Origin of the sequence: Bacillus sp. UMB0893, assembly GCF_002858905.1 — a bacterium.
Lineage (GTDB): Bacteria > Bacillota > Bacilli > Bacillales > Bacillaceae > Bacillus_P.
In genome coordinates this window covers 1-57,275 of the sequence record NZ_PKLB01000006.1, presented here as the reverse complement: position 1 = coordinate 57,275, position 57,275 = coordinate 1, and the positions used below count along the sequence as shown (strand labels likewise).

General features: G+C 38.4%; 59 protein-coding genes and 2 pseudogenes (1 of these 61 running past the window's edge). 42 read left to right on the top strand and 19 right to left on the bottom strand.

What is annotated here, in order from left to right; genetic code table 11:
- The 5 genes from CYJ36_RS13875 to CYJ36_RS13860 form a co-directional block, all read left to right on the top strand.
- Window positions 1-1,094: the 3' portion of an NAD(P)/FAD-dependent oxidoreductase gene (locus CYJ36_RS13875; protein ID WP_180850328.1), read on the top strand. 130 nt of this gene lie to the left of the window's left edge; the window shows 1,094 of its 1,224 coding nt (coding positions 131-1,224); its start codon lies off the left edge, out of view; its stop codon occupies window positions 1,092-1,094.
- Window positions 1,095-1,263: 169 nt separating this feature from the next.
- Entirely contained in the window at window positions 1,264-1,746 is a 483-nt protein-coding gene (locus CYJ36_RS13870; RefSeq protein ID WP_101567866.1) for an NUDIX domain-containing protein, read from the top strand.
- Between the two features lie 161 nt (window positions 1,747-1,907).
- Window positions 1,908-2,036, top strand: coding sequence for a YuiA family protein (locus CYJ36_RS23690; protein WP_180850326.1), 129 nt, complete (start codon window positions 1,908-1,910; stop codon window positions 2,034-2,036).
- A 76-nt stretch (window positions 2,037-2,112) separates the two neighbouring features.
- A complete protein-coding gene (locus CYJ36_RS13865; RefSeq protein ID WP_101567865.1) occupies window positions 2,113-2,430 on the top strand; it encodes a YuiB family protein in 318 nt (105 codons plus the stop codon).
- Window positions 2,431-2,584: 154 nt separating this feature from the next.
- A complete protein-coding gene (locus tag CYJ36_RS13860) occupies window positions 2,585-3,286 on the top strand; it encodes a 3D domain-containing protein (RefSeq protein ID WP_101567864.1) in 702 nt (233 codons plus the stop codon).
- Between the two features lie 202 nt (window positions 3,287-3,488).
- On the opposite strand, the gene CYJ36_RS13855 is transcribed toward CYJ36_RS13860, so the two are convergent.
- Window positions 3,489-4,307 carry a cobalamin-binding protein gene (locus CYJ36_RS13855; RefSeq protein WP_101567863.1) on the bottom strand — a complete coding sequence of 273 codons (819 nt, stop codon included), beginning with the start codon at window positions 4,305-4,307 and terminating at the stop codon, window positions 3,489-3,491.
- A 13-nt stretch (window positions 4,308-4,320) separates the two neighbouring features.
- Window positions 4,321-4,800, bottom strand: coding sequence for a divergent PAP2 family protein (locus CYJ36_RS13850; protein ID WP_101567862.1), 480 nt, complete (start codon window positions 4,798-4,800; stop codon window positions 4,321-4,323).
- Between the two features lie 178 nt (window positions 4,801-4,978).
- Here CYJ36_RS13850 and CYJ36_RS13845 point away from each other — a divergent pair, with 178 nt between their 5' ends.
- The 3 genes from CYJ36_RS13845 to CYJ36_RS13830 all read left to right on the top strand — a co-directional run bounded on the left by CYJ36_RS13845 (window position 4,979) and on the right by CYJ36_RS13830 (window position 8,678).
- Entirely contained in the window at window positions 4,979-5,365 is a 387-nt protein-coding gene (locus CYJ36_RS13845; protein WP_101567861.1) for a DUF309 domain-containing protein, read from the top strand.
- 37 nt (window positions 5,366-5,402) lie between these two features.
- Window positions 5,403-6,893, top strand: a complete 1,491-nt coding sequence (locus tag CYJ36_RS13840) for a leucyl aminopeptidase (protein WP_101567860.1) — start codon at window positions 5,403-5,405, stop codon at window positions 6,891-6,893.
- A 456-nt stretch (window positions 6,894-7,349) separates the two neighbouring features.
- The gene (locus CYJ36_RS13830) at window positions 7,350-8,678 is read left to right on the top strand and encodes a Na+/H+ antiporter family protein (RefSeq protein WP_101567858.1); all 1,329 of its coding nucleotides are present in this window, start codon (window positions 7,350-7,352) and stop codon (window positions 8,676-8,678) included.
- 203 nt (window positions 8,679-8,881) lie between these two features.
- Here CYJ36_RS13830 and CYJ36_RS23685 read toward each other — a convergent pair whose 3' ends face one another.
- Window positions 8,882-9,025: a hypothetical protein gene (locus CYJ36_RS23685; protein WP_180850324.1), complete on the bottom strand. Its 144-nt coding sequence runs from the start codon at window positions 9,023-9,025 to the stop codon at window positions 8,882-8,884.
- A gap of 186 nt (window positions 9,026-9,211) precedes the next feature.
- Here CYJ36_RS23685 and CYJ36_RS13825 point away from each other — a divergent pair, with 186 nt between their 5' ends.
- A complete protein-coding gene (locus tag CYJ36_RS13825; RefSeq protein WP_101567857.1) occupies window positions 9,212-9,745 on the top strand; it encodes a DUF6241 domain-containing protein in 534 nt (177 codons plus the stop codon).
- 226 nt (window positions 9,746-9,971) lie between these two features.
- Here CYJ36_RS13825 and CYJ36_RS13820 read toward each other — a convergent pair whose 3' ends face one another.
- Window positions 9,972-10,556 carry a biotin transporter BioY gene (locus CYJ36_RS13820; RefSeq protein ID WP_101567856.1) on the bottom strand — a complete coding sequence of 195 codons (585 nt, stop codon included), beginning with the start codon at window positions 10,554-10,556 and terminating at the stop codon, window positions 9,972-9,974.
- A 107-nt stretch (window positions 10,557-10,663) separates the two neighbouring features.
- Between CYJ36_RS13820 and CYJ36_RS13815 the strand changes: the two genes are divergently transcribed.
- On the top strand, window positions 10,664-11,257 hold the full coding sequence (locus tag CYJ36_RS13815) for a sulfite oxidase-like oxidoreductase (protein ID WP_101567855.1): 594 nt from the start codon (window positions 10,664-10,666) through the stop codon (window positions 11,255-11,257).
- Window positions 11,258-11,427: 170 nt separating this feature from the next.
- A complete protein-coding gene (locus tag CYJ36_RS13810) occupies window positions 11,428-13,188 on the top strand; it encodes an ATP-binding protein (RefSeq protein WP_101567854.1) in 1,761 nt (586 codons plus the stop codon).
- 360 nt (window positions 13,189-13,548) lie between these two features.
- Here the strand turns inward: CYJ36_RS13810 and CYJ36_RS13805 are convergent, their stop codons facing one another.
- Window positions 13,549-14,478, bottom strand: a complete 930-nt coding sequence (locus CYJ36_RS13805) for a DMT family transporter (RefSeq protein ID WP_101567853.1) — start codon at window positions 14,476-14,478, stop codon at window positions 13,549-13,551.
- A gap of 173 nt (window positions 14,479-14,651) precedes the next feature.
- Here CYJ36_RS13805 and CYJ36_RS13800 point away from each other — a divergent pair, with 173 nt between their 5' ends.
- Complete coding sequence (locus CYJ36_RS13800) at window positions 14,652-15,383, top strand: DsbA family oxidoreductase (protein ID WP_101567852.1); 732 nt, start codon at window positions 14,652-14,654, stop codon at window positions 15,381-15,383.
- Between the two features lie 178 nt (window positions 15,384-15,561).
- Here the strand turns inward: CYJ36_RS13800 and ald are convergent, their stop codons facing one another.
- The 3 genes from ald to CYJ36_RS13785 all read right to left on the bottom strand — a co-directional run bounded on the left by ald (window position 15,562) and on the right by CYJ36_RS13785 (window position 19,441).
- Complete coding sequence (gene ald, locus CYJ36_RS13795; RefSeq protein ID WP_101567851.1) at window positions 15,562-16,692, bottom strand: alanine dehydrogenase; 1,131 nt, start codon at window positions 16,690-16,692, stop codon at window positions 15,562-15,564.
- Between the two features lie 152 nt (window positions 16,693-16,844).
- Complete coding sequence (locus CYJ36_RS13790) at window positions 16,845-18,077, bottom strand: PucR family transcriptional regulator (RefSeq protein ID WP_101567850.1); 1,233 nt, start codon at window positions 18,075-18,077, stop codon at window positions 16,845-16,847.
- A gap of 332 nt (window positions 18,078-18,409) precedes the next feature.
- Entirely contained in the window at window positions 18,410-19,441 is a 1,032-nt protein-coding gene (locus CYJ36_RS13785) for an SDR family oxidoreductase (RefSeq protein ID WP_101567849.1), read from the bottom strand.
- Between the two features lie 80 nt (window positions 19,442-19,521).
- Here CYJ36_RS13785 and CYJ36_RS13780 point away from each other — a divergent pair, with 80 nt between their 5' ends.
- Window positions 19,522-20,274, top strand: a complete 753-nt coding sequence (locus CYJ36_RS13780) for a (S)-benzoin forming benzil reductase (RefSeq protein WP_101567848.1) — start codon at window positions 19,522-19,524, stop codon at window positions 20,272-20,274.
- A 173-nt stretch (window positions 20,275-20,447) separates the two neighbouring features.
- On the opposite strand, the gene CYJ36_RS13775 is transcribed toward CYJ36_RS13780, so the two are convergent.
- A complete protein-coding gene (locus CYJ36_RS13775; protein WP_101567847.1) occupies window positions 20,448-20,939 on the bottom strand; it encodes a DinB family protein in 492 nt (163 codons plus the stop codon).
- A gap of 160 nt (window positions 20,940-21,099) precedes the next feature.
- Between CYJ36_RS13775 and CYJ36_RS13770 the strand changes: the two genes are divergently transcribed.
- Window positions 21,100-21,666, top strand: a complete 567-nt coding sequence (locus CYJ36_RS13770; RefSeq protein WP_101567846.1) for a hypothetical protein — start codon at window positions 21,100-21,102, stop codon at window positions 21,664-21,666.
- A 127-nt stretch (window positions 21,667-21,793) separates the two neighbouring features.
- Here CYJ36_RS13770 and CYJ36_RS13765 read toward each other — a convergent pair whose 3' ends face one another.
- Window positions 21,794-22,255 (bottom strand): helix-turn-helix transcriptional regulator, encoded by a 462-nt coding sequence (locus CYJ36_RS13765; protein WP_101567845.1) that lies wholly within the window; start codon window positions 22,253-22,255, stop codon window positions 21,794-21,796.
- A 187-nt stretch (window positions 22,256-22,442) separates the two neighbouring features.
- Between CYJ36_RS13765 and CYJ36_RS13760 the strand changes: the two genes are divergently transcribed.
- From CYJ36_RS13760 to CYJ36_RS24445, 3 genes are all read left to right on the top strand, one after another.
- Window positions 22,443-22,973 (top strand): HD domain-containing protein, encoded by a 531-nt coding sequence (locus CYJ36_RS13760; protein WP_101567844.1) that lies wholly within the window; start codon window positions 22,443-22,445, stop codon window positions 22,971-22,973.
- 332 nt (window positions 22,974-23,305) lie between these two features.
- On the top strand, window positions 23,306-23,968 hold the full coding sequence (locus CYJ36_RS13755) for an HAD family hydrolase (RefSeq protein ID WP_101567843.1): 663 nt from the start codon (window positions 23,306-23,308) through the stop codon (window positions 23,966-23,968).
- A gap of 252 nt (window positions 23,969-24,220) precedes the next feature.
- Window positions 24,221-24,355, top strand: coding sequence for a hypothetical protein (locus CYJ36_RS24445; RefSeq protein WP_257962482.1), 135 nt, complete (start codon window positions 24,221-24,223; stop codon window positions 24,353-24,355).
- 33 nt (window positions 24,356-24,388) lie between these two features.
- On the opposite strand, the gene CYJ36_RS13750 is transcribed toward CYJ36_RS24445, so the two are convergent.
- Window positions 24,389-24,982: a TVP38/TMEM64 family protein gene (locus tag CYJ36_RS13750; RefSeq protein ID WP_219621105.1), complete on the bottom strand. Its 594-nt coding sequence runs from the start codon at window positions 24,980-24,982 to the stop codon at window positions 24,389-24,391.
- A gap of 188 nt (window positions 24,983-25,170) precedes the next feature.
- Here CYJ36_RS13750 and CYJ36_RS13745 point away from each other — a divergent pair, with 188 nt between their 5' ends.
- The 6 genes from CYJ36_RS13745 to CYJ36_RS13720 all read left to right on the top strand — a co-directional run bounded on the left by CYJ36_RS13745 (window position 25,171) and on the right by CYJ36_RS13720 (window position 31,990).
- Complete coding sequence (locus tag CYJ36_RS13745; protein ID WP_101567841.1) at window positions 25,171-25,584, top strand: MerR family transcriptional regulator; 414 nt, start codon at window positions 25,171-25,173, stop codon at window positions 25,582-25,584.
- 81 nt (window positions 25,585-25,665) lie between these two features.
- Window positions 25,666-27,003: a hemolysin family protein gene (locus CYJ36_RS13740; RefSeq protein ID WP_101567840.1), complete on the top strand. Its 1,338-nt coding sequence runs from the start codon at window positions 25,666-25,668 to the stop codon at window positions 27,001-27,003.
- 177 nt (window positions 27,004-27,180) lie between these two features.
- Entirely contained in the window at window positions 27,181-28,314 is a 1,134-nt protein-coding gene (locus tag CYJ36_RS13735; protein ID WP_101567839.1) for an AI-2E family transporter, read from the top strand.
- 206 nt (window positions 28,315-28,520) lie between these two features.
- A complete protein-coding gene (locus tag CYJ36_RS13730; RefSeq protein WP_101567838.1) occupies window positions 28,521-28,736 on the top strand; it encodes a spore germination protein in 216 nt (71 codons plus the stop codon).
- Window positions 28,737-28,825: 89 nt separating this feature from the next.
- The gene (locus CYJ36_RS13725) at window positions 28,826-29,812 is read left to right on the top strand and encodes a LacI family DNA-binding transcriptional regulator (RefSeq protein ID WP_101567837.1); all 987 of its coding nucleotides are present in this window, start codon (window positions 28,826-28,828) and stop codon (window positions 29,810-29,812) included.
- 123 nt (window positions 29,813-29,935) lie between these two features.
- A complete protein-coding gene (locus CYJ36_RS13720) occupies window positions 29,936-31,990 on the top strand; it encodes a molybdopterin oxidoreductase family protein (protein ID WP_101567836.1) in 2,055 nt (684 codons plus the stop codon).
- Here CYJ36_RS13720 and hpaB read toward each other — a convergent pair.
- Window positions 31,981-33,441, bottom strand: coding sequence for a 4-hydroxyphenylacetate 3-monooxygenase, oxygenase component (hpaB, locus tag CYJ36_RS13715; RefSeq protein WP_101567835.1), 1,461 nt, complete (start codon window positions 33,439-33,441; stop codon window positions 31,981-31,983). The genes CYJ36_RS13720 and hpaB overlap by 10 nt on opposite strands.
- Before the next feature lie 69 nt (window positions 33,442-33,510).
- On the opposite strand from hpaB, the gene CYJ36_RS13710 reads away from it, so the two are divergent.
- From CYJ36_RS13710 to CYJ36_RS13695, 4 genes are all read left to right on the top strand, one after another.
- Entirely contained in the window at window positions 33,511-33,711 is a 201-nt protein-coding gene (locus CYJ36_RS13710) for a hypothetical protein (RefSeq protein WP_101567834.1), read from the top strand.
- Between the two features lie 175 nt (window positions 33,712-33,886).
- Window positions 33,887-34,285: a YueI family protein gene (locus CYJ36_RS13705; protein WP_101567833.1), complete on the top strand. Its 399-nt coding sequence runs from the start codon at window positions 33,887-33,889 to the stop codon at window positions 34,283-34,285.
- A 729-nt stretch (window positions 34,286-35,014) separates the two neighbouring features.
- Window positions 35,015-35,767 (top strand): class I SAM-dependent methyltransferase, encoded by a 753-nt coding sequence (locus CYJ36_RS13700; RefSeq protein ID WP_101567832.1) that lies wholly within the window; start codon window positions 35,015-35,017, stop codon window positions 35,765-35,767.
- 426 nt (window positions 35,768-36,193) lie between these two features.
- A complete protein-coding gene (locus CYJ36_RS13695) occupies window positions 36,194-37,447 on the top strand; it encodes a S8 family peptidase (RefSeq protein ID WP_101567831.1) in 1,254 nt (417 codons plus the stop codon).
- A 155-nt stretch (window positions 37,448-37,602) separates the two neighbouring features.
- Here the strand turns inward: CYJ36_RS13695 and CYJ36_RS23680 are convergent, their stop codons facing one another.
- Window positions 37,603-37,743 (bottom strand): lipoprotein, encoded by a 141-nt coding sequence (locus CYJ36_RS23680; RefSeq protein ID WP_180850322.1) that lies wholly within the window; start codon window positions 37,741-37,743, stop codon window positions 37,603-37,605.
- A gap of 141 nt (window positions 37,744-37,884) precedes the next feature.
- Between CYJ36_RS23680 and CYJ36_RS13690 the strand changes: the two genes are divergently transcribed.
- The 3 genes from CYJ36_RS13690 (at window position 37,885) to CYJ36_RS13680 (ending at window position 41,528) form a co-directional block, all read left to right on the top strand.
- The gene (locus tag CYJ36_RS13690) at window positions 37,885-39,156 is read left to right on the top strand and encodes a helix-turn-helix domain-containing protein (RefSeq protein WP_101567830.1); all 1,272 of its coding nucleotides are present in this window, start codon (window positions 37,885-37,887) and stop codon (window positions 39,154-39,156) included.
- 109 nt (window positions 39,157-39,265) lie between these two features.
- On the top strand, window positions 39,266-40,504 hold the full coding sequence (locus CYJ36_RS13685) for an EAL and HDOD domain-containing protein (RefSeq protein ID WP_101567829.1): 1,239 nt from the start codon (window positions 39,266-39,268) through the stop codon (window positions 40,502-40,504).
- Between the two features lie 121 nt (window positions 40,505-40,625).
- Window positions 40,626-41,528 (top strand): aldo/keto reductase, encoded by a 903-nt coding sequence (locus CYJ36_RS13680; protein ID WP_101567828.1) that lies wholly within the window; start codon window positions 40,626-40,628, stop codon window positions 41,526-41,528.
- A 401-nt stretch (window positions 41,529-41,929) separates the two neighbouring features.
- Here the strand turns inward: CYJ36_RS13680 and CYJ36_RS13675 are convergent, their stop codons facing one another.
- Window positions 41,930-42,100, bottom strand: a complete 171-nt coding sequence (locus CYJ36_RS13675) for a hypothetical protein (protein ID WP_257962481.1) — start codon at window positions 42,098-42,100, stop codon at window positions 41,930-41,932.
- A 124-nt stretch (window positions 42,101-42,224) separates the two neighbouring features.
- Complete coding sequence (locus tag CYJ36_RS13670) at window positions 42,225-43,343, bottom strand: MGDG synthase family glycosyltransferase (RefSeq protein ID WP_101567826.1); 1,119 nt, start codon at window positions 43,341-43,343, stop codon at window positions 42,225-42,227.
- 148 nt (window positions 43,344-43,491) lie between these two features.
- Here CYJ36_RS13670 and CYJ36_RS13665 point away from each other — a divergent pair, with 148 nt between their 5' ends.
- Window positions 43,492-44,049 (top strand): YkoP family protein, encoded by a 558-nt coding sequence (locus CYJ36_RS13665; protein ID WP_101568135.1) that lies wholly within the window; start codon window positions 43,492-43,494, stop codon window positions 44,047-44,049.
- 168 nt (window positions 44,050-44,217) lie between these two features.
- Window positions 44,218-45,087, top strand: coding sequence for a metallophosphoesterase (locus CYJ36_RS13660; protein WP_101567825.1), 870 nt, complete (start codon window positions 44,218-44,220; stop codon window positions 45,085-45,087).
- A gap of 138 nt (window positions 45,088-45,225) precedes the next feature.
- On the opposite strand, the gene CYJ36_RS13655 is transcribed toward CYJ36_RS13660, so the two are convergent.
- On the bottom strand, window positions 45,226-46,077 hold the full coding sequence (locus CYJ36_RS13655; RefSeq protein WP_101567824.1) for an aldo/keto reductase: 852 nt from the start codon (window positions 46,075-46,077) through the stop codon (window positions 45,226-45,228).
- Window positions 46,078-46,457: 380 nt separating this feature from the next.
- On the opposite strand from CYJ36_RS13655, the gene CYJ36_RS13650 reads away from it, so the two are divergent.
- Entirely contained in the window at window positions 46,458-47,375 is a 918-nt protein-coding gene (locus CYJ36_RS13650) for an AraC family transcriptional regulator (RefSeq protein WP_101567823.1), read from the top strand.
- A 115-nt stretch (window positions 47,376-47,490) separates the two neighbouring features.
- On the opposite strand, the gene CYJ36_RS13645 is transcribed toward CYJ36_RS13650, so the two are convergent.
- Window positions 47,491-48,180 (bottom strand): DUF4405 domain-containing protein, encoded by a 690-nt coding sequence (locus CYJ36_RS13645; RefSeq protein WP_101567822.1) that lies wholly within the window; start codon window positions 48,178-48,180, stop codon window positions 47,491-47,493.
- A 102-nt stretch (window positions 48,181-48,282) separates the two neighbouring features.
- Window positions 48,283-49,014 (bottom strand): cytochrome P460 family protein, encoded by a 732-nt coding sequence (locus tag CYJ36_RS13640; RefSeq protein ID WP_101567821.1) that lies wholly within the window; start codon window positions 49,012-49,014, stop codon window positions 48,283-48,285.
- 488 nt (window positions 49,015-49,502) lie between these two features.
- Here CYJ36_RS13640 and CYJ36_RS13635 point away from each other — a divergent pair, with 488 nt between their 5' ends.
- The 3 genes and pseudogenes from CYJ36_RS13635 (at window position 49,503) to CYJ36_RS24840 (ending at window position 52,177) form a co-directional block, all read left to right on the top strand.
- Complete coding sequence (locus CYJ36_RS13635) at window positions 49,503-50,105, top strand: pyroglutamyl-peptidase I (RefSeq protein ID WP_101567820.1); 603 nt, start codon at window positions 49,503-49,505, stop codon at window positions 50,103-50,105.
- Between the two features lie 92 nt (window positions 50,106-50,197).
- Window positions 50,198-51,235: pseudogene (locus tag CYJ36_RS24845) on the top strand (cache domain-containing protein); the annotation flags it as partial.
- The gene (locus CYJ36_RS24840) at window positions 51,230-52,177 is read left to right on the top strand and encodes a methyl-accepting chemotaxis protein (RefSeq protein WP_374702814.1); all 948 of its coding nucleotides are present in this window, start codon (window positions 51,230-51,232) and stop codon (window positions 52,175-52,177) included. The pseudogene CYJ36_RS24845 and the gene CYJ36_RS24840, both read left to right, overlap by 6 nt.
- Window positions 52,178-52,208: 31 nt before the next feature.
- Here the strand turns inward: CYJ36_RS24840 and CYJ36_RS13625 are convergent, their stop codons facing one another.
- Window positions 52,209-52,586: a hypothetical protein gene (locus tag CYJ36_RS13625; protein ID WP_101567818.1), complete on the bottom strand. Its 378-nt coding sequence runs from the start codon at window positions 52,584-52,586 to the stop codon at window positions 52,209-52,211.
- Window positions 52,587-52,740: 154 nt separating this feature from the next.
- On the opposite strand from CYJ36_RS13625, the gene CYJ36_RS13620 reads away from it, so the two are divergent.
- From CYJ36_RS13620 to CYJ36_RS24835, 6 genes and pseudogenes are all read left to right on the top strand, one after another.
- Window positions 52,741-52,968 (top strand): hypothetical protein, encoded by a 228-nt coding sequence (locus tag CYJ36_RS13620; protein WP_101567817.1) that lies wholly within the window; start codon window positions 52,741-52,743, stop codon window positions 52,966-52,968.
- Window positions 52,969-53,210: 242 nt separating this feature from the next.
- Window positions 53,211-53,351: a degradation enzyme regulation protein DegQ gene (gene degQ / locus CYJ36_RS13615; RefSeq protein WP_101567816.1), complete on the top strand. Its 141-nt coding sequence runs from the start codon at window positions 53,211-53,213 to the stop codon at window positions 53,349-53,351.
- 235 nt (window positions 53,352-53,586) lie between these two features.
- Window positions 53,587-54,501 carry a polyprenyl synthetase family protein gene (locus CYJ36_RS13610; protein ID WP_219621104.1) on the top strand — a complete coding sequence of 305 codons (915 nt, stop codon included), beginning with the start codon at window positions 53,587-53,589 and terminating at the stop codon, window positions 54,499-54,501.
- A gap of 16 nt (window positions 54,502-54,517) precedes the next feature.
- Complete coding sequence (comX, locus tag CYJ36_RS13605) at window positions 54,518-54,679, top strand: competence pheromone ComX (RefSeq protein ID WP_101567814.1); 162 nt, start codon at window positions 54,518-54,520, stop codon at window positions 54,677-54,679.
- 38 nt (window positions 54,680-54,717) lie between these two features.
- A complete protein-coding gene (locus tag CYJ36_RS13600) occupies window positions 54,718-57,015 on the top strand; it encodes a histidine kinase (protein ID WP_101567813.1) in 2,298 nt (765 codons plus the stop codon).
- Window positions 57,016-57,095: 80 nt separating this feature from the next.
- Window positions 57,096-57,197: pseudogene (locus tag CYJ36_RS24835) on the top strand (DNA-binding response regulator); the annotation flags it as partial.
- Window positions 57,198-57,275 lie beyond the last annotated feature (78 nt).

Here is a 57,275-nt window from a genome sequence, read left to right as displayed (position 1 = left end):
ACCACTATGAAACAACATGGCTTCATGAAGCGTCAGCAGGTACATTGCATCATGATAAAGCAAGATATCAAGTAAAAGATGTTATTGATAACAGCCGTGTGAAATTTGTGAAAGATACAGTTGTTTCTATCAATAAAGATGAAAAGAAAATCGTCCTTTCAAATGGCGAGCTTGAGTATGATTACCTTGTAATTTCTCTTGGATCAAATCCTGAAACATTCGGAATCAAAGGGTTGAAAGAGTATGCTTTCGGCATTACAAATATCAATTCAGCACGCCAATTGCGCGAGCATATCGAATATCAATTTGCTACTTACAATACAGAAGAAGTTAAACGCGATCAGCGTTTAGCGATCGTTGTGGGCGGAGCCGGCTTTACTGGCATCGAGTTCCTTGGCGAGCTTGCTAATCGTGTTCCAGAGCTTTGCCGCGAGTATGACATTGACCATAAGAAAGTCCGCATTATCTGTGTAGAAGCTGCACCAACAGCTCTTCCTGGATTTGATCCTGAATTAGTAGAGTATGCTGTAAACCATTTAGAGCGCAAAGGTGTCGAGTTTAAAATTGGCACAGCGATCAAAGAATGCGTAGAAGACGGCATTATTGTTGCAAAAGATGATGTGATGGAAGAACTTAAAGCTGATACAGTAGTATGGGCTGCAGGTGTTCGCGGAAACAGCATCGTTGAAGAAGCAGGCTTCGAAAACATGCGCGGACGTGTAAAAGTTGACTCTTACTTAAGAGCTCCAGGTCACGAAGATGTCTTCATCATTGGCGACTGTTCATTAGTCATCAACGAAGAAATCAATCGTCCATATCCTCCAACAGCTCAAATTGCTATGCAGCAAGGTATCACAGCGGCTAAAAATATTGCAGTAGCTGTTCGCGATCAAGGTGAAATGGAAGAATTCAAACCAGACATCAAAGGTACAGTTGCTTCACTTGGCGAAAATGATGCTGTAGGTATGGTTTTTGGCAAGAAAGTAATGGGAACAAAAGCGTCATTCATGAAGAAAATGATTGATAACCGGGCCCTCTTAATGGTTGGCGGTGCAGGGTTAGTCGTTAAAAAAGGTAAATTTAAATTTTTCTAAAATCAGAGTAAAATAAAAGACAAGAGCGATAAGCTTTTGTCTTTTTTTAGTTTAAAGTTTTACTCAGTATATAGGTCTAGCGGAAGCGCCGGACTTCTGACAAGGAATATTCAATATCAAATCTTTCACTAAGGCGTGTGTGCCTTTGTGATAAAAAGGGAGAGTTACCGTGTCAAATAAAAGAGGGAATGTATGGATTGCCGTTTCGGGTGTAGTAGAAAATGAGAATGGTGACTGGCTCGTCGTAAAAAAGAAGTATGGCGGACTAAAAGGAAAATGGTCATTTCCTGCAGGATTCGTCGATGAAGGAGAAACACTGGATGAAGCGATTGTCCGTGAAATCTTCGAAGAAACAGGAATTGAAGCAGAGGTTCAAGGTGTCATTGGCATTCGTTCAGGTGTGATACAAGATAAAATAAGCGATAATATGATTATTTTTAAATTAAAAGCACACACTTCGAGGGTTATTGTTCAAGAAGCAGAGCTATTTGAGGCGGCCTTCATTTCTCCTGAATTACTGAAGAATGATGAGAATTCCTCCTTGCTGCTGCAGTCTTTTGCAGAAGAAGCATTTGAAAAAATCCTCTTTAAAATAGACGGTCTTAACCCTGGAGAACAGTTTGGATATACAGCATATCGTATATTTTTATAATTTTCAAAATAATAAGAAAAATTGAGATATTAGAAGATAAAGCTTGATGTATTCGCTTACATCAACAATCTCGTCAGATTTTCTGCCTTTATCCTTTACAAAGAACCTGATATAGTATCTTCAACATCTAAAAAGAGCATCTTTATATAGGGGGAAAAGAGATGATAAAGACATCTGCTATCGAAAAGAAAGAATGTCCATATTGTTCAGGCAAAGGTTATTTCCAGCTGCTTCTCGGCGGTTCTGAGACGTGCGATTGCTGCCATGGAACAGGGAAGAAGTCGTCATAAAACGTTCAATGTTTTTAAGATTGACTGGCTATCGCTAGTTCAGTACACTTAAATAGGTGTACTGGAGGTGATAGACATGTTTTTACCTGTATTGGTCATATCAATGCTTTTATTCTTTGTTTTATTTTTTGGAATCGGTTTCTTGCTGAACATGCTCCTTCGCATGTCTTGGATCATGGCTATTATCTATCCGATCGTTTGTATTTTGATTGTAGATAAGGTGAAGGTGTCACAATACTTTACCTCACCAGGATCTTCTTTTTCTGCTTTAGGAGAGCGTATTCTATCTCTCGCTTTGGCAGATATCTTAATATTAGTATGCGGTTTTATAGGAGCCATCGTATCAGGCGTTGTTATTAAAATGCTTCGCAAAAGAGGATATCAAATGTTTTAAAAAGGGTGATCTGTACATGGTGTACAGGTCTTTTTATTTTGCTTAAAAAACGCCTATCACTAAAACTTGTAAAATATGGATTCCGCTCCATCTTGAATATTTCGTTTGAATTTTGGAAACGATTATTGATGTGAGAGGAGTGAACAGATCGTAAATGGATAGGATGAAAACATGGTCAAGGCGATTATTAATGACTCTTTTGTTCATAATAGCGCTTGTGACCACTTTAAAAGCTTTTTCAGGTGTGGAGGCAAAGGATTTGTCAACTATGGCTGGATGGAATGAAGCGGGAATGGATTCTGCGAACCATCCGTACAAGCTGACAGGACTTATTTTCAAGGTCATTCACAATGAAAAAAGTGTTGCAACTTCTATCTCTGCAAGCGGCGAAACCGTAAATAAGGAATTGGCGCTTGAAGATGAAATTGACTGGTCACAGTACCCAAAGAAAGAAGTAACAGCTACCGGATATACAGCAGGCTATGAATCCACAGGGAAATATCCTGAGCATCCGGAATACGGCATTACGTATTCGGGTGTAAAAGTGAAAAGAGACTTGTACTCAACTGTAGCAGCTGATTTAAATGTGTTTCCAATCGGAACCATATTATTTATTCCTGGATATGGCTTCGGTGTTGTGGCAGACAAAGGAGGAGCAATTAAGGGGAATAAGCTGGATCTTTATTATGATACCGTTGATGATGTATTTAATAGCTGGGGCAAAAAAACACTAGACATATATATCGTTCAAAAAGGAAATGGGCGATTGACTGAAAATGAATTGACGAAATTAAACGAGAATAAAACGATGCAGGCATTTCGTCAAAAATACATGAAGCCAAAAACGAAAAGTTAATAAGCGACAGCAAGATTGCTGTGGGAATTCCATAGCTCTTTTTTGTGTGAAAGTCATAGGATAAATCCTAAAAAGTCACTTAATTTAGGAACCTGCCCCAAATACGAAAAGCTCAGGTTTCATAACCTGAGCTTTTCTATCTTTTTTCGAAATAGAGTTCGTTATTTCTGCTAAAGAGAGTATATGGGGCATCAAAGAGCACCTATTTCATTGAGTACATTAATTCATCTTTTTCATCAACCTGTGAATGGTGTTCTGGATGAAGTATGGCAGCCAGTTTAGCAAGACCCGCTAAAAGACGGGGGGAAGGTCTGCAATAGAGCTGTTCTTCAAGCAAATGAATTCTGTTTTCTATTACTGCTGTGATGCTTTCTGAAGATGCACGCTTAAGTACGTGCTGGGCCTTCATTCTGCTTTGTTTGACACCAACCCAGGCGAGGCAAATATGATCTGGATTTCTGCGTGCAACGTCGTCCCAGTCAGTTTGTACACTGGCAAGCTCCACATCGCTGAAAATGTTGCGTCCGCCTGCTAATTCACACATTTCAGTCAGCCAGTTCACTTTACCTGGCGTGAAGATTGGATTAGGCCACCATTCAAAATAAACGGAGGGGTAATCTGTCAGTTCAGCTGATTTTTCTTTGTAAGAATCGATAATCTGATGATAGCGTGCAGCAACTTCCTGTGCTTCTTTTTCTTTGCCGGCTGCGATGCCAACTGTTATTAGGTCATTGCCTATATCTTTAAAAGACTGCGGATTTAAAACGAGATGCGGAATCTTTCTTTTTTTTAGTTCTTCTACGTTTTTTTCCATACCAGGAACGCTTAATGAGGCAAGGACGAGGTCTGGCTCCATTTGCTCCACCAGATTCATATCAATGGATAAGTCAGGTCCTAAACGCGGTAGGCCGTTCACCTGCTGCGGCCAGTCTGAAAAGTCATCAACCGCAATTAGCTCATCAGTAAGACCCAAATATGCTGCTAGCTCCGTATTGCTTGGACAAATAGATATAAGTCTCATATCACTCACTCCTCTACAGGATGATAAGGTAATGTAAAAACAAGGTTAATAAAATCCCTGTTAATCCTCCAAAAAATACTTCGATGGGCTGATGTCCCAAAAGCTCCTTCAATTTCTTTTGTTTTTCTTTTTCTTCTTGCTGCGGCCATGATTTTGCCTCACCGACAAATGTATTAAAATCAGTGACGAGTTTATTTAAAACAGTGGCCTGTTCCCCGGCGTGTCTTCGCACTCCCGTAGCATCAAACATCGTAATGATGGCAAATACCGCTGATACTGCAAAAAGGGATGAGGTAAGCCCATTATCAAGCGCTACTCCGGTTGCAAGTGCGGTGACTGCTGCTGAATGGGAGCTTGGCATTCCTCCTGTGCTCGTAATAAGCGTCCAATCAACTTTGCGTGTTATCGCATAAGTGATCGGGACTTTAACAAACTGTGCGAAGAAAATAGCTGCCAAAGAAGCAAGTAAAGGGAAGTTCAGAAATAGCTCCATGAAGTCGGACATCCTTTCAGTTCAAAAATGAAATCTTTGTTACATTATAAATCAATTTGTTCCCCTTGTAAGGGTATAGTTCCATTCAATCAGGTCCTTATCCTCTATCATTTGTTCAAATAGTATAAAAACATTTTCTCCTTTGATACAATGAAGTCAGTGAGAGGGGTGCCGGATCATGTCTCTTTATCCAATGGAATATTACGAATTTTTCGTTCATTTTAATGAAGGCGATTATTATACTTGTCATGATTTGCTTGAAATAATCTGGCTGACAGAAAAGGATAACTTGTTTTTAAAAGGCCTTCTGCAAATGACAGTTGCTATTTATCATTATGAATATGGCAATATTAAAGGAGCAAGGCTTATGATGCAAGCTGGACACTCATACATACAAAGTTACCGTCCATTCCATTGGGGAGTAGACCTTGAAAAAGTAAATGCATTCATTGAAGAATGTTTAGCGATTATTCCTGCCGGCATTCAGTCTGTTTCATTTGAAAAAGTGGGACAATTGCCTAAATTGCCTGCTCTATTTCTATACCTTAAAGAGGAGCAGGGGTAGCCTGAAGTGCGATAAAATTTAATGGAGGTGTGTTTTCATGTTTCATATTCAATCGAATGTAAAATGGAGCGAAGAAACAATTATTTTTGGATTGTTTCAAAAGTCAAGTCCGTTTGAAGGTCCTATCGCTGAACTTGATCAGCAACTAGAAGGCCAAATTACGGCACTAGTAAAAGACGGAGATATTTCTGCCAAAAAGAAAGAAATCTCAAAAGTACATACGTTAGGGAAAATCGGCTCGAAACGGGTATATTTTGCCGGTCTCGGTAAAGAAAAAGAATACGACTTCGATACAGCAAGAGAATCGTTTGCGAAGCTTTTTAAAACAATGCAAAAAGCTAAAATTCAATCATTCACCATCGCACTTGATACATTTACCGGAGAAAATGTTTATTTCAATGAAGCGGCTCATGCTTTAGCTGAAGTGCTGCCACTCGCTACATATAAAATCCAGGATTATAAACAGAAATCAAATGAACCTGAACGAAACATCAATCAGGTCACAATTATTTCAAGTGCAGATGAAGCTGAAATCCGTTCTAGTCTGACAGTCGGGTCTGCATTTGGAGAGGGAACAAATTCAGCAAGAACACTTGTGAATATGCCAGGCAATATTTTGACAGCAACAGAACTTGCTAAATACTCAGTGGATGTGGCTCAAAAATATGGCTTTGAATATGAAGTGCTTGAAAAAGAAGACATGGAGAAGCTTGGCATGGGTGGACTGCTCGCTGTTAATAAAGGATCCGAAGAGCCCCCAAAAATGATTGTGCTAAAATATCAGGGCAAGGAAGAATGGACAGATGTCATTGGCTTAGTAGGAAAAGGAATTACATTTGATACAGGCGGATACTCCATCAAGCCAAAAGACGGCATTGTCGGCATGAAATCAGATATGGGCGGCGCAGCAGCAGTTCTCGGAGCAATGGAGATCATTGGCCAGTTAAAACCTGAGCAAAACGTTCTTGCTGTGATTCCATCAACTGACAACATGATTAGCGGGAACGCCTTCAAACCGGACGATGTTATTGTTTCTCTAAGCGGGAAAACAATTGAAGTGTTAAATACAGATGCTGAAGGACGCTTAGTGCTGGCAGATGGAATTACATATGCTAAGCATCATGGAGCCAATTATTTAGTAGATGTCGCAACACTTACTGGAGGAGTCATTATTGCCCTTGGCACTCATACTACCGGAGCAATGACGAATAATGAGGCGTTATTCGAACAAGTATTGGAGGCTTCGCATGAATGCGGAGAGCCAATCTGGAGATTGCCGATCACGAAAAAAGACATTGAAAAAGTGCGCGGCAGCAAAATGGCCGACTTAAACAATTCACCAGGACGAGAAGGCCACGCCATCATGGCAGGAACCTTTATCGGCGAGTTTACAGATGGCACGCCATGGGTTCACTTAGATATCGCAGGAACAGCTACAACTTCAAAAGCAGATGATCTTGGACCAACCGGCGGAACAGGTGTAATGGCTCGTACACTGGCTGCGTTTGTTGAACGGTTTGAGGTTTGATTTTATTGAGAGGCACTGACTAAAGTGCCTTTTTTTTGTGGTGGTGTATCTAAGATGAGTGTTGTCGGCACGGATAATAGGACAGCTGTTCCGGCTGATATAACCTGGGTTCCAGATTATAAGAAAGCCCCAGCAGACTATAAAACATGTTTTCCGGATAATAATTCCGAAAACATCTATTCTGGACAGCCCCCGTGGGTGAAAATGTGTGATTTCCCTTGTTTTGGTGAGGTCAAATGGACAAGTGCATCTCACATTACCGGTTAAGAAAGGAATAGACAGCATGGCCAAATTCATCTTAGAGGAATAGAAGCTATGCAAATCCTTTAGTCTGCTAATATAATAAAATTTTATGATTGACACTAAAAAAAGAAGTATGTTATTTTAGTTCTATTGATATTTTATTTCTCTAATACATTAGCATGTTAAAGTATTTGAATTCCGGAGGTTATATAGATGAATGCAGTTATTCTGGCTGTTCTAGTTATGCTTGTTTTAAGTTTGCTGCGGGTGAATGTCGTATTTGCTCTCGTAGCTGGAGCTCTTGTTGGAGGGTTAGCAGGCGGATTGGATTTAAAGACAACAATAGAGACGTTTACCGGCGGCCTTGGCGGGAACGCGACAGTCGCATTAAGTTATGCGCTTCTGGGCGCTTTTGCTGTAGCCTTATCAAAAACAGGTTTGCCTGATGCGATGGTTGAAGGAGCCATCAAGTTAGTTGGAAAAGAAGGGGAAGAGAAAAGAAAATCTCTTTCAAAAGTTCTAATTCTAATGATTATCTTGATTATTTCTATATTTTCTCAAAATGTTGTACCGGTTCATATCGCATTTATACCAGTATTAATTCCACCTTTATTAAAGGTGTTAAATCAATTGCAGCTAGATCGCCGTTTAATTGCAGTTGTGATTTCTTTCGGGTTAATTACCCCATATATGCTATTGCCTGTTGGTTTCGGAGCTATTTTCCATGATATTCTTCAGAAGAATATGGCAGCAGGCGGATTGACTGTGAGTCTTAAGGATATTCCACAAGCGATGCTGATTCCTTCTGCAGGAATGGTTGTCGGTTTAGTCGTTGCGTTTTTTACGTACAGAAGAAAACGGATGTATGAGACAAAAGATATTGCGGGACAAGTAGCTGCAGTGTACACGAAAAAAAGTGTTTCTTTCGCCATACTTGCCATTGTTGTTTCACTAAGTGTTCAATTATTTCTCTCACAGGCATTAGAAGTTGAAGGCATGATTTTCGGAGCTTTGGCCGGAATAATTGTGCTTTATGCAACAGGATCAATGAAATGGAATGAAGCGGATCAGCTTTTAACGACTGGAATGAGAATGATGGCATTCATTGGATTTGTGATGCTGGCTGCATCAGGATTTGCATCAGTCATGCAAGCAACGGGTCATATTGAAACATTGGTCAAAACGTCTGCTGAAATAGTTGGAGGCAATCAGTCGCTTGCAGCAATTTTAATGCTGCTTGTAGGTTTACTTGTTACAATGGGGATCGGTTCTTCGTTCTCAACGGTGCCGATCATTGCCACTATTTTTGTTCCGCTTTGCCTTGAGCTTGGTTTTAGCCCTATGGCAACCATTGCGCTAGTTGGTACAGCAGGAGCACTCGGTGATGCAGGTTCCCCTGCATCTGACAGCACTCTTGGACCAACGTCTGGTTTGAATGCTGATGGAGAGCACAATCACATTTGGGATACTTGTGTACCTACATTCCTGCATTACAACATTCCGTTAGTTATATTCGGATGGATTGCTGCTATTGTGCTTTAATATGGAAAGGCCGATCTTTGGATAGATCGGCCTTTTCCTTTTTTACATTTATTTTGAATTAAATTGAAAAGACCGTGAATTAATTCGTATTAGCTGCAAAAGTGCCTGGCAGTTTTTGCCTGGAAGTAAAAAAGAAAACCGGCTCATTGGCCGGCTTCAACACTTTTTACGTGCTGTTTAGCTATGGTGGTCTTGCTTTTTTCCTATTTCAATCTCTCCAGTAACTCCTCATCATCCATTTCAAGGATTGTTTCTATTAGCTCTGGCTGTTTAGATAAAATGGTTTTCTCATATGTTTCGCGCTCTTTTTCACTTAAGAAATAACGCTTCATTTGCAAGACTGTCATGAAAGTTCACCTCTTTTGCAAGATTTCAGTTTAGTATTTTCCAAATATGGAATCTTTTATACATGAAATCTATCATCCTGTAAGATTTTATCGAATTTTGTCTAGTTATGCAACAATCTTCAGCTGAGAAGGAGTTGGAAATAGTCAAATCGAATTACTTATTATAAAAAATAAGGGGTGCTGTAAATGAACTGGATGAAACAGCATAAAATACTTACAGGAGCTATTTTTATTTTGGCATGCTGTGCGGGCATCACTTTTTTAATCTTGAACGATATGATCTTGCAAAAGCCAGTGCAAACAGAGGAGCAGGTCAGCAAAGTAATAAATGAGAGTGCTGATAAACTGAATGAAGTCGATCTCAGTAAAAATCCATTTCAGGATGGAATGGATACAATCAGTGAAGATCAGATCCAAAAATACCTGCATGGAATGTCCCATCAGAAGGTTGAAGCAAAAGATAAATGGAGTCACTATGAAATAACAGAAGAAAGAATTCTATATTTAATAAAACAAATAGAGAGCGACGCTGATATCGAACATTCGGATTTATATTTGGATATTTTAAGCAGGTGGCTAAAAAATGATTTTTCCCGTGCCGATAAGGATCATAATGCGATTTGGAGCCTTCAGGGAGGGACGATCGGAAAAGCAACTGGGATATTGTCTGAGGAAGAGGAAATGCAGTATCTTACTGAAAATGAGGACAAAATAAAATAAAACACATGAGAGATCTCATGTGTTTTTCCTTGTGGATATTGAAATAAGGTTATCAGTGTCCAGCTCTGGCGCCCTAGCTCATATTGATAAAGACAATTGCCCAAGAAGGCAAAAAGCGCCTTCTCCGGTTAATTGACATTTGATCTCCAATGAGTCAATTAACCACCTTGATCAATTCCTAATATCTTCGCTGGCTGACCAAGGCGCCTGGGATTTTGATCTTGAATTAAGCGACGCGATGCTTGCTGAGATTAGTTGCTTTGTGAACCGCATTATAAACGCGGGGAGCAATGACGGCTCCAATGGCTGTGAAAATGACATCTTTCACCATGAACCATGTCATCACAACCCAAGCGGCAGAATAGCTCATATCAACATTCAGCCAATAATTCAGTGCAGCGTACATATATGTCGTTCCGATGATATAGATAAGTGCAATTCCAACAAATGATGAAACAAAGAATACAGGCAAAGTTGGTTTTTTGCTTGCTTCTACTATTTTTCCAACCACATAAGCTGCAGCGATATAGGATAAAATAAATCCGCCAGTGCTTCCGAAAATAACCCCAATGCCTCCGCTGAACTGAGCGAATACAGGTGCACCTGCAATTCCAACCAGTGCATAAACAGTCATTGATAAAGCACCGAGCCTGCTTCCAAGCAATAAACCTGCTAAAATACAGAAAAAGGGCTGCATGGATAAAGGAACAGTACCAACCGTTAAAAACGAAGTCAAATTGGCGCCAATTGCCATTAAAGCTGCAAACATCCCAACAAGTGCTAAATCATAAGCTCTTAATTTGTTTTTCATTCTATCATCCCCCATAGATGCTATGTATCTTTCTATAAAAAGAGTACTGAATCGAAAGAGATATGTCAACTTGATTTTTTATCAGTTAACTAAAAGGGAGTGAAGGGATGTATTTTGGTAAGGTTAAAAGCAAAGGTGACCCAAATCGTGTTCCGCCCAACCAGCATGTAACAACTAAGTTTCCAGTTCTTCATGCAGGAAATGTTCCTTATTATGATTTAAGCAAGTGGGATCTGCAGGTTTTTGGGCTGCTGAATCATCCAAAAAGGTTTACGTTTGAAGACTTGATGTCGATGCCGCAAATCGAGCAGGGAAATGATATTCATTGCGTCACTGGCTGGTCAAAGCTTGATAATGTATGGAAGGGAATCAGCACACGTCAGCTTGTGCAGGACTTAGGTTTACATGAAAACGCAAAGTTTTGCATCTTGCATGCAGAAGAAGGCTGGACAACAAACTTGCCTATTGAAGATTTCCTTCGTGAAACAAGCTTGCTTGCCCACTCCCATAATGGGGAGCCGTTAACACCTGAGCACGGTTTTCCATTCAGAGCTGTCTTTCCTCATTTGTATTTCTGGAAAAGTGCAAAATGGGTACGTGCGATCCAATTTACAGAGTATAATCATCCTGGATTTTGGGAACGAAATGGGTATCACATGAAGGGGGATCCATGGAAAGAAGAACGTTTTACGTGGGATTAAGGAATGCACCAATCTGCTTGGTGTATTTTTTTGTGAGAAAACTTGAAAAGGAAAACACCGCTAGAACAGCGCCGTCGAAAAATGAGGAAAATCCGATGGGCGCGATTTATCATCTTCGTCTATAATTAGGAGGTTGTCTATTTCTCACAAATGTTCGGAGTGACTTATAAATGTATTTCATCTTGCTTGTTCTCGTTTCACTCATACCGCTAATGCTTGGAATGATCATTTATATGAACGAAAAAACCATCCTATCAAGAGCGATCGTCTATTTTTTGATTATGCTTTTCATTTGGCAAATCGATGTTGCTCTTTTATATGGGACAAACTTATTTTCAATCGAAACAGCAGAAATGTTATTTAAAATTGGCCGTTTTGGTTCGATTATGATTATGCCGATCTTATTTTATTTCATGTATTTAATGATAACGGTCAAAGAAAATGGGGCAAAGAGAAAAGCGTGGTTCCGTTTTATTAACATAAAAACACTTTATATCTTAGTCTTATACAGTTTGCTTGTTTTCGCCATAAATTTATCCTCTTATGGAGTATCAGGCTTGAAAGTAATGGAACATGATTTTTATCCAAATCATTATTATCCCATTTTCGGTTCTTTTAACTGGACGTATTACTTGAATGTCATTTTTATTTTCTTTAACATCATTCTGCTTATTAATGTTTCGAAGCAGCTGGAAAATAAGGATTTGAAATCCTTCAGTATTTTTTTCTGTACTTCAATCCTTTTTGTCTTCGTAAACGGCATTTTATCAGGCTATAGGGTGATGCCTCTTTTTCTTTCAAGCTTTGGTTCTGTTCTATCAACGATGATTATCTTTATGGCTTATTTCATTATGCATTCAAAAAGAATTCAATATATGAACCGCGATTTGAGGGAGCAAAAGGATTTTCTCCATAAGGTAATGGATTTGAACCCAAGCTATATTTATGTAAAAAATCATGAGCTGAAATTCGTGCTTGTTAACAAGGCTATGTCCACTTTGTACGGAAAAGAAGTGTCTGAACTAATCGGAAAGGTTGACTCAGACTTTAATGATCAGCCTGATCAAATTAAAAAAATCCGTGATGAAGAGCTGCGAATTTTGGCATGGGAAATGGAAAAATGGGCTGAACCTGAACTTGCCATCGATTCATCCGGGAATACACGCTGGATTGAAGTAACCAAAATACCAGTAAGATTAGAGGGAGAAACCTATATTCTTTGTATCGGAAATGATGTTACTCAAAAGAAAAGAGATGCAGAGGTGATTTTGAAATCTGAAAAAATGAGTGTAGTCGGAGAATTGGCTGCAAGCATCGCTCATGAAATCCGTAATCCGCTCACATCGATTAAAGGCTTTGTGCAAATTCTGCAGGAGGATGAGGGGAACCGGTCTAATCGGGAACATTTAAGAGTGATGTCAGAAGAAATTGACCGGATCAATGAGGTAGTCGGAGAACTGCTGCTGATTGCGAAACCTCAAGTAGAAAATGTGGTATCAGTTGATCTTCAAAGTGTTTTAGAAGATGTGATGACACTGATGAAAAGCAGCGCTGTTCATCATAACGCTATACTTAAGCTAGAAAAGACAGATGGCTTATTTAAAGTGAATGGCAATAAAAATCACTTAAAGCAAGTATTTATTAACTTGATAAAAAACGCGATTGAGTCCATGCCTGAGGGAGGTACGGTGCATACTAAAATCGATCGGAAAGCAGATGGATCCATTTGCATCTCGATTGCGGACCAGGGCATTGGTTTAAGGAAAGAGCGAATCGAAAAGCTCGGAGAACCTTTTTATACGACAAAGGATAAAGGGACAGGTCTTGGTTTAACCGTTTGCTATAAAATTATCCGTGAAGAGCACAGCGGGGAAATTAAGTTTGATAGCGAGGAAGGACGCGGAACGACTGTTCAAGTCATCCTTCCTTAGGGAAAATGTAAACCCTAGGCTAGGCCGGGTTCCATTAAGCTTTCAGCGAAATAATAAATAACTCTTCCGAGGTGCTAAAATATATTTTGTTTGCCAACATATATCTTAGCAATCTCATCCGAATGGTGCCCTGGAAACGGTAAAAAGCGAAATCCAGGTACTCATACGATCAGAATGGTGCCCTGGAAACGGTAAAAAGCGAAATCCAGGTACTCATACGATCTAAATGGTGCCCTAGAAAACGGAAAAAGTGAAAATCAGGTACTCATACGATCCGAATGGTGCCCTGGAAACGGGAAAAAGCGAAATCCAGGTACCCATTCATATATCGATCCATTAATTTAGAAAAAAAATCTAGAGTTATCCGCCTGCTGCTTTTGTTTTTTGCTTAAAGGCATTCGTTCCAATGACACCGGCAATGATAAAAAACGCACCAACCCAATGATAGGGATAAATTTTTTCATTTAAAATAAGTGCACCAGCAATTATGGAAATAACGGTTGATAGATTAGCAAACACACTCATTTGTGAAGCAGGGATTTTTGAAAGGACATAGTTTGATAAAAAAGAGGTTAACAGTGTCGCTAAAACTCCTAAATAGAACGTGAATAATAGAAATGATGTGTTTGTCCATAACGAGATATATTGAACGAAATCGCCTGCTGCAAGATGCTGGATGATGGCGTAAAAGTTAAAGAAGATAAAACCGAATGTCACCATGATAAAGCTCAGCTGCAGCGGCGAGTAAGAAACAGACAGAAATCTTGCCATTACTGTATATCCGGCGATCGATAAACAGGCAATAAATAATAAGAAAAATCCAAGCATGCTGTTAAATTCGATGCTAGCGCCTTTCATAATGAAGATATAAACGACCCCGAAAATGGACATAAAAATAAAGAGAATTTGTACAATCGTTGTTTTCTCTTTTAAAAAGACAGAAGCCATCACAGCGATTAATATTGGGGCAAAAGCCATTAATATGCCGCCTTCAGCTGAAGACGTGTATAAAAGACCGAACGCTTGAAAGCTAAAAAACATCGTCGGATAAAAGAGAGCGAGCAAAAGAAGATAAACAAAGGATTTGCCATTGTTTTTGAAGGACGGAAGTTTAATAGGCACAAAGAATTGCAGGATAAGCAAGACAAGAAAAGCAAGTGTAAATCGGTAGGATAATGTATCAGCCGGCGATGCATCCTCTAGTGCGAGCTTTGTAAATAAAAAGGAAAGTCCAACGATAGAAGCATTCAATAAAGCGCCAAGATAAGGGAGTACCTGTTCTGACTTCATCTCTCATTCCTCTTTTCTTATATCATATGTTCACCTTATCATGTTTTCTGGAATAGGGAAAAAGGTTGTATGATGAATTTTTCCATTATCAAGATGAGCTTGAGCAATCCTTGAGGGGTTTTTATATAGGATATGCTACTATAGTAACTATCTTGAATTAAAGAGGTGTTCATATGAAAATTGAAGTTTGGTCAGATTTTGTCTGTCCATTTTGTTATATAGGGAAACGCAGATTAGAAGAAGCACTTGCACAGTTTCCGCATAAAGATCAAGTAGAAGTTGAGTTTAAAAGCTTTGAATTAGACCCTAACGCGCCAGTGAGCAGCGGGAAAAGCATTCATGAGGCACTTGCATCAAAGTACGGCATGAGCATTGATCAGGCGAAGGATGCAAACGCAGGAGTCGGCAAGCAGGCAGCAGGTGTTGGTCTGACTTTTCGTTTTGATGAGATGAAACCAACAAACACGTTTGATGCTCATCGCTTGGCAAAGCACGCAAAGCATCACGGAAAAGAAGCTGTCGTGACAGAAAAACTGCTTTATGCCTATTTCACGGAGTCTAAGGATCTTGGCAATCTTGAAACGCTGGCAGACATTGGAGAAGCGTCAGGTCTTGATAGACAAGAAGCTTTAACGGTTCTTAATGACAAGACTGCTTTTGCAAATGATGTCCGGAATGATGAGGGAATGGCAAAACAATACGGTATTAGCGGAGTTCCATACTTTGTGATTAATCAAAAATATGCCATTTCAGGGGCACAGCCGACAGAAACATTTGCCGGAGCACTTCAAAAGGTATGGGAAGAAGAGAATCCTGCTCCGAAATTCCAGGATCTTTCACCAGGAAACGGAGACGATGCATTCTGTGCTGATGGAAGCTGTGCAGTTCCGCCAAGAAATGAATAATCGTTTTAAATGAATCCTGCACAACATGTACTTCATTTAATATGCCAAAAAAACCAAAAATTAAGAGCCTGGAAACTGTTCCTAGGCTCTTTTTTGTCGTTTTTCACATGGGCTGTTCAATTGCGGTGACTCAATAAACAAAGAACAACCGGCCCAACAGAGCCGGTTGTTCATCTAATTAGTTTACTGCAATTTCTTTATCAAGAGCTACATCAACTGGAACGAATGTATAGCCAAGGTCACGGGCTACAGCTTCATACGTGATGTCGCCTTTTGCAACGTTAACACCAGCTTTAAGAGCAAGATTATCAGCGATTGCCTGATTAACGCCTTTGTTTGCGATTTGAAGTGCATATGGCACTGTTACGTTTGTAAGTGCGATTGTTGATGTTCTAGGAACAGCCCCAGGCATATTGGCAACAGCGTAATGAAGAACGCCATGCTTTTCATAAGTTGGGTTATCGTGAGTTGTGATGTGATCAACTGTTTCAACGATACCGCCTTGGTCGATTGCCACGTCAACGATGACAGAGCCTGGTTTCATTGATTGAACCATTGCTTCTGATACAAGTGTTGGAGCTTTAGCACCAGGAATTAATACAGCACAGATTAATAGGTCTGCTTCTGCAACAGCATTTGCAATATTGATAGGATTAGACATTAATGTCTTAATTTGATTTCCGAAGATATCATCCAATTCACGAAGACGGTCAGCACTCAGGTCAATAATTGTAACATCTGCGCCTAAGCCGATCGCCATTTTTGCAGCATTTGTTCCAACAACACCGCCGCCGATGATTGTTACTTTACCGCGGCTTACACCGGGAACGCCTGCAAGCAGAATGCCTTTGCCGCCTTTTGGTTTTTCCAGGAATTGTGCGCCGATTTGAGCAGCCATGCGTCCAGCTACCTCACTCATTGGCGTTAACAATGGCAGTGTGCGTCCTGTTGTTACTGTTTCGTAAGCAATTGCAGTGACACCTTTATTTTTAAGTGCTTCTGCTAAAGTTGGTTCAGCAGCTAAATGCAGGTAAGTGAAAAGAATAAGTCCATCGCGGAAATATTCGTACTCTGATGGTAAAGGTTCTTTTACCTTCATAACCATTTCAGCAGCCCATACATCTTTAACATCTTCAGCAATGATTGCACCAGCCGCAGCGTAATCTTCATTAGTGAAACCGCTTCCAATACCAGCGTCTTTTTGGATAAGTACTTTATGTCCAGTTGCCACCATTTGTGTAACCCCGCCAGGCGTTAATGCAACACGATTTTCATTATTTTTAATCTCTCCAGGAACTCCAATAATCATTTGAAACCCTTCCTCCTTTAAGCGTGCAGTTCAACCTGCGCAGCTTTTAAAAAATGTGTGATAATTTCTTGAATATGAGATTAGTATAAAGCGTTTTCTTACACATTTGTTTGTTTAAAAAAGAGAAAGGATTTCTGGTCTTTTGTGAAATTTCACAAACTCATTTTATCGAGCTTTAAATGAAGATATACTGTTATTTTTTGGTTGGGATCTCTTAAATCAAGTTCAGCAATTTGAGAAATGCGTTTCATGCGATAGCTTAATGTATTGACATGAACATTAAGCGCTTTGGCCGCTTCATTTACATTGCTGTCTTTGTCCAAGTAAATCTCCAATGTTTCAATAAGGTTTGTGTGGTGCACGTCGTCGTATTCTTTGAGTCTTCTGAGCGCGTAATTGAGAAATCCTTCTTGCTTGTGTTTTTCGTGCAGCAAGTCTAGATATTGATAGATTCCCAGTTCAGAAAAGCTGATCAGTCCTTCGGTTTCTTTACCAAAACGCTTCTTAATATTTTGAACGGCAATTGCTTCTTTATAGCTGAGTTCGATTTGGTCGGTTTGAGTGTATATACTTCCTATTCCCGCTTTCACATGCTCGATTCTAAATCGTTCTTTAAGCTGAAGGATGGTCCAATCCACAAATTGTTTGATATCAGTAAGAGGCTGATTGCTTTTAGGAGAAAGCAGAATGATCAGTTCATTTTGATCAAGAGTAGATAGGATGATATGAACCTGCTGCGTTGTTTGAAGCAGGTAATTGATTTGTTTTTCGGTCGGTTCCTTAATCTCTTCATTGAATCGGAATAAGACCACAGAGTGCTGTGATGGAGGAGTGATTCCGATTTCATGAAAACCATTTGAGATGTCATTCTCATGATGAATATGTCCGGTCAGCAGCTTCCAGAAAAACTCTTGATTTCTTTCTTCTTTTTTCGATTTGCGATTATGCAAATTTAGAAGTTTATTCTTTACAACCTGAGCGGCTTTTTTAAGGAGATCAAGCTCATCTTCGCTCAATGTTTTATTAATTTCCAGAGCCCATATAAAACCAAGGACCTCGTTGTTTTTCCAAATGGAGATAGCGATCCGGTTGCCAAGTCCCACCTCATCGATGTTTTTTACACGAATCGGATCATCTGTCTGCAGGAGGGTGGGAATGGTTCCGTCTCTCCATAGGCTGTTAATGACTTTTTCAGGGACGCGGCGGCCGATGATGGTTGAGATTCTTGCAGGGTCTGTGCAATCATCGTGAGTACTGTAGGCAAGAAGGCGGTGATTAATATCTTCTATAGTAATCGGACATTGAAGAACTTCACTGATACGATCTGCAACATCTTCAAGCCGGTCAGCATTATATTTAAAAGCATCATTAGCTGATAGGTTCATTGTGATTCACCTGCTTTTTCTATTTAAAATTTTGTAAAAGGCTTGGGGATGAATTAATTTTCAAAAGGTACATCCTTATGGATATTATGTTACTAGCATTTGTAAAAATCAACAAAAAGGGAGAAAGCGCTTTTTGTTTTTTGACAATGTAAAAAAACGGCGTCAGATGACGGCCGTTAATTTTTTAGATATAAGAAAGTGTAAGATTTAGCGCATTGATAGCGGGCGGAGTGCCCAACTCCTCGCCAAGAACAAATTGGACAAAAAATCAGAACCGGACTTTTATGCCGGATTCTTATCTGTCCTGTGCTATACGGGCGCTTGCGCTTTTCTTAATTGTAGACTTTCCATTTTTCCAGCAGCTTCTGTTCTTGATGAAGAGATATACCAGCTTTGCGCTCTTCATCTAAACGAGCCAGATCCCATTCATAGACATCCTTCAGAGTATAATCAAGCGGTCTGAATGTCAGTCCGTGCTCAATTGCTTTTTCAATATTCAGCCTGAAAAATCCTTTCCAAGGCTCAGAATCAGAACCGTCTATTCCAAAATGCTCCGGAATCCAAAGCGGCATTTGAACCCAAGGAGATATTTTTTCATCGAATAGGAATTTTTCGCTTACCCACTTGATTTCAGCGTTGCTCCCTGTTACTTTCTTGCATTCATTTAAGAGCTCTTCCATTGTGACTTGAGGCCCAGTGGCATTGAAAACACCAGCCACTTGTTTTTCCGCCATTTCAACGATCCATTTGCCTAAGTCACGGGTATCAATCAATTGAACGGGTCTATCAGGATCTCCCGGTGCTAATACAGTTCCGCCTTTAGCAATCCTATTTACCCAATAAGGTAAACGATCTGTATAATCATTCGGTCCAACAAGCTGTCCCGCACGAATATGCAGCACTTTTCCGGGCATATATTCATCCGCGGTCTTCTCGCATAGTGCTTTTAATGCACCATAATGAATCAAGCGCTTTTGTTTCGTTTCGTCTGCATAGATCTCCTGAAGAATTTCAGATGAAATCGTTTCAACCTCTGCTTTTTCATCAATCCCAGCTTTTATGGGATTCGGCAGAACAGATAGGCTTGAGATAAAAGTATAATGCTTGATGCGTGAAGATAGCTGCTGCATAACATCCTCAATATGTTTTGGAACGAAACCGCATGTATCAACGACTGCATCCCATGAACGGTTTTGCAAAGCGCGAACATCATTCTCACGATCTCCGATTAAATGCTCAGCTTCAGGAAAGAGATTTTGCTGTGATCCCCTATTGAATAGTGTAACGCTGTGGCCTTTTTTCATTGCTGCTTCAACAATATGCTTTCCAAGAAAACGAGTTCCGCCTAAAACAAGAAGCTTCATTATGGATACCTCCAGATCTAAGTTCTATTAGATGATGTGAAACTTTGATAAAATAATGGAAAGAAGGAAGGAGCGATCATATGAATACTACGATTATTACTGGTGCTTCACGAGGACTAGGCGAAGCGATTGTAAAACAGCTATTAAAACCCGATCATCAAATCATCTATCTCTCAAGATCTGAAAATAAAGAACTAAGACAGCATGCTGTTGAAAATGGGGCTGTCCTCCATTTTGTTCCATGCGATTTATCAAATGCTGCTCAAATTGAAGCTGCGATTCCAGCTATTTTCGAAAAGATTGACTGGAGTTCAGCAGATAAGGTGACCCTTATTAACAATGCAGGCACAGTTAATCCGATGAAGCCGGTTGGGAAAGCATCAGTTTCAGAGATTGAAGCGCATGTTCAGCTGAATTTAATCGCTCCAATGGTTTTATCTAACGCTTTTGCCGCACAAACGGAGACTGCTGATACTGATAAAGTGGTTGTCAATATCTCATCAGGTGCGGCAAATAATCCGATTTACGGATGGAATGCTTACTGCAGTTCGAAAGCGGGATTAGATATGTTCACCAAGGCATTCGGGCTTGAGCAAAGACAGGCAAAGCATCCTGTTACTGTTCTATCATTCTCACCTGGAATAATGGATACAGATATGCAAGGCACGATCCGCAATTCGAAGCCTGAAGACTTTGCAGAAGTTGCCCGATTCCAGGAATATCACGAAACAGGCAAGCTAAGATCTGCTGATTTTGTAGCAGGTGTGCTGCTGAAATTGTTAGGCGGTCCCCTTGAAAATGGACGAGTGTATGACATCAAAGAATTAATTTAATTAGCTGCGGGACATTCTGTTAGGGAATGTTCCGTTTTTTTCTTTAGAGATATATGATTCGGTTTTTCTTCTCGGTCAATAAAACATCGATACAGGACCCGAAAATCCTGGTTTACGGATAATAAATCATAGAGTTACCGGCTAGCCTATCCCCGGCACTGCCTTTTTTCTGCTCACGAAACACTCAGTTCTTTGCTCCAGCTTCCTTGAAGCTTGCGGATGTAAATAATTTGACCAACATGACTTGCATTGTGAATAGTAACGTTTAGCAGAACGGAAATCCAAGGCTCGTTATTGTCTTCACGAACATCAGATTGCAGCTGTTCGTCCGGTGTTTTTTCCAATTCATTTATCCATTCTTTCATGACAAGAAACAGCTGTTCTTTTGTATCGAGCCAGCTTTCACCTTCCTTGATGGAGAATGTTTCATCATTGGAATGGGGATGACTTGATAAGGTCTCTTTTTTAAAAAGCTTAAGATGCCTTGTGTTATAGAAAACCAAGTGATTCACAATCTCCCAAATAGAGTGAAGAGCATCATCTTTCTTCCATGCTGCTTGTTTTTCTGTTACATCTGTAAGAGCAGTTTCTAAAGAAGCAAACCAATTATCTTCAAAAAAGCATGCCAGCAATTGTTCCTTAAAAATGTTTTTTGCAGAATCCATTCATTCATCTCCTTTATATAAGACTTTCCACAAGTCACCTGGATTTTCCTTTCTCAATCTCGGAAAATCATTTTCACATCATTTCACATAATTCTCCCATTATGTTATGACATCAAATGGATAGGATAAGGAAGAAAGATAAAAAAGGAGTGATGGAAAAATGAAAAACAGGAAATTGCTGACTGCCTGTACAGCTTTGGCCCTTGTGATTCCAACAACCGCATTGGCCAACGCGGAAAAAATGCAGACTTATGAGCAGACAATGTCAGAAAAGCAAAATGAAATGAAGCAAGAGTGGGCTGAGAAAAGGGCCGAACGTAAACAAAAGCTTCTACAGTTAGTAAGTCAGTATTCACCTGAAACAAAGCAGGAATGGGAGAACGCATTTTCGGAAAGAGAAGAGCTGATGAAGCAGCTGGATAAATCAGATCTTAAAGAAAAGCGTCATGAACTCAGAGCGAAAAGAAAACAGGAAATCGCTGAGTTTAAAGAAAAAGTGAAAAATGGCGAAATAACCAAGGAACAAATGAGAGAAAAGATAGAGAGTTTTAAGGGAAACAAAAGGGAGCATCGAGAAGGCAGAAGTGAAATGAGAGAGCAGTGGAAAGAAGCTATTGAAAAGAATGACAAAGTAAAAATTCAACAGCTCCTGGATGGGAAGCTAACGCGTTTTAAAGAACATAATCAGAAGCTGAAACAGTTTATACAAGAACAAGCAAAGAGCTAGGCTGCTTGGGACGTCAAAGAGGCGTCCCTTTTCCTTGCTGAAATTTATTTGCTTCTATAATTTTGTTTTTCCCTATGGCAACAATAAATAAATCACATATATATAATCAAAGACAAACTCTATAGCGTTATTTTAGCTGTTTGGCTGTCAGCTCTGATAGCTTTTCATCCATTTCTGTGCGGTCGAATGAAGAATACCAGCGATAATCATCCCCATCAATAATGCGATAGTGAGAGCTAATTAGGTTTTGCTGCAGCTTAAATCCTTCAATCTTGGCAATATCTTTCCACCAAATTTTACCGCCAAGCGTCTTTTCTTTGCGCGACTGCATTTTTTGATGGGCGACAAGCTGGAGAATATCAAGAGGATCGCCGCCTGTTGTCTGCTGCAGAACATTGCTGTCCCTAAATAGGGCACATAATGCAGCGATTGTAGACCATGAGGCTTCCTGGCGACCCTTTTCAATCTGCACGAGTGTTTTTTTGGAGAGACCAAGCACTTCAGCCATTTCTTCCTGAGTATAGCGACTTTCGGTCCGGATTAAACGGATTTGCCCAGATAGGCTTGTTGTTAGCTCTTGCTTATTCATTAGAGAACTCCTTTACCATCGTTTAGTGTAATTCTACACGAATTGTAATGGAACTCAAGTTTTCATGCAGTAAAATGAAAGGGACTTAGATAGAACTTGTTTTCACGTCATACAATGTAACAATCTCGTTGCGGCAAATTTGAGAATGTGTTAATGTATACAGAAATATTTATAGGGAGGAGATACAATGCGGAATGTAACACTGACAGATGTTTATACCCATCCTATTGCTCAAAAGTATTTACAGCGTTCAGGCGTAGCACATGCTATTGCTGTGTCCTTTCATGCATATAGATTGGCTATTAAGCATGGGGTTGACCCGGACCTTGCAACAAAAGCAGCACTGCTTCATGATATAGGGCATTATGAGTGGTACACAGATGGGGAATGGGATTATGAAAAATACAAAGAGAACGACATTCATGCGATTAAAGGTGCTGAAAGAGCGCATAAGCTTCTGATTCGCCTTGGAGAAAATCCTCAATCTGCAAAACATATTGCCTTGGCTATTTTACTTCATACAGATTCCTATCTGCCTGAAGGCTCGCTTAAGCAAAATTCACTTCAAAAAGTAGTTCGATTAGCTGATGAAATGGATGAAGAGCCAGGCGGCAACCATCACTATCGGACGATCAATGAAAAAACAGCTCTTAAGAAAATTCAAAAATTGGACGAATTGATCAATCGTCTGCAAAACCCCTTGAAAAAATCAGTATAAATGATAAAAATCCACCTAAAGAAACGGTGGATTACATCTGTTTATGAATAATCCATTAGAATCACCAGATTAGCAGGTGTTCATTCGAACTCATCGTCATTTTAATGTTTTCCTCTACATCAATCACAGCTTTAAAAAACCCTTCCTATTTTAAATAAATCCAACAGTTTCATCATGTAAGAAAAAGAGGCGCCAGTTTTCGGTGCTGAATTAAGGGAAGCAGACAGATCCTGTCAGTACCTTTGAATTATTCCAGGTGATATTTATAATTCTGGTAAACAACATTTAAGTCATTTACAAGATCACTTAAGCTAAGAAAAAGAGGGGATACCATGAAAGCAATCCTATTTGACCTGGATGGAACCCTGTTCAATCGGGATCTTGCCCTCATGAATTTTGCAGAAATGCAGTATGACAATTGGGAAGAACTGCACTCGAAATTAACCAGAGAGCAATACACCGAGCTTTTTTTAAGGTTAGATAAAAACGGATATGTTTGGAAAGATGCTGTTTATAAGACCATTGCAAAGAAGCTAGAGCTTTCTGCCCAGCCTGAAGATCTTTTAAAAGACTATCAAGTTAACTTTCATACAAGCTGCGCACCATGTGAGATCACTGCGGACGTAATGAAAACTCTAAAGGCAAAGGGCTTGAAGCTTGGCATCATCACAAATGGGTTTACTGAATTTCAGAGAAAAACAATTCAAACAATGGGAATTGAAGACTTTTTTGATGTGGTTGTCATTTCAGAGGAAGCGGGTTTAAGGAAACCTGACACAGCTATTTTCCAATTAGCATTAAAGATCATGAATATAGAACCAAAATACGCTGTCTATGTTGGAGACCATCCGGAAAATGATGTGAAGGCAGCAATGGATGCTGGTTTAAATGCGATCTGGATGAAAACAAAACATTATAATCAAGCTGATCATGCAGATTGGCATATTTCAAGAATTGAGGAAGTTCTGGAAGTTCCATTTATTCGGGGAAAGTAAGTATTGTAAGAATTTATACACATTTTTTCCCATTTTAGATTTCCTGACCATTTATAATAGGTGAAGAGGGAGTTCACTAAAATGTATGACATAAATAGATGGATTTCTGTAATTCAGTACATAATATCGGGTTGGTTTAGTATACACCAGCTTAATCGAGAAAAAGATACCTGTTTTACAGAAAAAACTGAATCTCTTAAACTTTGGGCAGTAAATGTTTTGTTTGTCATTACAGAATAGCGGGGTGTACTTATGGGTTTTTTTGTAGCAGTTATTTTAATCATATTCCTATTCGACTTCACAAAGCTCAGAAAGCAAAATCAGACTATGATTGAACAAAATGAAAAAATTATTTCTTTGCTGGAAGAGATAAAAGATAAAAAGTAAAAAAATCTTGGTAAAAAGAGTCCCAAGATTTTTTCAATTCTTTTTCCTTTTTTGAATCATCCGCCAAAGTACCAAAATGAAAATAGATCCAAGTCCCATTATCACCTGAATCCTACTATCAGTTTCCATCACTTGTTTGACAGCCAAACCCTCAATCAGGATCGCAGGAATTTTCCCAAGCAAGCTTGCACAAAAGAAAACACCTGCACTTACTTTGCTGTAAGCAGCACCTAGTGTAACTGCGCCAGATGGAGCAAATGGGAAGATTCTTAAAGCGAGGATAAGAAAGAAAGCATCTCTGCCCTGTGTTTGTGAAAGTTTAGTAAAGAGTGCTTTTCCTTTAGAATTGAATTTCTTCACTTTCAAAAAAGAAAATCCTTTGCGGTAGACGTAAAAACTGACTAAAATCCCAATCATTTCACCTGAGAAAGATAAAACCAGCCCTTCTGTGAATCCAAAAAAAGAAATATTTGCTGCTGTAACAAATACACTGGGCACAAAAGCAAGCAAGCTGATCCATATATTTGCAGCGAGACTGATTATATAAGCGAATGGCCCGCTCATTTCCATCCACTCCAAAAGCAATTCCTTCACTAATTTCACCGCTTCTGTTTTTACGTATATCATCATTGTACTTGATTGCGCTGAAAGGTTAAATAACTTAGTTTCAGCTCGTTCAGGAACCTTTGAAATTTCACTTTATTCTGAAATCCTTTAAGTCAATCATAGCTTCATAACCATAACGTTTGACTGTACAGTTATAAAAAAGGTATGATAGTAGTAATCTTTTTTTATTGGGGTGATAGGATGGGGCATTGTACCGAATTGGCGAATTAGCAAAACTGGCAAATGTATCAAAGAGAACAATTGATTACTATACTCAAATCGGGCTGCTTCATGCAGAAAAGACGTCTCAGTCCAACTATCGCCTCTATTCTGAACAGGCACTTGCCGACATTCACTTTATTGAAGAATGCAAGGTTTTCAATATGAGTCTGCAGGATATTAAGGAAAGAATGGAACTGAAGAAAAGCAAAACGAATGAAGAGGATAAGCTAATCAAACAAGCTGAAATTTTAGCTACTCATATGAAACAGCTCGAACACGAAATTAAAGAGCTGAAACCGATTTTTGATAAAATGAATGGTGAAAAACAAGAATTGATTGCAAGCCGCATCTCTCCGCAGAGCATGGCGCTGATGCAATCACTTATGGTTCTGCTGCATTGATTTAATATTAGAAATTAAAAATTGATAACTTACTATTTTAGGAGGTGACTCCTTATTCTCTATTAAGGGGATAAGGGTGTTTTGGACATAGTTAACTTGTTATTCGTGGCGATTTTAATTGCTTTAACAGCTTTTTTCGTTGCATCAGAATTTGCGATAGTCAAAATTCGCAGTTCACGATTGGATCAATTGATTGCAGAAGGTAAAAAAGGGGCAGTTGCTGCAAAGAAAGTAACAACTCATTTAGATGAATATTTATCAGCGTGTCAGCTCGGAATAACGGTAACGGCGTTAGGTCTTGGGTGGTTAGGAGAGCCTACAGTAGAACGGCTTCTTAGACCGTTATTCGATAATTTTCAAATTAACGAATCGGTATCCCATATATTAACTTTCGGTATTGCATTCGCATCCGTTACATTCTTGCACGTAGTAATTGGAGAGCTTGCTCCTAAAACAGTAGCGATCCAAAAAGCAGAGGCTGTCACTCTTTTATTTGCAGCTCCTTTGATTTGGTTTTACCGCATTATGTTCCCATTCATTTGGATTTTGAATGGTTCAGCCCGTGTTATTACAGGTCTTTTTGGATTAAAGCCTGCATCAGAGCATGAAATTGCTCACACAGAGGAAGAGCTTCGCATTATCCTTTCTGAAAGTTATGAAAGCGGAGAAATCAACCAATCTGAATTAAAATATATGAACAAAATATTTGAATTTGATGATCGTATCGCTAAAGAAATTATGGTGCCTCGAACTGAAATTGTAGCTGCTTCAGTAGAGAAATCGTTTCAAGACAACCTGGAGACAATGAGTATGGAGAAGTATACTCGTTATCCGGTTGTAAACGGAGACAAAGATCACGTCCTTGGTATGATTAATCTCAAGGAGATCTTCACAGACATTTTTTCATTATCCGAAGAAGAGCGTAAGAAGAGCACGATTGATAAATATATCCGTCCTGTTATTCAAGTTATCGAATCGATTCCAATTCATGACTTGCTCATAAAAATGCAAAAAGAGCGTGTTCATATGGCAATTCTTGTTGATGAATACGGCGGTACCGCTGGACTTGTCACTGTCGAAGATATTATTGAAGAAATTGTTGGTGAAATTCGCGATGAATTTGACCAGGATGAAGTTCCCGAAGTTCAGAAAAAAGGCGAAGGCCATTATTTGCTGGACGGAAAGGTACTTATCTATGAGGTTAATAATTTACTCGGAACCGAAATAGATGATTCTGATGTCGATACAATCGGGGGCTGGATGCTGACCGAGAACATAGATATCCAGCAAGGCGAAAGCATTATTTTAGATGGCTATGAATTCTTTTCTAAAGAAATGGAAGGCCATTTGATTCGTGTCATTGAAATTATTAAACTGAGTGAAGAAAAAATAAAAGAACTTGTAGCAGAAGAACAATAATACAAGTTCAGCCCAGTAAAGAGCTATGCTAATTAGGCATAGCTCTTTTTCATCCTTTAATACGGTCAAATCAATGCATCACATTCTTAATCAAAACTTTATTTGACACTCACCCATTCACATAGTACGTTTGATACAAATGCTACTATCGCATGTTCATGCAGAAGGAGGACATTATTGAATAAATCAAAGGTTCATTTTTGGACGATTGAAATATTGCTGCTGCTATTAATTTTTTATGTAAGTACAAAAGTTTCTTTTTTATTTCAGCCTCTGATTGTTTTTGCATCGACCCTTTTCTTTCCAATTCTGATTGCAGGTATTTTATTCTTTATTTTCACTCCTGTTGTAAGGCTTTTGGAAAAGAACAAAGTGCCAAGAACACTTGCCATCCTCATTTTGTACCTCTTATTTATTGGATTGCTTATTCTGCTTTTATCAACAATTGGTCCAATTGTTTCACAGCAGGTAACAGACTTATTTAAAAACTTTCCGAGATACATAACTGAAATAAGACAGTTTATTATGGATTTGTCTGAATCGCCTTGGTTTACATGGATTATGACACAGGAATATGTTTCTGTAGATCAAACAATTGATAAAATAGAAGAATCGTTAGGAAGCCTGACAACAACGCTTCCTGAAAGCATCACTGCATCCGTATCAAAGGTGCTCGGAGTTGTGACGAACATTACGCTTATTATCATAACTGTCCCGTTTATCTTATTTTATATGCTGAAGGATGGCCACAAATTTCCGGTCACTGCGGTTAAGGTACTTCCTGCCTCATACAGACGAGAGGGTATAAAAATCTTTGAAGATCTTTATCAAACACTTGCTGCGTACATTCAAGGCCAGCTGCTTGTTTCCCTTTTTGTCGGGACAGGCTGTTTTATCGGTTATACATTAATAGGTCTTGATTATGCACTGATTCTTGGCATGGTTGTTGCTGTTGCTAATATTATTCCATATTTGGGGCCATTTATTGGTGCTGCTCCAGCAGTTATCATTGCTCTCCTCGATTCTCCGACTAAGGCACTTTTGGCAGCTGTTGTTGTAACGGTTGTTCAGCAGATTGACGGAAATGTTCTTTCGCCGTTAATTATAGGGAAACGATTGAATACACATCCTTTAACAATTATCCTTTTGCTGATTGGTGCCGGCAGCTTCGGAGGAATATTAGGGATGATACTTGCTGTGCCAACTTATGCAGTCTTAAAAGCGGTCACCTTAAATGTAATCAGACTGATAAAATTAAGAAACCGGTACAAGCAAGAAAGTGAAAATCGAAATACCAACAAAAATGAGTAAAATCATTTGAACCCGCCGGATTTCCGGCGGGGTTTTTTTATGAAACAAGACAGCCATTCTTTGCATACCGTAATAAAAAAAGGCTGTTTTCGCAGAGATTGTTGTACTTCGTAAGAATTACATGGATTTCGGTCTCTTTTTCTATTAAAAATGTTACGGGACAACAATAGATTAGAAAATAGCCTGTAAATAAAGGTGGAGATGATATGCCAGCTTTTGTCGGTCCTATTATTATAAGAACAAGCAGTGGTGCAATCAGTGTCGGTGATGCCTTTTCCCTTTCTCCGAAAAGTTCGGATAAGACTTCTTTTGGTGCTGGCGGTGCGAATACAGGCAATTGCATAGTGAGTACAAATGAGAAAAATGTAACAAATCTTTTTGATTTTGATGTGATTGATCAAACGAAATTTTTTAATGGATGAAACTCATTCTCTTTAGAGAGCGGGTTTTCTTTTTTTTGAGAAAAGGGTAATAGAACGTAAGAATTCAATAATTGACTTGAGGTGGAAAGATGGCAGCGATAAAAGATATAGCGAAACTAGCCAAGGTTTCGGCAGCGACAGCATATGAGGTGCTGCATGAAGATACTGATTCAGAAGCGGTCTCTGAGGATACAAAACGGAGGATTTCCCAGGCTGCCGAGAGCTTGAATTTTAGATTAACAGAAAAGAATACAGCTGGTTCTCCTCTGGTTTCAGGTATTCATATTGCACTTGCAATAATGGATTCCGCAGACGGAGAACTGGAGAATCCTTTCTTTGCAGCCTTAAGAAAGCATGTGGAAAAAAGCTGTTTGGAAAATGATATTTATATTAAAGAAATAATCCGTTATGAAAATATAGATTCAACAGACAAAATGAGCAAGTTAGATGGAATGATCGTGATCGGAAGCATTGGTGAGGATGACTTTGAGAAATTGAAAAAGGTGTCTGAGAATATTGTTTTTATTTCAGATGCAATTGCAGATATCCCTGCAGATCAAGTTAGCATTGATGTTGACCAAATGACAGAGCTTGTTATTTGGCATTTGAAGAAAATGGGGCATCAAAAGATTGGCTACATAGGCTCTCAGACTTGGGGCAATACGATGATGGAGCAGCTTGATAAAGCCAATCTTTTGTCTGAAGGGCATATCTATCTGACAGAGCCATACGGCACAGAAGGTTATCGCATCCTTAAAGAAGCTGCTGTTGGTAACCAGCTTGCAGATGCATATATGATACAAAGCAGTGTAATGTCATTAGCTGCGATTATGGCTCTGAGGGAGGAGAATGTGAAGATTCCTGAAGATGTATCCATCGTCAGTTTTTATGATGTGCCAGAGGCCCATTATTTTGCACCGTCCTTAACGGCCATTCATGTTTCAGCTCTTGAAATTGCTGGCATAGCAATGAAACTATTGAGGGAACGAGTGATAGAGCATAGAGATACACCACTAAAAGTTCTAGTCCCTGCAACACTCAAAATGCGAGAATCAACAGCAAAAAAATATAGATGAATCGCCGAAGAGAGAAGCTCTTTCTTCGGTGTTTTACATGCTGTCAGAGAATGAGATTGCTTGATAGAATGGTAAAACTATTCTATCATTATAACAACCATTTTCTTCCGAAGGAGCATCATCATGCACTCATATACAAAAATTAGGGATGGCGTTTTTCCATCTGTTTGTTCTCTTGATTGTCCTGATCAGTGCGGTCTGCTTGTACACAAAGCAAACGGAAAAATCATAAAGGTGCAGGGAGATCCTGATCACCCTGTCACACAAGGCAATATATGCAACAAAGTGCGTCACATGGCTGAACGCATCTATGATGAGAAACGCTTGCAATATCCGCTGAAACGGATTGGGAAAAAGGGGTCAAAGCAGTTTGAACAGATCACCTGGGAAGAGGCTATCAAAACGATCACATCTAAATGGAAAACGTTAATTGAAACAGATGGGGCAGAAAGTATTCTCCCTTACAGCTTTTATGGCAATATGGGCAATTTAAATGCAGAGGGCATGGATCGCCGTTTCTTTCATAAGCTCGGTGCAAGCACACTTGATCGGACCATTTGCCAAGCAGCTGGATCTGAGGGCTATAAATATACAATGGGCGGAAGTTTTGGAATTGATCCAGAGGAAACGGTTCACACAAAACTTTTTATTATGTGGGGAATTAATGCAGTGAGCACGAATATGCATCAAATTACACTTGCTCAGAAAGCCCGCAAAAATGGAGCGAAAATCGTTGTCATTGATGTACATAAAAATCAGACTGGCAGGCTTGCCGATTGGTTTATTCCTGTTCTTCCAGGGACAGACAGTGCCTTAGCACTCGGCATCATGCATCTTTTATTTAAAGAGAATATGGTGAACCATGAATTTCTTGAAAAATATACTGCAGGACACGAAGAATTGAGGGAACATGTCGTTCAATATGATCCATATACGGTTTCTGAAATAACGGGTGTTCCTTTAGATGATCTAACTCAGCTTGCAAGAATGTACGGGCAGACTTCTCCGTCTTGCATTAGAATTGGAAACGGCATTCAGCATCATGATAATGGCGGCATGTGCATCAGGACCATTTCCTGCTTGCCTGCACTCACTGGTCAGTGGCTTTTAAAAGGCGGAGGGGCTATCAAAGGCAACTCGGGTTATTTAGCACACAATACATTCGCTCTGCAGCGACCTGATCTGCTTGAAAATAAAGATACCCGAAACATCAATATGAATTTAATTGGACAAGCGCTTCTGACTGCAGTTCCCGCGATCAAGTCAATGTTTGTATATAGCAGCAATCCGGCAGTGGTTGCCCCTGAAGCAAATAAGGTGAAAAAAGGATTAGAGCGTGAAGATCTATTTACAGTGGTTCATGATCTGTTTTTAACAGAAACAGCTGCTTATGCAGATATTGTTCTGCCGGCCACTTCAGCATTTGAAAATACCGATTTTTATACGTCCTATTGGCATCATTATCTTCACTTGCAGGAACCCATTATTGAAGCATATGGCGAATCAAAATCGAACGTCGAGGTGTTTCGCCTTTTAGCAGAAGGGATGGGGTTTGAAGATCAAGCGTTTAAAGATACAGAAGAAGAGATGCTTGTCCAAGCTTTGCATAATCCTGCTAATCCTTATTTTGAGGATATTAGCATTGATTTAATTCGGGAAAAGAAGTTTGTTAAAGCAAACGTTATACCATTATTTCCAGGAAAGCTTAAAACACCAAGCGGAAAGATCGAACTCTACTCATCCGCGATGGAGAAAGCAGGATTTCCGCCGCTTCCGACATATATACCGCTGGTAAAAGAAAGTGAACTGCCGTTTTTATTTGTTCCTGGTCCGAACCATAACTTCTTAAACTCCACATTTTCAAATAATGAAAAACATATTGCACTTGAGAAAGCACCTAAATTGCATATGAATGTTAAGGATGCTGCTTCGCTTCAATTAGCTGATGGAGACTTGGCAAAGATTTGGAATGAACGGGGAGAGTGTGAGCTGATCGTTTCGGCGGGAGAAAATGTCCTGCCGGGAGTTGCCGTAAGCCAAGGGCTTTGGGCAGACGTACCCGGCAAAAAGCAGGTCGTAAATATTCTGACCCCTGACCGCCTTGCAGATATGGGAGGAGGAGCAACCTTTTTTTCAGGAAGAATTGACATTCGAAAAGCTGAAAGACCTCAATCTTGAGGTCTTTCTTTCGTATCGTGTAAGAATTTCTTAACAGAGTCTATATATTGTTCTCTTGAATAACCTCTATATAAATTTTTTGCCAGCCGGATTGGATCTCCGAAAAAGTACCGTTCATAATGTGTCTGTCTTGTTCCAAATGAGCTCATCGTCAGCTCCCATGCTAAGCGGAAAAGTTTTATTTTCGTTTTTGCATCAACAGCCGCACCTTGCATGTATTGCTCAATGTCACTGCCAATTGGGGAATGAAAATCTTCTTCAGATGGCAATATCATTAATCCTCCGGCTCCAATCTGCTGAAGAATACTGATGCAGTTCGGATATAGCTTGGAGAATAACGTAACAGCTGCATATAAAGGATGAGTGCTTGGAGTCATCGTACCGAAAGAATCAAAAGCTGCTTCTGCTTCTGCCTTAAACAGCAATCCTTTCATGCTTTCTAGACCGATAATCATATCACTCAGCTTTAGTTGAATATGTTCAAATTCGGATATTTCCAGAGCGGTAATCATTAACTGAGAAAGTCCAATTAAAAATTGGAGCTTGATCGTTTGCCGTGTCACAACTTGATGAAGGGCATGCGAAATAAATCCGCTCTGATTGAACATTTGATGCGCAATATCCTGGCGATGATAAAAAAATACTCTTTCCCACGGTACGAGAACATTGTCAAATACAAGAATTGTATCCATTTCATCGAAGCGGGAGGATAATGGATAATTAAAAGCAGATTCTCCTGAGAAGAACGGTTCCCTGCAAATAAACTTCAATCCAGGGGTATTTGCAGGAATACTGAAGGCAAAGGCATAATCATCACTCAGATTATTTCCTCCCGAAGGAAAAATTAAGACTTCATCAGTCATTCCGCCTTCTGTTGCAAGCAGTCTGGCTCCTTTCAAGACAAGTCCGCCTGCGGTTTTCTTCATCACTTTTAGTGCAATCGGATGTTTGGATGCTTCAAAATAGTAGGACGAGCGATTTACTTGCGGATTTATAAAACTATGTGTAAATGATAAATCTTCTTCAAGGGCTGTTTCATACATGTTTCGAAGATTTTTTGAAAACTCTTCATCCTGCACGCCAACGATTGACGAAGCAGCCGACAAAGACATAAGAGCTGTGTTCATATAGTCAGGGCTGCGGCCCATCATTCCATGCGTTGCTTGTGCCCAGCATTCAATCATCCGTCTTCTTTTCTCCAAATCTTCTTTTGATTTCGGCTCAAGATAGGATAATCCGACGCGGTTTTTTGTATAGGGTGAAGTGAATGTCATAAAGCTTATATTCTTTTCTTCGACCTGTAAATCATAAAGAGCTGCTTTTGTTTGCATAGCGCCCTTATAAACGGGATGTGAGAGCAGATTTTCTGATATATCTTGCCCTTTTAACCATACACTTGGCTTCAATTTTTCCATACGTTCCAAATATTCTCTTCCTGAAATAGCAGACATTCTCTTCCTCCTGTCAGTCTTTAGATGTAAATACAATATGCTTCTGCAGTCCGGCAGGTGAGACTCGACATGAAAAGACACAGTGCTGCCGAAAATGAAGAATGGTTTTTAGAAGGTATGAGCGGGCAGGAAAAGAATAAGAATAGGAACAGAGTGAACGAAATTCATATGTTGAAAGCGTGTACATTTTTAACTGTTATAGAAGTCAGCGAGGAGGGTAAAATGATAAATATGGAAGATGGAAGGGAGAGCTGCTCATGCAAGATGTAAATTTTTTTAAGGGAATGATATGGGCAACCGTTCTAAGTGTTCCATTATGGGTATCATTCTTTGGATGGCTGAAAATCATCATGAACTATACTTGGTAAAAACAGATCAGTTCAGATTTTCATCTTCCTTTGTTAAACTTATGTGAAACTAGGGCATCATGACAAGGAGAATGGCAATGTCTGAAGATCAGCTGGATCTCTATCTAAAACAAGGAATGTACGGCACGTTTGAAACAAAGCCAGAGGAAAGAAGTGTTTTTCTGGGCACAATAAGAGAAAGAATTATTATTGCCCTTACAAAAGGTCAAGTGAGGCAGCAAAAGGTATATGATGAAGTAAAGTCCGCGTTAAAAAGTGCCCCCAAAAAAAACCTTTTATTAAATGGGACAGTCGATTATTCTTCCCTTTCAAAATACATTGCAATCGCCAATAAAGAAGGTATTCCATTTACAATCGTAAACGGTCTTGATGATAAACCAACAAAAATTGGATTAATTGTAGCTGCTTTGGATGCAATTGAAAATGAAGAAATATTTGTGAAGGATAAAACATTTGAACAATCGTTTCGGAAATGAACACAGCGAAGTCTGTGTTTTTTGTTTTGTCCCTGCAAAGATAATAAGATCTCGATTCCGGCTGATAAAACCTGATCCTCGGACTATAATAAAGCTCCAGTGGATAATAAAACAAGCATTCTGGAGAATAAGCCCGAAATCAGGCGATGCTGTCCGGCTTTTGCAAGCGGAAAGGTACGCTATTCCTTGATTGATTAGATCAAATTGCCATGTGCAGCTAAAACGCAGTTGTTTATTAAAGTTTCTTGCAATGAAATGTTGTTCCATATGCAGATACCAAGCAAAAAATTAGAAAAAAGTGAAATCCTTCAGCGACAGACTAGTTTTTAAAAAATATAAATCAAAAAAACACTTTATTTATAAGATAAAATATAAGCATCCAGATCGGTATTGATAGGATGACTCCGTATAAACAGCCTTTTGCAAATGATCGGTCTTCTCTCATCATATACCTCGCGATCTCAGTCATAAAAATTAATCATATCTTGTTTGTTTCCGCCAGAGCAATGCAACTTTTGTCTTAATTTGTCGACTGACTTCTTAAAGTACAATTTATTTCCATTTTTTCACACTTCCACTTCATTTTTTGCTATAGTTAACTAAACTATTCAGATGAAAAGAGGAGAAAAGCCGATGAGTTTTTCAGGTGAATCGTAAAATCGCAGCCGAAATAAGGATCCTCCATTAGTATGAGTTGCTGCAGATTAATTACTTGGAGGAATGAATTGGATGAACAACTTACAATTTTGGATAAAAGATCTGGAATCATCAACTTTTTCAGGCTGGAATTTTTCATATCTTACGGAAAGTGGAAGAATGGATTCTGAACCATTGAATTGGAATTATTATTCTTTGGCTCTTCCGCATTTAAGACAGGCTGAAGCAGCTCTCGACATGGGGACAGGGGGAGGAGAATATTTATCTTCTTTTTATCCATTTCCGCGCAGAATGGCAGCCACAGAAGGGTACAAGCCAAATATTCCTCTTGCAAAAGCAAAGCTTGAACCGCTCGGTGTCGAAGTACTGTCTTTTGTAAATGATGCAGCACTTCCTTTTCAATCAGATGAGTTTGATTTGGTGATCAATAAACATGAGTCATTTGATCCGAATGAAGTGAAAAGAATTGTTAAACCCTCTGGATTGTTCATTACACAGCAAGTCGGTGGATCAGATATGGCTGATTTAAACGAGCGCTTGCATGCTGATCAATGCATTTACAATGGCTGGAATCTTGAATCGGCAGCAGCAGGCTTGAAAAAAGAGGGGTTCCGGGCTGCAGCTGCAATAGAACAATTTCCGAAAACCAGATTTTATGACATTGGCGCAATCCTTTACTATTTAAAAGCCATACCTTGGCAAATCCCTGGGTTTTCATATGATAAGTACGAACAGCAGTTACTCGATATTCAGTATGAGATTGAAACCCGAGGTTATATTGAATTTACGTCACATCGTTTTTTAATCATGGCAATAAAAGAATAAGTTCGCTTGACCATCCTGTTTGCGGGATGGTTTTTTGTTAGGCCTGTTATCGTTAAGTTTGTTGCTTTAGAAATAGTAAAATCAATAAGTGGATTGTAGCGGAAGGCAAGTGACTGCAGCGGAAAGAAACGGACAAAATTTTATAGCCAAAACAACAATCTATGAGAAAACGAACTTTGTAAGCGCCCTTCCAATTGTCACAGACAATAAATAAAATTCGAGTTTTTTTGCAAATGCTGTACGATAATTACCGGAAAAACAGGCTGTTAGCGTGATAGGTACTGAAAACTCATATCATTTAGCATATATTTTTCTAAAAAATTTTAGTTAATTTAGATTATTGTGAAAAATAGTTAAATTAATATATACTGATTTTGTTTCATGATAAAAGTTATATATCACTAACATTTTGAGAGGGGAAATGAAATGAAGATCAGTAAGGTGCTTGGAGCTGCTGTATTAAGTTTATCAATGAGTCTTTCAATGTTTGGGACAACCACTTTTGCACAAGATGTTGCAAAGACAGATTTAAAACAGGATTCCATTCGGGTCGTGATTAAAGGTGCGGATACAGAGAAAGTCAAAATTAAGAAAAGTCACAAAGTCCGCAGGGATTTCGGTAAAGATGGATTTACCACAACAGTCACTGCCAAGCAATACGAAGCATTGATAAAAAACGACAAAATTAAGGTAGATAAGGTTTCAACACTTCAAGTAGCTGCCGGCAAACCAATTAAAACGATGGCGCTTCCAAGCACTAGAACACCATGGGGAATTAAAGCAATCTATAATAATAGCTCTCTTACATCTACTTCTGGAGGAGACGGCATAAAAATTGCAGTCCTTGATACAGGTGTACAAACAAGTCATATTGATTTATCACAAAACGCAGAACAATGTAAGGATTTCACAGTTGGCAGTCCTTATACGAATGGATCTTGTACAGACCGGAATGGTCATGGAACACATGTAGCGGGAACAGCTCTTGCTAATGGCGGTTCAGATGGAATGGGGATATATGGAGTTGCCCCGCAATCAGAGCTTTGGGCTTATAAAGTTTTAACAGACAGCGGTTCGGGCTACTCAGATGATATTGCAGCAGCAATCAGACATGCAGCGGACGAAGGAACGCGTACAGGTTCAAAAGTTATTATCTCAATGTCTCTAGGATCAAGCGTTAAAGATAGTTTAATAGCTAGCGCTGTTGACTACGCATATGGAAAAGGTGCATTAGTCATTGCTGCTGCGGGGAACTCAGGATCTGGAAATAACACGATCGGATATCCTGGAGCACTTGTCAATGCAGTAGCTGTAGCCGCTCTTGAAAACGTTCAGCAAAACGGCACATATCGGGTTGCGAATTTCTCTTCACGCGGAAACTCTGCAACAGATGGCGATTATATTATTGGTGAACGCGATGTTGAAATCTCAGCTCCAGGAGCAAGCATTGAATCAACATGGATTAATAGCGGCTACAACACAATCAGCGGTACATCAATGGCTACTCCACATGTCTCAGGGCTAGCAGCGAAAATTTGGTCTTCAAATAAAAGCCAAAGCAACGTACAAGTTCGTGCTGAGCTTCAAAGACGTGCAAAGCTTTATGACATCAAAGGCGGCATTGGCGCAGCAACAGGCGATGACCATGCTTCAGGCTTTGGTTTTGCCAGAGTACAATAACAGATTGTGGAATAATAAAAGAGAGCTTCCTGTTTCAATTAAAGGAAGCTCTTTTTTTATATAATTTAAAATACAAAATTTGGTTCGCAGCTATGAAAATATGTTTTAATAGAGTAAATACAAGTGCAGAATTGAAGTGTGTAAAGAGCAGGAAATTAAGCGAATTGGGCAGGTTTTACAATTCTTGGCCATTCTTCATCAGCCGTTTGAATGTTTGCTTCTGTTTTTGAGCAGCCAGTTAACATAATCGCCGTGCCAAGAGCAAGTAATAATAAGTGCATTTTAATTTTCTTCATCCCCATTACCTCCCATATTTCTGTTGTAATTTAACATTTTAAAAGCGGTAACATTTTGTTATAATTGACTGACAATTCAAATATATACAATTCTTTTAATTATTGTCAATACATAAATAGTAAATTTTCAGGAGGCTCAGTATGAATACCGTTGGGATGAAATTAAGACAGCTGAGAAAAAAACAGAAACTGACTCAAAATGAGCTCGCAACTGGTATCGTCAACCGCAGCTATATTAGTCAGCTTGAAAAAGGAATGGTTCAGCCATCATATAAACTGCTGTTAAAATTCAGCGAAAGACTGCAATGTGATATTCATGATTTTTTTGAGGAAGAAGACAAATCATTGCTTTCGTTTGATCTGAAAAAAGCACTTACCAATCTGGAATTTTCAGTCGTAAACAATGAGTTTGCTGACGCAGAAGAACTCCTGAATGACTTAACTAAAAATATAGAATCACTGAATCAAGGTGATCTGGCGCTATATTATTTTTGTAAAGGCAAAATCCATCAACAAGTAAATCACCAAATTGAAGAAGCGATTGCGGCATATGAAAAAAGCTATGAATTGTTTTGCAGCCTGCAGTATACAGCTGACCGGCTGAGAACAAGCAATCATCTCGTCCATCTGCTGATTAAGCAAAACCTTCTGTCAAAAGCATTTTCTTATTTAAATGAAGCATATGATGATTCAATCACGCATAAAGCATCTGGAGTAGAAAAGATTTCTTTATTAAATAACCTTGGAATCGCACATGCAAAAAAAGGAGAATATTATTCAGCCATCCGATTTTTAAAACAAACGATTGGGCTCAGCAGCAAAACAAATATTTATTATCATACAGGCAATGTATACATGGTTTTAGGATTATGCTTCAGACGTATGAACGATTATGAAAATGCAAGTCAGGCTTATGCGAAAGCTCTTCTCTTTTTTGAAGGAACAAATGATGAATTAAATTTGGCAGGTACTTACACCAATCTTGGCATCCTGAGCAGGTATTTGCTGGATGCTGACAGCGCGATGAACTACCTTGCTTCAGCACATGAAATATATATAAAAATGGATGATTTAAAAGGGATATTAAATACTTTATATGAACTTGCCTTAACATATTACGAGGCAAATCAGGATGATAAAGTGCTGGAATCATATAAACAATTCCAGAAGATCAACTCAACTGAATTCAGCCATCTGAAATATAAATTCATCAGTCTTATTGGCGATATGCATCATCGCAATAACGATCAGGAAGAAGCACTTAGGTGTTACCATGAAATCTTGGACAATACAGGAAAAATACAAGAATCCATGATAATAAAAGATGTTCTAAAAAAAATGGCTGAAATTGCATACATATCCCGAAATGAAAAAACGCTTTTTTATCTGCTGGAGAAATACCTGAAATTGTAAATTTCGATTGATCCATAGACTACATATTTCGACACAATCACTGCCTTCTTTCATGTACAATGTATTAGTTCAAATGTACTGAGAAGATATAGGGCAAAGGGGTGAGGGTATGAAAGTTTTCGTTGCCAGGCAGCCGATTTTTAATAGAAAAGGACAAAGTGTTGCATATGAATTGCTTTACCGCAACGGAGATAACAGTAATTCGTTTCCTCTGATTGATGGAGATGAAGCAACAACTGATGTTATTATTAATAGTTTTCTTAATATTGGTCTTGATGAGCTTTCGGAAGGAAAAAGGTGTTTTATTAATTTCACAGAGGGCTTGCTGAAAATAAAATTGCCAAGTTATTTTAATCCCCGTTCAATCGTTGTCGAAATTTTAGAAGATGTTCCAATCAGCCAAGAGCTTATTGAGATTTGCACCGATTTAAAAGAACTGGGCTATACGATTGCTTTAGATGATTTTAATCTGCAGGAAAATTACTATTTGCTGCCAAAACTATTAAAAAAGATTGATATTATTAAGATTGATTTTCTGAATACAACTGAGCAAAAAAGAAAGCAAATTATGGATAGATATAAATCATATGGTGTTTCCTTTTTAGCAGAAAAGGTAGAAACGAGAGAGGAATATGAGATTGCCCTTAGGGACGGCTATGACTACTTTCAAGGGTATTTTTTCAGTAAGCCGGTCGTTCTCTCAAGCTATGATATTCCTATATATGTACAGTCTTATTTTCAAATCCTGGAGGAGCTTTCGAAAACAGAACCAGATATTGATAAAATATCCATACAGATTGAACATGATTTGTCACTTTCTTATAAGCTTTTAAAATTAATCAATTCACCTGCATTCAGGCCGCGCAATAAAATTAAATCTATAAAACAGGCTATTGTTCTGCTTGGATTAAACGAAATTAAGAAGTGGATATATATCTTATCCATCAAAAACCTAAGCAGGAAAAATGATCCGATCCAAGAGGAAGTGATACGTTTATCCTTGATTCGAGCTAAGGTGTGTGAGCAGCTGTCTGTCAAAACAGGGAGAAAAGAGGCTTCCTTATATTTGCTGGCAGGTATGTTTTCACTGATGGATACACTGCTGCATCGCAATTTGGACGAAGTGTTAAAAGAGCTGCCTTTGTCAGATGAGATCAGGGAAGCTCTAAACGGAAAAGATAATGACATTCGTAAGGTTTTCGAGTGGACCATTCAAATCGAAAAGTCCAATTGGAAAATTGAAGATCTTCCATTATCATCTGAAGAAATTTTTGAATGTTATATGGAAGCCATACAATGGTCAAATAACTTATTAAGTCATGACATGGATATTGCACATACTAGCTGAGAAGAGCAATCTTCTCTTTTTGTATTTTCGTATCCAGATAACGAGTCTAATCCGCATGAAAACCCTATGATTTTGAAAAAAAACAGATTCCGTTTAATATTGGAGTGAGAGGAGAATGATTATGCAGCGAATACAGCTTACAGAAGATTTATCTTTTTCAAGAATTATTCATGGATTATGGCGTTTATCTGATTGGAAGATGTCAAACGAGGACGTTGTTAAACTGATCGAGGATTGCTTAGAGGCTGGTATTACGACCTTTGACCACGCGGATATTTATGGTAATTATACATGTGAGAAAAAATTCGGCAACGCTCTTGCATTAAAACCAGAGCTCCGAAAACGCATGGAGATTGTAACGAAATGCGGCATTAAACTTGTCTCTGACAATCGTCCAGAACACAGCATTAAATCGTATGATACGAGTAAAGAACATATTCTTGCGTCAGTACAGCATTCGCTTGAAAACTTTCAAACCGATTACATAGACGTTCTGCTTATTCACCGTCCAGATCCATACATGGATCCAGCGCAAGTAGCAGATGCATTCACGCAATTGAAAAGTGAAGGCAAAGTCCGCCATTTTGGTGTATCAAACTTTAAACGTTCACAGTTTAAAATGCTGCAATCCTATTTGGATTTTCCTTTAGTCACGAATCAAATTGAATTATCTGCTTATAACCTTGAGAATTTTGAGGATGGAACACTTGATCTTTGCCAAGAAGCAAGAATCGCTCCGATGGCATGGTCTCCCCTTGCAGGGGGAGCTATTTTCTCTGCTGAAGATGAAAAAGCGAAGCATTTACGGGATACGCTTGAGAAAATTGCTGGAGACATCGGCGCAAAGGAAATTGATGAAGTCCTTTACGCATGGCTGCTCAGCCACCCGGCAAACATTATGCCGATTGTTGGTTCTGGTAAAATGAACCGAATCGAGTCTGCCATTAAAGCATTGGACCTGACATTAACAAGAGACCAATGGTTTGATATCCTTCAAGTTGCAATGGGACGGGAGATCGCATAGGTTACTGAAAGTTCGGTTTTGGGAGGGAAATCTCAAAATCATTCCCTATTTAGCACTAGAAATAACACCAGGATTCACACATTAAATTGCACCGCTTTTAGCGGTGTTTTTTTGCACACAAAAACCCAGTCCTTATTGAACTGAGCTTGCAAATTTTTTTAAAAGTTATTCCATTAAAGCCCACGATTGCTTAATACCAATCATTTCTTAATTAGGGGATAAACTCAGAAATGATTCCTCTCTCTGGTTTGAGTAGCCAAAGATGCTATCGCACTCAATCCCGCTTTAAAAAGGCGTTCTTCAGTGAAATTCATTACCCAAATGAGTGTAAAGAATATCCCAGAGAACGCCGTGCAATTCATTAATCTTTAATCCATAAAGGATTACTTTAATACATAGCGTTACTGATTTCCAGACGGTTGTTGAATCTGCCCTTCAATCCCAGTCCCCATTCCCATCATGTTTGAGGCAAGTGGAATCATATTTTTCATTTTTCCGCCATTGCCATTCATCATTTGATAAGCTGCAATACCTACACCAACTGAAGCGAAAACCGGTAAAATTTTATCCATGTTTGTCTTCATCTGCATCACCTTATTTTCAAATTTTGTTCGTTCCCTTTCTTTAATATTTTGGCTAAAAAAAACTTAAAAATTAAGGTGTATGCTGCCAAAACAATTAGTAATCAGACATGGCCTATATTCTATGCGTAGTTAAAATTTTTTTAATCAAAACTGATATATCATGCCTTGATAGATGTTGATGATAGGCATTAAGTTGTTCATTTAACGAGTTTTGATGTTGTTCGCAAAGCAAAATGGATAGTATTTGTTCTTCAAGATTTGATTGTGAATTCCAATTTTCTAATTGAAACACGAGGCCTTGCTTTTTCAGATAGCATAAATTAATTTCCTCCTGACCAGGCAAGGCATGATACACAAAAATGGGGATTCTTTTAAATAAACATTCGCTTATTGTGACTCCGCCAGGCTTCGTTATAATCGCATCCGCCTCATGATACAACTGATTCATTTCCTCTTTTGATGAAATGTATGATAATGGAATAATCATTGGATCCTTCATCTCAGTAATAAATTGAAAAAGATTTTTGTTTTGCCCGCATAAAACCCGGTAATGAATATCATCTGTCGGATGAAGCTTTTGAATAAATGATTTGATGTCTCCTACGCCGAGGTTCCCTCCTGAAATTAGTACCGTGTATTGGTTTTGTTCTTTTGTTTCCTTTTTCTGTTCCTTTAACTTTGGATGGATGGGTACCCCAGTTACAAAAATCCGCTCTGATTCAATACCTCTGTCTTTTAAATAGTCCAAAGATTCTATGTTTGGGACGAAATGATAATCGATCTCATCTACTCCCCATATGTGATTAATAAAATAATCGGTATAAACATTGATGACAGGAATCGTAAGCTTTTTCCTTCTTTTTAATTGGTTTAGCAAATAAGAAGGCAAAGCATGTGTGCATATTATGAGGTGAGGTTTTTTTTCTTCAATTAATTTTTCCATCGAAAGTAAAAACAAGTGTTCATACATGCGGTATCGATTATGGTCCATTTCATTTTCATAAACGGATTTTCGATATATCCAGCTATACAACCTAGGAAAGTGATGGATCCATTTTAAATAAATTGATGACACTAAAGCTTCTATTTTCCCAAAACGGTAAGATAAAATATCAATTTTTTCACAGTCAAATAAGCCATTTTTTCCGGATAGGGATTCGATCATTCCATCTGCTACATGATGATGACCAGAGGATATCTGCAAGAATGGCAAGAAAAGTACCCTTATCATAAAAAATTTTCCTCGCTCTTTTTTAAAGTAGTTTGTGTTATTCGCGAGGAATCATTCTACCCACCCTCTAATTTCCAACATATTTGCGAGGAAGCTTTGCAACAATAAAAAAAGGTTAAAATCATTTACAAGGAGAAGATCTATGAGAATAAGGCTTTATATACTTTCAGCTTGGAGTATATTAGACCCTTTGTACTATTCATTTACTCGTTTGCAATACTTAAAAACGAAAGAGCAGCCCACTATATTCCGAGTAAGGCTGACACGTTACAAAGGCCGTGAAGTGGTTCTATCAGATGGAACCATGATCAAAAAGAATGATGTCCTCGTGAAAATTCATCTTCATAATGTTCAATTATTAAAAGAGCTCCTGACTGTTAACAATGATCTAAGAAAATCAATGATATTATATAAAAGGGTAAAAGAATCATTACCTCATTTAGCGTCCTATGTTTACCAGCATAAAGATGCAGATGAGATTAAGGGGATTATTGGTATAACCTTGCTTAACAAGGGGTGTACAAGGTTAGGATTTGAGATTTTCACTATTTTGAGTCCCGCTTATAATCGCTTTAAACAATTGGCACTTTTTCCTATATATTTTATATCTACAACAAAACGATCAACAAAAGAGCAAAAAATTCCATCTCCAAACTACTTATTTATGTCAAAGAAATCCTTATTAGAAAAATACGGAAATATATAAGAGAATGTCTAACAGCAGAGTTTTAATTGTCAGAAAGTGATTCACTTGAGTGCATTGAAATGATTATGACAGTTAGTGTAGAAATATTGTCACTGGAAGTATCTCCATTAATTACAGGTTACAATATCCCCTTCTTTTGCCTATAATTGTTAGGAGGAGGGGATATAATTGTTTATTTTGTTACCACTCATTATTGCGATTTTCATATTTTTATTATTTTATAAAGGTTATAAAAATACTCAAACTGTTTTGATTAACAATATTTCAATAAATAACGTTAATTCTGAGCATTCAAAAGGGTTTCGCGTATTGCATATTTCCGATATGCATCTTGAAAATATATCGATTACTCCAGAAAAAGTATATGAAAGTCTTCGTAATCAATCGATTGACTTAATTGCTTTAACAGGTGATTTTTTAGACCGAAAACGGAGCATCTCAAAGTTAGTTCCTTATTTAAAAGTGTTTAATGAATTAAACCCAAAGCACGGTATATATGCGGTTTTTGGAAATCATGATTATGTACTGAGTCATCCCGATTTCCTTAATTTAAAGCAAACATTAGAGGAATATGGATGTAAAACCATGCAAAACCAGAATGATGTACTCATGATTAATGGCAAGCGATTGAACATTATTGGGATCGATGACTTTAGTACAAATCGAAGTGAGATTGACAAATCATATCGTGGAATTTTAAATGGCTATAATCTTGTATTAACGCATGATCCGAATATAGTTCTCAGCATGAAAAACTATCATTTTGATTACTTGCTTTCTGGTCACTTTCACGGTGGACAAATTCATTGGCCAAAACCATATCATTTAATTAAAATGGGGAAATTAGTTCGGATGAACATGGTAAAAGGTTTGCATAATCACGATGGAAAACCGTTTTATATAAGTGAAGGTTTAGGGCAAACCGGAGTGAATATTCGGATAGGGAGCCGCCCTGAGATTACGATTCACAATTTAATTCTTGCATCGGCTTCAGAGGAATTTACAAAAAATATAGGAAAAACTGTGGAAGCAGTATAAACCACCCTTGGAATATGATTGGGTGGTTTTTATTAAATATAATGAAGTTTCTTTCTAAAGGAAAATAAAATTAAGCTTTCTTTTGCTCCATAAGAAATGACGGGATTTACTAAATAATAAGTAATGCTTGTTGGATAATTAAATATCTAGTTTCCTTGTACTGATCCATTTCACCATTTCAGGATCTCTATGTGAAAAGAACAAGCTCTGTTTGGTGTCTAATGTCGAAACCTTCTCCAAATCTTCTTGGCTTAACTCGAAGTCAAAGATATTGAAGTTTTCGATGATTCTTTCCTTGCGAACAGACTTTGGAATGACAACGACTCCTCTTTGTGTCAGCCAACGTAAAATCACCTGAGCAACGGATTGATTATGCTTTTTCGCAATTGAAACTAACACATCATTCTGGAAGATATCATTTTTACCTTCAGCAAAAGGTCCCCAAGACTGTATTTGCACATTATTCATTTTCATGAATTGAGCACTTTCTATTTGCTGGTTGAAAGGATGCGTTTCAACCTGGTTTACAGCAGGAATCACTTCATTATGAATGATTAAATCAATCAAGCGGTCTGGATGGAAGTTACTCACTCCGATGGCCTTGATTCTACCTTCCCGATATAATTCCTCCATCGCTCGCCAAGAACCGTATACATCACCAAATGGCTGATGTATTAAATACAAGTCCAAATAATCCAGTTGCAGTCTTTCCAGTGATTTTGCGAATGCTTTCTTTGTGCTCTCATAACCAGTATCCTGAACCCATAGTTTTGTTGTAATGAACAATTCCTCTCTTGGTACACCACTCCGTTTAATTGCTCTGCCCACTGCTTCTTCATTTAAATAAGAGGCAGCTGTATCAATCAGACGATAGCCTGCCATAAGAGCATCGTAAACTGCTTGTTCACATTCTATTGGATCATTCATTTGAAAAACACCAAAGCCTAGTATAGGCATCTCAACACCATTGTTCAAAATTACTTTTTGCATAAAAAATCCTCCTGTTTTTCACTATTAAATGATATTTATTAGCCCGCTCATTTTTCGAGATCTGAACCTGCCGGATAGCGATCTAATGACAAATTGTGACGTGCCAACTAAGAAGCTGATAAGACTTTGCATGTAAATTTTCCATGTGTTATTCATGGTTTTCAATCAACTCCTTTATCGGATAATTTGAAGGTTTTGCGAAAACATATTAATAAATAATTAAACAAACTTCCGACTTCCTTATTATGCAATAAATGAAATATCTCCTGGTATCACAATCATATCAAATGATTGCATAATCCTCTCACAACCATTTACTCAGAAAGTGAATTAGCTTTATAATGGGACCATCACGGATGAAGAAAACAAAGGAGGGTTTTATGTTTGAACAATTACACAGACATAGAGTTGAGCTCGCCAAAATCATAGAGGGTCACACAGGTCGGGACGGTTCTCAAATGACTGCTATTCCGTCTTTATTTTTCTCGCGTTATTCTAATGATACTGGACCAAATTACGGGATTCACAAGCCTTCCTTATGCATTGTCGTTCAAGGGATGAAGGAGGTATTGCTGTCACAGGAGCTCTTTAGGTACGGTCCTGCCGATTACCTTGTTGCATCCGTTAACCTGCCAATTACCGGACAAGTCACGGAAGCCTCTTCCGAAGTGCCTTATCTTGCTCTCAAACTTGAATTTACACCGAGTGAAATATTTGAGGTGTTACGAGAATTCCAAATGGGAGTCGATAAAAAGGAAAATGCTAAAAGAGGTATGTATGTCAGCAAAATAGAGCCATCTTTGCTAGACGCGGTAACAAGATTAGCTCGTTTGCTAGATACTCCGAAAGACATCAAGATACTTGCTCCTCTAATCGTGAAAGAAATCATCTATAGGGTTCTTCAAGGAGAACATGGGGGTATGCTGAAACAAATAGCAATAGAAGGAAGTTCTACCCATCAAATCAGTGACGTGATTGAACATGTCATGAATAACTATGAAAAGTCTTTTAAGATTGAGGAACTTGCGGAAATAGCAAACATGAGTATTTCTTCACTTCATCGGCACTTTAAAGAGATAACCTTGATGAGCCCAATTCAATTCCAAAAACAAATGAGACTTCAACAAGCCCGAAGCTTGTTATTATCCGAATCAGCAGATGCAGCAGATGTTGCATTTCAGGTAGGATATGAAAGTCCATCACAATTCAGCCGTGAATATTCACGCATGTTTGGTTTACCGCCAAAAGAAGATATAAAGCGCCTGAGGGAGCAGTATGAACAAAGGGTAAAAGCTTGATTCCGCTTTACGTGGGTTCATTCTATGTATTAAATATAGTGGCAGCTACACTTTAAATAATATAAAAAAGTGCATTAAACTAATCCCGGAGTAATGCACTTTTTCTTTCTGCAATTTACCTATCTTTGTACGCCATAGCTTTATCCTGCTTCCGAACAAATTTCAGAGCATAATGAGTCCCGCTAATATATATTCCCATGATGGATAGATGATCTATTAAAAATCCCATAGAGGACTTATCAATGTTCCAACCGAATGGATTATATACCGTTAACTTGTAAAACATCTCTCTCTCGAAAGAAGCTTGCACACCATAAACAACAATCAACAACGCTATGACACGCAAACCAATTGTGCGGATACGGCTGGTGCCAGTAATTCCCGTCATCTTTCGTACTGCATTAATAATTGTTCCCCAGGACATACCTATATGCACTGCCATGAAGATAAATCCCCAATATGAAGTCATCACATGTATCTGTAATAAAATCATGTTATTGTTTATAGGAATAAAGGCAAATATGTCACGGGAAATTGGCACAGAACTTAGCATCACTACAGCCATAGATACAAGAAAAAGCAAATTGACCGCAATGCTCAGAATACGTCGCACATTGTGCTTTCCCTTAAAAATCATCTTATACCATCGTCGATTTAAAGTATTGTGGGCAATAAACAACAAAAACAATATAACTCCTACTAGTTCATGGATGATATTTCCGGTAATATGGTAAGCCATTGCAACTAACAACAGAACTGTCATTGAAAGATCAATAACCAGCCTGATTAATATATTTCGATTCAAGAAGTTCTCCTCTTTCTAATATATTTAATACCTGGATGGGTCTCTGTTGATACGGTTCATTGGTGAATATATCCATATCCCGTTTAAAAACTTAATAATCCTCTATTTCTCTTGATTAAAATGGATCATCAAAAGAACCTTCTGGATAATCCCCGCTTTTTCTTCATCTTCCATTAAGCTATTTCCATGTAAAATATCCCGCGAGTCTTCGAACTTATCGTCTACCGCTTTTACCTCCCAGTGATTTATAGGGATACCTGCAATCTGAGATTCTGTACTGCTGTCCTTTGATCCTGTAAAATCTTCAAGATCATATCTCTTCATTTCATCCAACGTGTTTACGAAGTCATCCCCCTCCTGATTGGCGTGACAAGAAAAGCAGCGACCGATGTCTTCCTCGTAATCCACCGACTTGTCTCCATTGAATTCCTGGTATAGCCAATCGCCGTTACGCATCTCAGAAGGATTCTGATCTGCCCAGCCATCGCGCTTTTCCATCACGAAGATTTCATCAAGCTCTTCATCCCTATAGATTTCGAGAGTGATTACGGTGCCGTCAGGGATTGGCTGATCTTTCTGCACCGCTTTGATTGCTTCCTGGCTCGTGTAGAGCTCCTCTCTGACATTTCCTCGATTCACAGTCGTGTAGTTCACACCCTTATCGTAATTCTCAGGGAAATGAACAAGTTCACGACTGGACTCAGACTTCTCCTGCTGTGAGGTGTCACCCGGTGGCTCCTGTTTAGAAATCCCATTTGTGTCATTATTGCTGTTGCAAGCAGTAAGAGTGAGGGACATCACCAATGCAAGGGACGGAAATAATAGTTTTTTCATATTGTTTTCCTCCTACAATTTTTCGTATTTGTATTGATTCGATATCTGGGATGTGGTGCTGTATTTATGGTTATAAATTCTGATTTACCAAAGGGAACTAGCTGCTTATGTTTTTTTCATCAAGTACTTTGGGTTTTATTTTTCAACAGAATAATAGTATAGAAAAAGTAGAGGCTTTTTTATTATGCAGCAAATGAAAAAACGACCGATATCCTATTCCTCTCAAATGGTTGCCCAATCCTGCCACAATAAAAATTAAAGTTATACGCCTGTTAGTTTCACAAAATCACGCTTGCTAATTGCTAACCTAATTAAGTGGATAAAAACCATTTAAATCACCTCGAAACGTTGATATAACAAGAAAAAACAGGTCTAATTCATTTGCGAATTAGCTTGAACAGAAGGGAAACTTATTATCAATTACGATAAATTAGAATTTTCTGATATAATCATTGCATTCGAGTTCCTAAATAAGGGGGAAAAGTTGAATGAATAAACTATTGCTGACTGGATTTGAACCTTTTTTGCATTACACTTTGAATCCAACAGCTGAAATTGTTAGAGAGCTGGACGGTCGAACGATTGGAAAATATGAAGTATGCGGAAAGGTACTGCCAGTACAGTTTGCAAAAACTTGGGAGCAATGCCTTATGCATCTAGAGAATGAAAAACCTGATGCTGTCATGCTCCTCGGACTGGCCGCTGGAAGAAACAAAATAACCCCAGAGAGAGTAACTATAAATTGTGCTGATGGAGAAGCAGACAATGAAGGTGTTGCAAAACATGATGAAAAGATACAATCGGATGGACCAGCAGCTTACTTTAACACATTGCCGATTCGTACGTTTTGTGAGGGTCTTCTAAAGAAGGGATATCCTGCAGCTATATCAAATACGGCTGGCACCTATTTGTGCAATTACCTTATGTATCAGACTTTGCACTACCTCGAACAAGCAAACAGTAAGGTACCTGCAGGATTTATTCACCTCCCGGCTTCACATGATCTTGCTGTAGAAGCAGGAAATATGCCCAGCTGGTCACAACGTGATTTAACGGATGCGATTGTATGCTTAATTGATGACTTGGCATAGAAATAACGACCTTCTTTTTTAATAAAGGATAAATAATTGAAAAGATCGTGACGATATAACCCCTATACAGAGAAAATACGGGGGAATGAAAAATGTTTAAAAAGCTTCAGATTAAAATCACTTTATTTTTAGCACTTATTCTTATTGTTTCGCTTGCATCCGTTCAGCTATTTTCCTATTTTTATCTTCAATCTGAAATGAATGATGAGGCAAAGAAGAATGGTACAAGTATTGTTCAGCAGCTGAAAAGCAATATTGAAATAAGTTTACGGGATTATGAGAAAAACTTGACACGTTTTGGAAGCAATAATCAGATAAACCGTCTATTAAATGATCCAAAAAGCGAAAACGCTGGTATGATTGCTCAAGAATTTCAAACCTTTCTTGAAGCAAATGATCGAGTCGGCTTAATTTATGTAGGCAGCGAAGATAAGTCCCTTTATATAGAGCCTGAGGTTGATCTTCCTGCTGATTTTGATCCTACTTCAAGACCATGGTACATCCTTGCAAAAGATAGTCCGGACAAGGTCGTCTGGACTGAGCCTTATGAGGATGCCACAAACGGATCATTCACGGTTACAGGGGCTAAAGCCGTTGTGGAAAATAATAAAGTAATTGGCGTTGTAGCATTTGATCTTTCCTTAGAAGCAATAAATGAAATTGTTAATAGTGTCAAAGTTGGCTATGGCGGTTATTCGTTCTTGCTTGACCAAAAAGGAATCGCATTATCGCATCCGACAGAACAAGGTAAAGATTTATCAAAATTAGATTTTATGAAATCGGTTGTTGAAGAAGAAAAAGGATTAGTAGAATTTGAATTTGAATCAGACGACCGAATGCTTTATTTTGAAACAATAAATGGTTTAAACTGGAAAATAGGGGCTGTTTATAAGCAAAGTGATTTAATGGAAACGGCAAATACAGTTTCGTTCACTAGTATGCTGATTACACTTGCTGCACTGGTTATTGCGAATGTGATTGGATATTTTGTATCAAGGTCAATTGCACGGCCAATCGTTAAGCTTGGGGAAACTGCAAGAGCAGTTGCGGAAGGGGATTTAACTGTTGCGGTAAACGTTTCGTCCAAGGATGAAGTAGGGGCATTAGCAGGAAACTTTAATACCATGGTAGCAGAAATGAGAAGAATGATTGAAGAAGTAGACCTCTCTGTCACAACGCTAACTGAATCCGCAGAAAATTTAAGTGCGGTCTCAGAAGAAACAATGGCTGCGAGTGAGCAGGTTGCAGGGGCAATGGAGGATGTTGCAAGAGGAGCAACTGAGCAAACAACTGATGTTGAAAATATGAATGAACGCACAAATGATCTTTCGGTGAAAATTAATAAGGTGAATGAATCAATTGTACATATTCAGTCACTATCCATAAAATCCGAAAACGCAAGTTATGACGGACTTGAAAAATTAAATGTGCTGCAGCTAAAATCTGCTGAGTCAAACAATGAGCTCGGTTCTGTAGAAAGTGTTTTAACAGACCTTGCCGGAAAAATAAAGCAAATAGAAGAAGTTGTGACTGTTATTTCAGCCATTTCTGATCAAACGAATTTGCTTGCTCTGAATGCGAGCATTGAAGCAGCTCGTGCAGGTGAAAGCGGAAGAGGATTTGCGGTAGTTGCTGATGAGGTAAGAAAACTTGCAGAGCAATCAGCGAGAGCTACTGGAAGAATTACTGAGACCATTCTCGGCATCCAAAAAGAATCATTAAAAGCGGTTGAAGCAATGGGGCGTACAAAGGAAATGAACAATGAACAAAACCAAGCTGTTCATAATTCAGGTGAAGCCTTTCAAACCATCGTTATGATGATGGGAGAGCTTGCAAATTCAATCTCAACGGTCACCGAGGACATGAAAGAAATGAATCTTCAAAAAGAGCAGGTGATTGAATCGATTGTCAGCATTTCAGCTATAACAGAACAATCTGCTGCAGCAGCAGAAGAAGTGAATGCGTCAACAGATGAGCAGCTTAGAGCTCTCGAAACGGTAGCAGATTCCGCGGAAAATCTAAGTGAAGCTACAAAGCAGCTTCAGGAGCTCGTTAAAAAGTTTAAAATTTGATTAAAAAGGATGACGTTTTCCGTCATCCTTTTTACCATCGCAGAACTAAAATTAAACTACAGCATTTTAAGTCAGGATTTTTATAAAATAAAATAACCCGCATTCCGTCAGGATTAAATTCTGTATCTAATTCATTTACAATACCGGAAGCCCGCAAAAGTTTGATGACTAATGGTTTGTTTGATTTCTGTGCAGCTGCAATTATCATTTTGGATTGTTCTTTTGAAGCTGAAAGATAGCTCGTTAGTTTTTTTGCGTCAGCTATCAATCCATCCATCTGTGAGGCGGAATGAACAAATTGACTTGAATCAACTTCTGGAAATGGTCTGCTAATATAACGCTCATATGGAAAAGGGTCATAAAACCATGGATAATAAGGCATTGAGAAATGGTGTCGCTGCACCCGCAAAGAATTTCACCTCCGAGAGAATTTGTTTCTTATATATATGTAGGAGATCTCGTTCGTGTTATTCGAGTAAATGGTAAGAAATTGAAGGGATTAGGATCTATTTGTCGAATACGGATAGGTGTAAGACTACATTTATGAGGGGGTTCTATTCTTTATGCGTGTGCAGCCATCCATATATGTGCTGGATGATAAAACGGTTGCGGTATTTTCGGTTATCCAAGATGAGTGTACGGTTAAGATGGAGTGCTTATTGTCTGAACAAGGGATTCTGGACTACACCATAGAATTTAACGGCCCAATTGAAAAAAGAGATGAGCTGACAAAGATCGCGATGAGTGAAGCGCAATCTATTTATTTACAAACGATATCAGCTGTAAAGTAATAAGTCCCTGATAAAGGGGCCTTTTTCTTTTTCGGGATTATGAAGATAGAATCACCTAAAATTGGGTAGAAAAACAGATATAATGGACTATTGCGATAGTTGCGGTATCACGCATAGATAATTTCGCATTCTTTTCGGTGAAATTAATTTCCGTTTCCGATAAACTTTGAAGTAAGGAAGATCAAAACAAGTGTTTCGTTAACCATGCAAAATTTGATCTTTTACAGAGGAGTGTGGAAACGATGAAAAAACACAACATTGAAGAAATTACTCAATTATTGAAACGTCTTGAGAAAGAAATTCAGGAAACGAAGCAGTCACTGAGATCAATTAATAAAAGCATTGATAAGTATGATAAATACTCCTTTATAAACGTGTCATAAGACTTGGCTATAAAAGCCGGGTCTTTTTTTGCGGAATTTTTTCAAAATGCTGTTAAATACTCCTTTATAAACGTGTCATAAGACTTGGCTATAAAAGCCGGGTCTTTTTTTGTGGATTTATTTCAAAATACTGTTAAATACTTTATATTTATGTAAAAAGATTGTTTTATATCTACTCAATTGGTCGTGAATATTGTAATATAATTGCGAAGGGGTGATTGCAATTAGACTACATTTGGACTATGAAGATCTCATTCAAAGCTTAAAAGCTGTGATTTCCTCATCTATAACGAACAAAGAGTTATTGCAGCTTATCCTATCGTTCGCAGAAACGAAAAAAACGTTCCCATTCAGTCAATTGACGCATTTGCACTACACCGCTTTTGGAGGAGAAGATAAAGAGATTATTCATCTATCAGCAGCAGTTGAGCTATTGGCGCTATCATTCGACATCCTGGATGATCTAGAAGACCTAGATAACTTTGAAGAGCCATGGATGAAAGTAAATCCATCTCTCTCTCTAAATGCCGCTACAGCCATGTATACAATTAGTCTTCAAATGCTGCACGAGTTATCAAGTGAACACAAATGGAAGATCATGAGCACGTTTCAGCGTTTTGCCCTGCAAGCAATGGAAGGTCAGCATATTGATCTTCAAAATGAAATCTCCACTGAAGACGAGTGCATCTCCATGATTGAAAAAAAATCAGGTTCCCTGATTGCTTTAGCATCGCTCACAGGAGCCATGCTCGCTGATGGAGTTGGATTGGACTGCATAGAAAAGTATTCCTACCAAATAGGACTGGCTGCTCAAATCGAAAATGATTATCGTGATTTATTCCATGTACATAAAAATGACCTTGCAGCTCATAAAAAGTCCTTGGCCCTTCTTTATCTGAACAGAGGGTTTAACGACCATTCCAAAGAACTAAGCGAATTTATTTCCAGCAAACAAGGATTTGCTGATCATTTCGGAAGTATTGAAGCATTTAAATCGAAATTGTTACAATCTGGAGTTGTCCATTATTTAAATGTAATGAAGCAGATCGCCATTCAGAAGGCGACAAGCATACTTGGGGATCTTCCATTAAACGAAAATCAAATTGAGCTTCTAAAGTCTCATTTGATCATAAATCAAAATGAAAAATAAAAGGAGAGATTAAGCCATGCAAGAAATCGTAAACTTTTTAGTAGAAAATCCGGAGGTCGTAGAAAAAGTAGCAAGCGGAGAAGCTAGTTTACTAGGTGTGAAAAATGTCGAGGAAGTGTTAGGATTAGTAGAAGGACTATTGAACACGGCTAGAACGACGAATATGTACTGGTGGTAAGATTTTAATAGTTCTAATTCAATAAATAGGTGAAAAATATGAAATTTAACCTTAACAAAGTTTACTTAGTAATTGTTGTGATCAGCTTTATACTCACTGTTTATTTTGCATATATCAATGTGAAATATCCTTACTTGGGAGCAACGGTAAGAATTAATGAGGAAGAAGAACTGGTTGTTACAGCTGTAGAGCCGAATACTTGGTCAATAAAGGCTAATCTTCAGCCAGGTGATATTGTATTAAATGTTAATGGAAAAGATGCATTAAAGCACTTTCCTTCTACTAATTATGGTGTATTAGAGCAAGTGGATCATATGACCATTTTGAGAGATGGAGAAAAAATATCATATAAAGTTTCAGACACAATTATTAATAATCAAAGTCTTTTTATGTTGATAATTCCATTAACATTATATGGACTCTGTCTTTTCTGCAGTTATTTTGTATTTAAAAGCAATAGAGACTTAAACCTTCAATCAGCCTATTTATTGAATTTATTTTTACTGACAATAGCAACAGCTTATTTTAGCGCAAGTGGTTCATCCAGGGGAGATTTATTCAGCAGATATATAAATCTTTCCCTTTTTCTGTTGGTTCCTGTACTTTATTTAAATTTCATCTATAAATATTTTCTCGAATTAGGTAAAAAGTTATTTTCCAGAAAATTTATTATTGCTGGATATATTGCTGTAGCTGTAAACATCTTAGTTGAATATATTTTAGACTATCTGCTTTTTGCCTATCATATTACTAAAAGTCTAAATCTCATTACTTTTTTCATTTTAATTATTCTAACATTCGTTTTGAAGCTGTATGGTTTGAGAAAAGTCAAATATTCAGATCAAAAATATTTGGTTAAAGTCTTGATTATTACCAACATCATTGCATTTTCTCCATTTGTATTTTTGTATATTTTGCCATTTATTTTCCTTAATAAATATATATTTCCACCTACTGTTCTTTCAGCATTTTTATTACTGGTTCCTTTTTCTTTGGTATATCAGTTTATGGCTACGAAAATTTATGACATTGAATTTTTATTGGGTAGAGTCCGTTATTACTCCCTTTTAGCAGTATTGCCAACTTTAGTTATTGTTGCAATTACAATATTAGTTAAAGAAAATAACCCAACATTTTACCCGATAAAACTTTCAATTTTTACATACATCACCATGTTAATTGTGTTCTATATTAAAGAAATCCTGGATTTCCGATTCCGCTTCAAACGTTTTTCAGAGAAGTACAATTATCAGGACAGTATTTTTAAATATACGCAGAGCATTCGGAAGGCAAGCAAGCTTGATCATGTGATAGGCGAGCTGAAGCGGGTGATTACGGAAGTGTCGCTTGTGAGCAGAGCGAATTTTGTCGAAGTGGATAAGAATGAAACCATTGTGTCTGTCGATTTAAATATGAAGGATACAGATTATTCATCTTACGAAAAAGAGATCAAGAAAGCTTCGACGGAAATTGGCAAAATTATCGAGGTCGACCGCGGATTTGTGATTAATGTAGGGGAAACAGATGACAGAAGCTATGTGATGCTTTGTTTATCGATGCTGAACACGCCAAGGCTGAATCGGGATGAGATTTCGTGGCTAAAGACGCTGTCATTTTACACGAACATTTCTCTTGAGAACTTTCTTAAGATAGAAGAGCTGATGAATCATCTGCAAAAGATTAAGCGTGAAGGAAGCAATCCTGCATGGTTAACGAAAGTGCTTTTCTCAATAGAAGAGAAGCAGAGGTCCAACTTGGCTAAAGATTTGCACGATTCTGTTCTTCAGGACTTAATATCTTTAAAGCGACAATGCGAGCTTGCCTTAGCTGAGCTTGAAATGGCTCCTACTGTTTTCAGGGATCAGCTTCAGGACATGAACAGTTCAATGACAAATATCATCAAGACGACGCGGGAGACGTGCCAGGAGCTTCGTCCGCAGCTTCTATATGATTTAGGCTTAGTCAAGGCGCTAAATAAGCTGGCATCTCAATATAATGAGTCTGCTTCGTTTAGTGTGCGGCTGAATACCGGCAACTTTTCCAAATCTATGGATATTGATACACAATTAAATCTCTATCGTATTATTCAAGAGCTTTTAACGAACGCGGAGAAGCATTCCAGCGCACAAAATGTTTTGATCATGCTTGTGAGCATAAAAGACAAAATCGTCTTGCATTATGAAGATGATGGTGTTGGCTTTGATCAAAGCGAACTCTATTCCAATCAGCAGAGCATGGGTCTATCAGGAATTACTGAGAGAGTAAAAGCATTAAATGGATCGCTTCATATTGAAACGTCAATGGGCAATGGCTTTAAAGTTGTTGTCGAAATTTAATTGCTTATAGTTTAGACTTGGCATGTGCCAAGTCTTTTTTATAAAATAGAAAGAGATGGCTAGGCAGAGAGGTTGATAGCATGATACATGTATTGGTTGTGGATGACCATCCAGCAGTAAGAGAGGGCACGAAAGCGATATTAGAAACAGATTCTGATGTGAGGGTATCCTACCTGAATCCTCCCTCTATAAATATTGATATATCAACGGTTTGACCCGTTGGTGGGATGTCAAAAAAATATTTTTCGACAAACACCCTA

Excerpts from the sequence above, each read along its gene's own strand:
- CYJ36_RS23690 (WP_180850326.1), top strand. The coding sequence starts at position 1,908 with ATGATAAAGACATCTGCTATCGAAAAGAAAGAATGTCCATATTGTTCA.
- CYJ36_RS13865 (WP_101567865.1), top strand. The coding sequence starts at position 2,113 with ATGTTTTTACCTGTATTGGTCATATCAATGCTTTTATTCTTTGTTTTA.
- CYJ36_RS13860 (WP_101567864.1), top strand. The coding sequence starts at position 2,585 with ATGGATAGGATGAAAACATGGTCAAGGCGATTATTAATGACTCTTTTG.
- CYJ36_RS13855 (WP_101567863.1), bottom strand. The coding sequence starts at position 4,307 with ATGAGACTTATATCTATTTGTCCAAGCAATACGGAGCTAGCAGCATAT.
- CYJ36_RS13850 (WP_101567862.1), bottom strand. The coding sequence starts at position 4,800 with ATGGAGCTATTTCTGAACTTCCCTTTACTTGCTTCTTTGGCAGCTATT.
- CYJ36_RS13845 (WP_101567861.1), top strand. The coding sequence starts at position 4,979 with ATGTCTCTTTATCCAATGGAATATTACGAATTTTTCGTTCATTTTAAT.
- CYJ36_RS13840 (WP_101567860.1), top strand. The coding sequence starts at position 5,403 with ATGTTTCATATTCAATCGAATGTAAAATGGAGCGAAGAAACAATTATT.
- CYJ36_RS13830 (WP_101567858.1), top strand. The coding sequence starts at position 7,350 with ATGAATGCAGTTATTCTGGCTGTTCTAGTTATGCTTGTTTTAAGTTTG.
- CYJ36_RS23685 (WP_180850324.1), bottom strand. The coding sequence starts at position 9,025 with ATGACAGTCTTGCAAATGAAGCGTTATTTCTTAAGTGAAAAAGAGCGC.
- CYJ36_RS13825 (WP_101567857.1), top strand. The coding sequence starts at position 9,212 with ATGAACTGGATGAAACAGCATAAAATACTTACAGGAGCTATTTTTATT.
- CYJ36_RS13820 (WP_101567856.1), bottom strand. The coding sequence starts at position 10,556 with ATGAAAAACAAATTAAGAGCTTATGATTTAGCACTTGTTGGGATGTTT.
- CYJ36_RS13815 (WP_101567855.1), top strand. The coding sequence starts at position 10,664 with ATGTATTTTGGTAAGGTTAAAAGCAAAGGTGACCCAAATCGTGTTCCG.
- CYJ36_RS13810 (WP_101567854.1), top strand. The coding sequence starts at position 11,428 with ATGTATTTCATCTTGCTTGTTCTCGTTTCACTCATACCGCTAATGCTT.
- CYJ36_RS13805 (WP_101567853.1), bottom strand. The coding sequence starts at position 14,478 with ATGAAGTCAGAACAGGTACTCCCTTATCTTGGCGCTTTATTGAATGCT.
- CYJ36_RS13800 (WP_101567852.1), top strand. The coding sequence starts at position 14,652 with ATGAAAATTGAAGTTTGGTCAGATTTTGTCTGTCCATTTTGTTATATA.
- ald (WP_101567851.1), bottom strand. The coding sequence starts at position 16,692 with ATGATTATTGGAGTTCCTGGAGAGATTAAAAATAATGAAAATCGTGTT.
- CYJ36_RS13790 (WP_101567850.1), bottom strand. The coding sequence starts at position 18,077 with ATGAACCTATCAGCTAATGATGCTTTTAAATATAATGCTGACCGGCTT.
- CYJ36_RS13785 (WP_101567849.1), bottom strand. The coding sequence starts at position 19,441 with ATGAAGCTTCTTGTTTTAGGCGGAACTCGTTTTCTTGGAAAGCATATT.
- CYJ36_RS13780 (WP_101567848.1), top strand. The coding sequence starts at position 19,522 with ATGAATACTACGATTATTACTGGTGCTTCACGAGGACTAGGCGAAGCG.
- CYJ36_RS13775 (WP_101567847.1), bottom strand. The coding sequence starts at position 20,939 with ATGGATTCTGCAAAAAACATTTTTAAGGAACAATTGCTGGCATGCTTT.
- CYJ36_RS13770 (WP_101567846.1), top strand. The coding sequence starts at position 21,100 with ATGAAAAACAGGAAATTGCTGACTGCCTGTACAGCTTTGGCCCTTGTG.
- CYJ36_RS13765 (WP_101567845.1), bottom strand. The coding sequence starts at position 22,255 with ATGAATAAGCAAGAGCTAACAACAAGCCTATCTGGGCAAATCCGTTTA.
- CYJ36_RS13760 (WP_101567844.1), top strand. The coding sequence starts at position 22,443 with ATGCGGAATGTAACACTGACAGATGTTTATACCCATCCTATTGCTCAA.
- CYJ36_RS13755 (WP_101567843.1), top strand. The coding sequence starts at position 23,306 with ATGAAAGCAATCCTATTTGACCTGGATGGAACCCTGTTCAATCGGGAT.
- CYJ36_RS24445 (WP_257962482.1), top strand. The coding sequence starts at position 24,221 with ATGGGTTTTTTTGTAGCAGTTATTTTAATCATATTCCTATTCGACTTC.
- CYJ36_RS13750 (WP_219621105.1), bottom strand. The coding sequence starts at position 24,982 with ATGATATACGTAAAAACAGAAGCGGTGAAATTAGTGAAGGAATTGCTT.
- CYJ36_RS13730 (WP_101567838.1), top strand. The coding sequence starts at position 28,521 with ATGCCAGCTTTTGTCGGTCCTATTATTATAAGAACAAGCAGTGGTGCA.
- CYJ36_RS13725 (WP_101567837.1), top strand. The coding sequence starts at position 28,826 with ATGGCAGCGATAAAAGATATAGCGAAACTAGCCAAGGTTTCGGCAGCG.
- CYJ36_RS13720 (WP_101567836.1), top strand. The coding sequence starts at position 29,936 with ATGCACTCATATACAAAAATTAGGGATGGCGTTTTTCCATCTGTTTGT.
- hpaB (WP_101567835.1), bottom strand. The coding sequence starts at position 33,441 with ATGTCTGCTATTTCAGGAAGAGAATATTTGGAACGTATGGAAAAATTG.
- CYJ36_RS13710 (WP_101567834.1), top strand. The coding sequence starts at position 33,511 with ATGAAAAGACACAGTGCTGCCGAAAATGAAGAATGGTTTTTAGAAGGT.
- CYJ36_RS13705 (WP_101567833.1), top strand. The coding sequence starts at position 33,887 with ATGTCTGAAGATCAGCTGGATCTCTATCTAAAACAAGGAATGTACGGC.
- CYJ36_RS13700 (WP_101567832.1), top strand. The coding sequence starts at position 35,015 with ATGAACAACTTACAATTTTGGATAAAAGATCTGGAATCATCAACTTTT.
- CYJ36_RS13695 (WP_101567831.1), top strand. The coding sequence starts at position 36,194 with ATGAAGATCAGTAAGGTGCTTGGAGCTGCTGTATTAAGTTTATCAATG.
- CYJ36_RS23680 (WP_180850322.1), bottom strand. The coding sequence starts at position 37,743 with ATGAAGAAAATTAAAATGCACTTATTATTACTTGCTCTTGGCACGGCG.
- CYJ36_RS13690 (WP_101567830.1), top strand. The coding sequence starts at position 37,885 with ATGAATACCGTTGGGATGAAATTAAGACAGCTGAGAAAAAAACAGAAA.
- CYJ36_RS13685 (WP_101567829.1), top strand. The coding sequence starts at position 39,266 with ATGAAAGTTTTCGTTGCCAGGCAGCCGATTTTTAATAGAAAAGGACAA.
- CYJ36_RS13680 (WP_101567828.1), top strand. The coding sequence starts at position 40,626 with ATGCAGCGAATACAGCTTACAGAAGATTTATCTTTTTCAAGAATTATT.
- CYJ36_RS13675 (WP_257962481.1), bottom strand. The coding sequence starts at position 42,100 with ATGGATAAAATTTTACCGGTTTTCGCTTCAGTTGGTGTAGGTATTGCA.
- CYJ36_RS13670 (WP_101567826.1), bottom strand. The coding sequence starts at position 43,343 with ATGATAAGGGTACTTTTCTTGCCATTCTTGCAGATATCCTCTGGTCAT.
- CYJ36_RS13655 (WP_101567824.1), bottom strand. The coding sequence starts at position 46,077 with ATGCAAAAAGTAATTTTGAACAATGGTGTTGAGATGCCTATACTAGGC.
- CYJ36_RS13650 (WP_101567823.1), top strand. The coding sequence starts at position 46,458 with ATGTTTGAACAATTACACAGACATAGAGTTGAGCTCGCCAAAATCATA.
- CYJ36_RS13640 (WP_101567821.1), bottom strand. The coding sequence starts at position 49,014 with ATGAAAAAACTATTATTTCCGTCCCTTGCATTGGTGATGTCCCTCACT.
- CYJ36_RS13635 (WP_101567820.1), top strand. The coding sequence starts at position 49,503 with ATGAATAAACTATTGCTGACTGGATTTGAACCTTTTTTGCATTACACT.
- CYJ36_RS24840 (WP_374702814.1), top strand. The coding sequence starts at position 51,230 with ATGGTAGCAGAAATGAGAAGAATGATTGAAGAAGTAGACCTCTCTGTC.
- CYJ36_RS13620 (WP_101567817.1), top strand. The coding sequence starts at position 52,741 with ATGCGTGTGCAGCCATCCATATATGTGCTGGATGATAAAACGGTTGCG.
- degQ (WP_101567816.1), top strand. The coding sequence starts at position 53,211 with ATGAAAAAACACAACATTGAAGAAATTACTCAATTATTGAAACGTCTT.
- comX (WP_101567814.1), top strand. The coding sequence starts at position 54,518 with ATGCAAGAAATCGTAAACTTTTTAGTAGAAAATCCGGAGGTCGTAGAA.
- CYJ36_RS13600 (WP_101567813.1), top strand. The coding sequence starts at position 54,718 with ATGAAATTTAACCTTAACAAAGTTTACTTAGTAATTGTTGTGATCAGC.